The 56788-nt window shown below is 61.2% G+C and carries 54 protein-coding genes, 1 tRNA gene and 1 riboswitch (2 of these 56 cut by a window edge); of the genes, 18 read left to right on the top strand and 37 right to left on the bottom strand.

Features of this window, described 5'->3' with window-relative positions:
* A protein-coding gene (gene metE / locus QMG46_RS21180; protein ID WP_281849874.1) for a 5-methyltetrahydropteroyltriglutamate--homocysteine S-methyltransferase crosses the window boundary here: on the bottom strand, positions 1-1387 show its 5' portion. The gene continues 899 nt to the left of window position 1, outside the view; only the first 1387 of its 2286 coding nucleotides appear in the window; it begins with the start codon at positions 1385-1387; its stop codon lies off the left edge, out of view.
* Between the two features lie 203 nt (positions 1388-1590).
* Positions 1591-1840, bottom strand: a riboswitch (cobalamin riboswitch).
* Positions 1838-3292 (bottom strand): MocR-like pyridoxine biosynthesis transcription factor PdxR, encoded by a 1455-nt coding sequence (locus QMG46_RS21185; protein ID WP_281849875.1) that lies wholly within the window; start codon positions 3290-3292, stop codon positions 1838-1840. It overlaps the preceding riboswitch by 3 nt.
* 99 nt (positions 3293-3391) lie before the next feature.
* Here QMG46_RS21185 and QMG46_RS21190 point away from each other — a divergent pair, with 99 nt between their 5' ends.
* Positions 3392-4051 (top strand): GNAT family N-acetyltransferase, encoded by a 660-nt coding sequence (locus QMG46_RS21190; RefSeq protein WP_281849876.1) that lies wholly within the window; start codon positions 3392-3394, stop codon positions 4049-4051.
* Here the strand turns inward: QMG46_RS21190 and QMG46_RS21195 are convergent.
* From QMG46_RS21195 to QMG46_RS21210, 4 genes are all read right to left on the bottom strand, one after another.
* Positions 4048-4494 (bottom strand): acetyltransferase, encoded by a 447-nt coding sequence (locus QMG46_RS21195; RefSeq protein WP_281849877.1) that lies wholly within the window; start codon positions 4492-4494, stop codon positions 4048-4050. The two genes, QMG46_RS21190 and QMG46_RS21195, sit on opposite strands and share 4 nt — an antisense overlap.
* A gap of 54 nt (positions 4495-4548) precedes the next feature.
* A complete protein-coding gene (locus tag QMG46_RS21200; RefSeq protein ID WP_281849878.1) occupies positions 4549-5070 on the bottom strand; it encodes a hypothetical protein in 522 nt (173 codons plus the stop codon).
* Positions 5071-6445: 1375 nt separating this feature from the next.
* Positions 6446-7540, bottom strand: coding sequence for a TrbL/VirB6 family protein (locus QMG46_RS21205; RefSeq protein WP_281849879.1), 1095 nt, complete (start codon positions 7538-7540; stop codon positions 6446-6448).
* Between the two features lie 82 nt (positions 7541-7622).
* Entirely contained in the window at positions 7623-8372 is a 750-nt protein-coding gene (locus QMG46_RS21210; RefSeq protein WP_281849880.1) for a TrbJ/VirB5 family protein, read from the bottom strand.
* A gap of 1014 nt (positions 8373-9386) precedes the next feature.
* Here QMG46_RS21210 and QMG46_RS21215 point away from each other — a divergent pair.
* Positions 9387-9713, top strand: a complete 327-nt coding sequence (locus tag QMG46_RS21215; RefSeq protein ID WP_281849881.1) for a hypothetical protein — start codon at positions 9387-9389, stop codon at positions 9711-9713.
* 155 nt (positions 9714-9868) lie between these two features.
* On the opposite strand, the gene ychF is transcribed toward QMG46_RS21215, so the two are convergent.
* The 8 genes from ychF to QMG46_RS21255 form a co-directional block, all read right to left on the bottom strand.
* Entirely contained in the window at positions 9869-10960 is a 1092-nt protein-coding gene (gene ychF, locus QMG46_RS21220) for a redox-regulated ATPase YchF (RefSeq protein WP_281849882.1), read from the bottom strand.
* A gap of 159 nt (positions 10961-11119) precedes the next feature.
* On the bottom strand, positions 11120-11698 hold the full coding sequence (pth, locus tag QMG46_RS21225) for an aminoacyl-tRNA hydrolase (RefSeq protein WP_281852942.1): 579 nt from the start codon (positions 11696-11698) through the stop codon (positions 11120-11122).
* A gap of 59 nt (positions 11699-11757) precedes the next feature.
* Positions 11758-12414 carry a 50S ribosomal protein L25/general stress protein Ctc gene (locus QMG46_RS21230; RefSeq protein WP_281849883.1) on the bottom strand — a complete coding sequence of 219 codons (657 nt, stop codon included), beginning with the start codon at positions 12412-12414 and terminating at the stop codon, positions 11758-11760.
* 101 nt (positions 12415-12515) lie between these two features.
* Positions 12516-13502 carry a ribose-phosphate diphosphokinase gene (locus QMG46_RS21235; RefSeq protein WP_281849884.1) on the bottom strand — a complete coding sequence of 329 codons (987 nt, stop codon included), beginning with the start codon at positions 13500-13502 and terminating at the stop codon, positions 12516-12518.
* A gap of 9 nt (positions 13503-13511) precedes the next feature.
* Positions 13512-13588, bottom strand: a tRNA-Gln gene (locus tag QMG46_RS21240).
* 69 nt (positions 13589-13657) lie between these two features.
* Entirely contained in the window at positions 13658-15037 is a 1380-nt protein-coding gene (gene ispE, locus QMG46_RS21245; RefSeq protein ID WP_281849885.1) for a 4-(cytidine 5'-diphospho)-2-C-methyl-D-erythritol kinase, read from the bottom strand.
* Between the two features lie 96 nt (positions 15038-15133).
* Positions 15134-15748 (bottom strand): lipoprotein insertase outer membrane protein LolB, encoded by a 615-nt coding sequence (lolB, locus tag QMG46_RS21250; RefSeq protein ID WP_281849886.1) that lies wholly within the window; start codon positions 15746-15748, stop codon positions 15134-15136.
* Positions 15745-17400: a tetratricopeptide repeat protein gene (locus QMG46_RS21255; RefSeq protein ID WP_281849888.1), complete on the bottom strand. Its 1656-nt coding sequence runs from the start codon at positions 17398-17400 to the stop codon at positions 15745-15747. Before QMG46_RS21255 ends, lolB begins: the two co-directional genes overlap by 4 nt.
* 190 nt (positions 17401-17590) lie before the next feature.
* Between QMG46_RS21255 and hemA the strand changes: the two genes are divergently transcribed.
* The 4 genes from hemA (at position 17591) to ppk2 (ending at position 23004) form a co-directional block, all read left to right on the top strand.
* The gene (gene hemA, locus QMG46_RS21260) at positions 17591-18868 is read left to right on the top strand and encodes a glutamyl-tRNA reductase (protein WP_281849889.1); all 1278 of its coding nucleotides are present in this window, start codon (positions 17591-17593) and stop codon (positions 18866-18868) included.
* 64 nt (positions 18869-18932) lie between these two features.
* A complete protein-coding gene (gene prfA / locus QMG46_RS21265; RefSeq protein WP_281849891.1) occupies positions 18933-20009 on the top strand; it encodes a peptide chain release factor 1 in 1077 nt (358 codons plus the stop codon).
* Between the two features lie 107 nt (positions 20010-20116).
* Complete coding sequence (locus QMG46_RS21270) at positions 20117-22225, top strand: O-linked N-acetylglucosamine transferase, SPINDLY family protein (protein ID WP_281849892.1); 2109 nt, start codon at positions 20117-20119, stop codon at positions 22223-22225.
* A 29-nt stretch (positions 22226-22254) separates the two neighbouring features.
* A complete protein-coding gene (gene ppk2 / locus QMG46_RS21275) occupies positions 22255-23004 on the top strand; it encodes a polyphosphate kinase 2 (RefSeq protein ID WP_281852943.1) in 750 nt (249 codons plus the stop codon).
* 232 nt (positions 23005-23236) lie between these two features.
* On the opposite strand, the gene QMG46_RS21280 is transcribed toward ppk2, so the two are convergent.
* Entirely contained in the window at positions 23237-23716 is a 480-nt protein-coding gene (locus tag QMG46_RS21280; RefSeq protein ID WP_281849893.1) for a TlpA family protein disulfide reductase, read from the bottom strand.
* The gene (locus tag QMG46_RS21285; RefSeq protein WP_281849894.1) at positions 23716-25008 is read right to left on the bottom strand and encodes a YihY family inner membrane protein; all 1293 of its coding nucleotides are present in this window, start codon (positions 25006-25008) and stop codon (positions 23716-23718) included. Before QMG46_RS21285 ends, QMG46_RS21280 begins: the two co-directional genes overlap by 1 nt.
* Before the next feature lie 120 nt (positions 25009-25128).
* On the opposite strand from QMG46_RS21285, the gene wrbA reads away from it, so the two are divergent.
* Both wrbA and QMG46_RS21295 read left to right on the top strand, forming a co-directional pair.
* A complete protein-coding gene (gene wrbA, locus QMG46_RS21290) occupies positions 25129-25731 on the top strand; it encodes an NAD(P)H:quinone oxidoreductase (RefSeq protein WP_281849895.1) in 603 nt (200 codons plus the stop codon).
* Entirely contained in the window at positions 25728-26072 is a 345-nt protein-coding gene (locus QMG46_RS21295) for a DUF2069 domain-containing protein (protein ID WP_281849896.1), read from the top strand. Before wrbA ends, QMG46_RS21295 begins: the two co-directional genes overlap by 4 nt.
* 67 nt (positions 26073-26139) lie before the next feature.
* Here the strand turns inward: QMG46_RS21295 and QMG46_RS21300 are convergent, their stop codons facing one another.
* From QMG46_RS21300 to QMG46_RS21315, 4 genes are all read right to left on the bottom strand, one after another.
* Positions 26140-26925 carry a thioesterase family protein gene (locus QMG46_RS21300; protein WP_281849897.1) on the bottom strand — a complete coding sequence of 262 codons (786 nt, stop codon included), beginning with the start codon at positions 26923-26925 and terminating at the stop codon, positions 26140-26142.
* Between the two features lie 25 nt (positions 26926-26950).
* Positions 26951-28588, bottom strand: coding sequence for an acyl-CoA dehydrogenase family protein (locus tag QMG46_RS21305; RefSeq protein ID WP_281849898.1), 1638 nt, complete (start codon positions 28586-28588; stop codon positions 26951-26953).
* Positions 28589-28705: 117 nt separating this feature from the next.
* Positions 28706-29848: a S8 family serine peptidase gene (locus tag QMG46_RS21310; RefSeq protein ID WP_281849899.1), complete on the bottom strand. Its 1143-nt coding sequence runs from the start codon at positions 29846-29848 to the stop codon at positions 28706-28708.
* Between the two features lie 93 nt (positions 29849-29941).
* Positions 29942-31090, bottom strand: a complete 1149-nt coding sequence (locus QMG46_RS21315; protein WP_345781779.1) for a S8 family serine peptidase — start codon at positions 31088-31090, stop codon at positions 29942-29944.
* Between the two features lie 365 nt (positions 31091-31455).
* Here QMG46_RS21315 and QMG46_RS21320 point away from each other — a divergent pair, with 365 nt between their 5' ends.
* The gene (locus QMG46_RS21320; protein WP_281849900.1) at positions 31456-31941 is read left to right on the top strand and encodes an asparaginase domain-containing protein; all 486 of its coding nucleotides are present in this window, start codon (positions 31456-31458) and stop codon (positions 31939-31941) included.
* 105 nt (positions 31942-32046) lie between these two features.
* Here the strand turns inward: QMG46_RS21320 and QMG46_RS21325 are convergent, their stop codons facing one another.
* The 3 genes from QMG46_RS21325 to sufT form a co-directional block, all read right to left on the bottom strand.
* Positions 32047-33552, bottom strand: coding sequence for a M4 family metallopeptidase (locus tag QMG46_RS21325; protein WP_281849901.1), 1506 nt, complete (start codon positions 33550-33552; stop codon positions 32047-32049).
* A 334-nt stretch (positions 33553-33886) separates the two neighbouring features.
* On the bottom strand, positions 33887-35401 hold the full coding sequence (locus QMG46_RS21330; RefSeq protein WP_281849902.1) for a M4 family metallopeptidase: 1515 nt from the start codon (positions 35399-35401) through the stop codon (positions 33887-33889).
* Between the two features lie 197 nt (positions 35402-35598).
* The gene (gene sufT, locus QMG46_RS21335) at positions 35599-36156 is read right to left on the bottom strand and encodes a putative Fe-S cluster assembly protein SufT (protein WP_281849903.1); all 558 of its coding nucleotides are present in this window, start codon (positions 36154-36156) and stop codon (positions 35599-35601) included.
* A 238-nt stretch (positions 36157-36394) separates the two neighbouring features.
* Between sufT and QMG46_RS21340 the strand changes: the two genes are divergently transcribed.
* Entirely contained in the window at positions 36395-36841 is a 447-nt protein-coding gene (locus QMG46_RS21340) for a hypothetical protein (RefSeq protein ID WP_281849904.1), read from the top strand.
* Here the strand turns inward: QMG46_RS21340 and QMG46_RS21345 are convergent.
* Both QMG46_RS21345 and QMG46_RS21350 read right to left on the bottom strand, forming a co-directional pair.
* Positions 36838-38268: an NAD(P)(+) transhydrogenase (Re/Si-specific) subunit beta gene (locus QMG46_RS21345; RefSeq protein WP_281849905.1), complete on the bottom strand. Its 1431-nt coding sequence runs from the start codon at positions 38266-38268 to the stop codon at positions 36838-36840. The genes QMG46_RS21340 and QMG46_RS21345 overlap by 4 nt on opposite strands.
* The gene (locus tag QMG46_RS21350; RefSeq protein ID WP_281849906.1) at positions 38268-38576 is read right to left on the bottom strand and encodes an NAD(P) transhydrogenase subunit alpha part 2; all 309 of its coding nucleotides are present in this window, start codon (positions 38574-38576) and stop codon (positions 38268-38270) included. The genes QMG46_RS21345 and QMG46_RS21350 overlap by 1 nt, the downstream gene beginning before the upstream one ends.
* A 141-nt stretch (positions 38577-38717) precedes the next feature.
* On the opposite strand from QMG46_RS21350, the gene QMG46_RS21355 reads away from it, so the two are divergent.
* The 3 genes from QMG46_RS21355 to QMG46_RS21365 are packed head-to-tail and all read left to right on the top strand — an operon-like array spanning position 38718 to position 40224.
* Positions 38718-39305 (top strand): RNA polymerase sigma factor, encoded by a 588-nt coding sequence (locus QMG46_RS21355; protein ID WP_281852945.1) that lies wholly within the window; start codon positions 38718-38720, stop codon positions 39303-39305.
* Positions 39302-39712, top strand: coding sequence for a hypothetical protein (locus QMG46_RS21360; RefSeq protein WP_281849907.1), 411 nt, complete (start codon positions 39302-39304; stop codon positions 39710-39712). Before QMG46_RS21355 ends, QMG46_RS21360 begins: the two co-directional genes overlap by 4 nt.
* A 2-nt stretch (positions 39713-39714) precedes the next feature.
* Positions 39715-40224: a DUF3106 domain-containing protein gene (locus QMG46_RS21365; protein ID WP_281849908.1), complete on the top strand. Its 510-nt coding sequence runs from the start codon at positions 39715-39717 to the stop codon at positions 40222-40224.
* A 561-nt stretch (positions 40225-40785) separates the two neighbouring features.
* Here QMG46_RS21365 and QMG46_RS21370 read toward each other — a convergent pair.
* Positions 40786-41886, bottom strand: coding sequence for an NAD(P) transhydrogenase subunit alpha (locus tag QMG46_RS21370; protein ID WP_281849909.1), 1101 nt, complete (start codon positions 41884-41886; stop codon positions 40786-40788).
* A gap of 140 nt (positions 41887-42026) precedes the next feature.
* Here QMG46_RS21370 and cdd point away from each other — a divergent pair, with 140 nt between their 5' ends.
* From cdd to QMG46_RS21385, 3 genes are all read left to right on the top strand, one after another.
* On the top strand, positions 42027-42446 hold the full coding sequence (gene cdd, locus QMG46_RS21375; RefSeq protein ID WP_281849910.1) for a cytidine deaminase: 420 nt from the start codon (positions 42027-42029) through the stop codon (positions 42444-42446).
* A gap of 75 nt (positions 42447-42521) precedes the next feature.
* On the top strand, positions 42522-43091 hold the full coding sequence (locus QMG46_RS21380) for a nitroreductase family protein (RefSeq protein WP_281849911.1): 570 nt from the start codon (positions 42522-42524) through the stop codon (positions 43089-43091).
* Positions 43088-43987 (top strand): 5'-3' exonuclease, encoded by a 900-nt coding sequence (locus tag QMG46_RS21385; protein ID WP_281849912.1) that lies wholly within the window; start codon positions 43088-43090, stop codon positions 43985-43987. Before QMG46_RS21380 ends, QMG46_RS21385 begins: the two co-directional genes overlap by 4 nt.
* Positions 43988-43991: 4 nt before the next feature.
* Here QMG46_RS21385 and QMG46_RS21390 read toward each other — a convergent pair whose 3' ends face one another.
* Both QMG46_RS21390 and QMG46_RS21395 read right to left on the bottom strand, forming a co-directional pair.
* Positions 43992-44633 (bottom strand): ankyrin repeat domain-containing protein, encoded by a 642-nt coding sequence (locus tag QMG46_RS21390; protein ID WP_281849913.1) that lies wholly within the window; start codon positions 44631-44633, stop codon positions 43992-43994.
* 215 nt (positions 44634-44848) lie between these two features.
* The gene (locus tag QMG46_RS21395; protein ID WP_281849914.1) at positions 44849-46390 is read right to left on the bottom strand and encodes a catalase; all 1542 of its coding nucleotides are present in this window, start codon (positions 46388-46390) and stop codon (positions 44849-44851) included.
* A 197-nt stretch (positions 46391-46587) separates the two neighbouring features.
* On the opposite strand from QMG46_RS21395, the gene QMG46_RS21400 reads away from it, so the two are divergent.
* Both QMG46_RS21400 and QMG46_RS21405 read left to right on the top strand, forming a co-directional pair.
* A complete protein-coding gene (locus QMG46_RS21400; RefSeq protein WP_281849915.1) occupies positions 46588-47145 on the top strand; it encodes an NUDIX hydrolase in 558 nt (185 codons plus the stop codon).
* A gap of 175 nt (positions 47146-47320) precedes the next feature.
* Positions 47321-47683, top strand: a complete 363-nt coding sequence (locus QMG46_RS21405) for a hypothetical protein (protein ID WP_281849916.1) — start codon at positions 47321-47323, stop codon at positions 47681-47683.
* Positions 47684-47755: 72 nt separating this feature from the next.
* Here the strand turns inward: QMG46_RS21405 and QMG46_RS21410 are convergent, their stop codons facing one another.
* The 9 genes from QMG46_RS21410 to QMG46_RS21450 form a co-directional block, all read right to left on the bottom strand.
* The gene (locus tag QMG46_RS21410) at positions 47756-48751 is read right to left on the bottom strand and encodes a DJ-1/PfpI family protein (protein WP_281849917.1); all 996 of its coding nucleotides are present in this window, start codon (positions 48749-48751) and stop codon (positions 47756-47758) included.
* Positions 48752-48835: 84 nt separating this feature from the next.
* Positions 48836-49873 carry a GlxA family transcriptional regulator gene (locus QMG46_RS21415; protein WP_281849918.1) on the bottom strand — a complete coding sequence of 346 codons (1038 nt, stop codon included), beginning with the start codon at positions 49871-49873 and terminating at the stop codon, positions 48836-48838.
* A 56-nt stretch (positions 49874-49929) separates the two neighbouring features.
* A complete protein-coding gene (locus tag QMG46_RS21420) occupies positions 49930-51267 on the bottom strand; it encodes a hypothetical protein (RefSeq protein ID WP_281849920.1) in 1338 nt (445 codons plus the stop codon).
* 339 nt (positions 51268-51606) lie between these two features.
* Positions 51607-51912, bottom strand: coding sequence for an STAS domain-containing protein (locus QMG46_RS21425; RefSeq protein ID WP_281849921.1), 306 nt, complete (start codon positions 51910-51912; stop codon positions 51607-51609).
* A gap of 29 nt (positions 51913-51941) precedes the next feature.
* A complete protein-coding gene (locus QMG46_RS21430) occupies positions 51942-53117 on the bottom strand; it encodes a methyl-accepting chemotaxis protein (RefSeq protein ID WP_281849922.1) in 1176 nt (391 codons plus the stop codon).
* Positions 53118-53131: 14 nt separating this feature from the next.
* On the bottom strand, positions 53132-54229 hold the full coding sequence (locus QMG46_RS21435) for a protein-glutamate methylesterase/protein-glutamine glutaminase (RefSeq protein WP_281849923.1): 1098 nt from the start codon (positions 54227-54229) through the stop codon (positions 53132-53134).
* Between the two features lie 100 nt (positions 54230-54329).
* A complete protein-coding gene (gene cheD / locus QMG46_RS21440) occupies positions 54330-54977 on the bottom strand; it encodes a chemoreceptor glutamine deamidase CheD (protein WP_281849924.1) in 648 nt (215 codons plus the stop codon).
* Positions 54974-55852 carry a CheR family methyltransferase gene (locus tag QMG46_RS21445; RefSeq protein WP_281849925.1) on the bottom strand — a complete coding sequence of 293 codons (879 nt, stop codon included), beginning with the start codon at positions 55850-55852 and terminating at the stop codon, positions 54974-54976. Before QMG46_RS21445 ends, cheD begins: the two co-directional genes overlap by 4 nt.
* Before the next feature lie 3 nt (positions 55853-55855).
* Positions 55856-56788 carry the 3' portion of a methyl-accepting chemotaxis protein gene (locus tag QMG46_RS21450; protein ID WP_281849926.1) on the bottom strand. Its footprint extends 792 nt past the window's final position, so only the last 933 of its 1725 coding nucleotides appear in the window; the start codon falls outside the window, past its right edge; its stop codon occupies positions 55856-55858.

The following is a 56788-nucleotide window of genomic DNA, read 5'->3' on the forward strand; positions in this document are numbered from 1 at the left end:
CGTAGTCGGCATCCGAAAACTTGCCCGACCTGTTTCGAGCACGCGCGTCGCGCACCTCATGGGTTTGTGGGAACGAACCGATGGTGGTCGTGGGATACAGCGGCAATCCCAGCTTCGCTTGCTGCAGCCGGCGTCGCTCGTCATGGGAAGACGAGCGGCGGGAGGCGCCAGCATCGAGTGACGCGATACGTGCCGCCACCTCAGGCCGATGCACCTTGTCCGATCGACGGCGGTTGGCAAGGCTTTCGCGCGCCTGTTTTAGCGCGGTGTGCGCGGATGGCTGATCGGCAAGAGCATCAGCCAAGGTCCGCAATTCGCCGATCTTTTCCCGGGCAAATGCCAACCATCCGTGCAGATCGCCGGGCAACGCCGTCTCCACCGACGCATCGAGCGGCACATGCAGCAGCGAACAAGACGGCGCGATATGCAGACGCGCATCGCCAGTACGCTCTTTCGCACGGCGCGCCAATGCCAGCGCGTGATCGAGATCCGCGCGCCACACATTGCGTCCATCCACCAGGCCGAGCGAAAGCACACGCGAAACAGGCAGCGAATCGAGCACCGCATCGAGCTGCCCCGGTGCGCGCACCAGATCGACATGCACACCGGCGACCGGCAGTTTGTTCACCAGAGCAAGATTGGCGCCCAGCTCGCCGAAATACGTGGTCAACATCAGCTTGGGACCATCGACGTCAGCCAAGGCCGTATAGGCCTTCAAATAGGCCGCATGGTCGTCCGCACCCTGATCGAGCACCAGGCAAGGCTCGTCGATCTGCACCCATTCGGCACCCGCGGCGTCCAGTTGTCGTAACAGGCGGATGTAGGCCGGCAACAACTGCCCGAGCAAGGCGAGACGATCGCTACTGTCGACCGTTTTCGACAGCAATAGAAAACTGACCGGCCCCAACAGCACCGGCCGCGCATTGAAACCCAATGCCTTGGCTTCGAGGAATTCGGCGACGGGCTTGTCGCCGCGCAAGCGAAAGGTCTGGCCCTTTTTCAGTTCGGGCACCAGGTAGTGGTAGTTGGTATCGAACCACTTGGTCATTTCCAGCGCATGCAGATCGTGGCCGCCGCCTTGGGTACCGCGCGCGAGAGCGAAGTAACCGGCCAGCGGATCGGTATCGGCCAGCGCGCGATAGCGCTCGGGAATGGCATCGAACAAAAACGCGGTATCGAGCACCTGGTCGTACAGCGAAAAATCATTGCACGGCACGACGTCGGCACCAGCGTCACGCTGCAGTTGCCAATGCCTGCGACGGAGTTGGGCCGACGAATCCAGCAGTTGCCGTGATGTCGAGTCGCCCCGCCAGAATGCTTCCAGCGCGTGCTTGAGCTCGCGCTTTGCGCCGATGCGGGGAAAACCCAGGTTGGAAAGAGTAGCCATAAGCGATGTGTCCTCGATTCGTGATGAATGAGGAACGAAGGAATCGCGCAACGACACCGCAGCCTTGAGGCCACGATGCAGGCACACGAGCGACCTTCGCCCCCTCGGGCGAACCGAAACCCACGCGAGGACGTACGGGAGCCGAGCGTCGCGACGACCAGGCTCCGGCCAACCTCCCCGCGGAGGTTCCAGGTCAGGCAGGGGATGGATTCCCTGGCCGAGGCAGGTCTTCGGGCTCGTGGACATGAGGCACGGGGATGCCTCGCCTAGTGTTCGCCGCTTCCCGGCCCCCGAAGGGCCAGTGCTCATGACGAAGGTCGTTTCCACACACCGCTGCGGGGCAGCGCCGGAATTGGCCTGGGAAGAAAACCTTCCAAGGCCGTACCGGCTTCCCTTTTAAATCCATCTCTTTATCTTAATAGAGAGATGAATACCGTCGGCGAGTGGAAATTACGCCTGCGGCGATGCGCCGTCAAGCAAGGGCACGACGATGTTCCTGATACGGCCGGCCAGGCGCTCGACGTCCTCGGTCACCACCTGGGCAATCCCGAACAACAAGCCGGGCTTGGCTCGCCCGAGATAAAACGACGACATCGGCCGCATCGCGAAGCCTTGCGCGTTGAGCGCTAGTGCGATGGCACGATCATCGACGCGCTCATCGCGAAACCAGGTCGCCAGTTGCAAGCCGCCGGCACCGACACCGATCCGCAATGCTTCCCCCAGATGACGCTGCAACGCGTCCACCGTCGCCGCCATGCGCGACGCGTAAAGGGCATTCATCTGCCGCAGGTGCGCACGGAAACGCCCTTCGCCGATGAAGTCCGCCAACGCCGCCTGCACATGGATGGGAACGACCGCGCTGCGCAGAAGCTGAAGCTCCGCGGCCGCCGACAGCAACGATGGCGGCACGACGGCATACGCCACACGCAAACCCGGCGCGAGTGTCTTGGAGAACGTGCCCAGATAGGCGACAACCCCATGGCGATCGATGCCCTGCAGCGAGGCGATGGGGCGCGAACGGTACTGAAATTCGCTGTCGTAGTCGTCCTCTACCACCACCGCGCCATGCGTTTTCGCCGTTGCCAGAAGCGCCATGCGCCGTGAAAGGCTCATGGTCACGCCCGTGGGGTATTGGTGCGATGGCGTGACATAGATGAGGCGCGGCGGCGGCCCTTCGATCCCATCCAGATCGATGCCTTCGCTATCGCACGGTGCAGGCACCAACGTTGCGCCAGCCGCACTCAACAACGCTTTGGCGGTGGGGTAACCAGGGTCTTCCACCCAGGCAACCTTGCTGGCTGCGTCGCCCTTGCGCAACACGAGCGAGCTCAATAGATCAATCGCCGCGCGTGTCGACGGCACGATCAGCAACTGTTCCGGCCGGGCCACGACGCCACGTGTCGCGCCGATGTGATCGAGAATCGAGGTACGCAACGCACCCAGACCGGAGGCTTCACCGTAGCCGAGGTCGTGAATGCGCAGCGACCGCGCTCTTGCGCCAAGGCAGCGAGCCCAGGCGGCATGCGGAAAACGAGAGAGATCGGGAATGGCCGGTGCAAACCATTTGCCTGCGACCGCCGGCTCCGCCGCCAGCGGCAATTCCACGACACGCTTCTGGCCTCGCTCTTGAAAAGGCGCCTGGGCCATCGCGGAGACGCGACAGGCCGATCCCGCCGAGGCTCGCAGGTAGCCCTCATTCTTCAGCCGCTCGTACGCGTTGACCACCGTGGAACGGGCAACGCTGAGCGCTCCAGCCAGGCTGCGCGTCGATGGCAGCCGCTGACCCGGCGACAACTGGCCCTGCAAGACCCGCTCGCGAACCAACCGATAGATCTGGCCTTCGAGATCACCCGAAGCTTTGTTCAGCGGCGGCCAGGCGGCCGATGGCGTCGTGATATCGATCAACTGGACTGGCCAAAAATAGCAAAGTGGTAGTTTACGGCAGTCCTCTTGAGCCAAGAAGATGCTGGCGTGCAAAGTTCATCACTGCCCGCCAGGAGCGCCATGAACCTCTCCGCTTGGAAGGGCGTGCCACGCCCGGAACGCATCGCGCTGGAAGGCCGTTACGCGCGCCTCGAACCGCTGGACATAACCCGACATGGACAGGACCTGCTGACGTCGGCACAGGCACCGGGCGCGGACCAGCGCTTCCATTATCTTTTCGACACCCCGCCCGCCGACATGACGACGTTCATGCCATGGCTGGAAAAGAGCAGCGCATCGGTGGACCCGCTATTTTTTGCTGTGATCGACCAGCAGACGGGCAAAGCGGAAGGTCGCCAGGCACTGATGCGCATCGACCCGACGCACGGGGTGATCGAAGTCGGTCACGTGCTATGGGGCCCAGCCATTGCACGCAGCCGCATCACCACCGAGGCGGTTTACCTGCACGCTCGCTACGTCTTCGAAATGCTCGGCTATCGCCGCTTCGAATGGAAATGCGATAACGCCAACGAACCTTCGCGCCGAGCCGCGCAACGGTTCGGCTTCGAATTCGAAGGTATCTTCCGTCAGCACGTCGTGGTCAAGGGACGCAACCGCGATACCGCGTGGTTTTCCATGCTCGACCGCGACTGGCCGCGACTGAAGGCCGTTTACGAAGCCTGGCTCAGCCCGGACAATTTCGATGATCAGGGGCTGCAGCAGCGCAGGCTACGCTTCTAGGAACTCTTGGCGGCGATCGCCATATGCAGCAATGGAAACGCCTTACCGGTGCCATCCAATGCCGAGCGTGAGACGACCTCGAAACCGGCATGACGATAGAACCCTACCGCCTGGTCGTTCTGTTCATTGACGTCTACGCGGACCGCACCAAGCGTGGCGACCGCATAAGCCAGCAAGGTCTTGCCCACACCCTGCCCGCGCACCTGCGGGCAGACAAAGAGCATCTCGACCTGATCATCACCCACCGCGACGAAGCCAGCGATCTTGCTCGGCTGGGTAATCAGACAATGCACAGACAAGGTTGGCAAATAGGTAAGTACAAGCGGCCGATAGAACTCGATGTCCGCCTCGGTGAGAAAATCGTGCGTCGCGCGCACCGAACTTTCCCAGATCGCCACCAGCGTTGGGAAATCCGTCGATGTCGCCGGGCGGATACGGTTCATAGCTTGATCTGACCTCTTATCGCGCGACCGTGACGAGTGAGCCGCGTCGGCCGGTTATATACCATCGGCCGATGCCGGCGGCACGTAGGCATTTCTGGCGACCGTCATCGCCAGTTCGCCATAGGTGCGGATATTGAACCATTGCATGCCCAGCAACAGGGCAAACGGCACAAACACCAAACCGATCTCGGGCAGCCGAGCCACCATACCCATCGCGAACGGCAGACATGTCGTCGCGATGACGATCAGCCAGCTCAATAGTGCCAGCGAAGTCGCTTTGCGCAACGACATGCGCAACTGCAGCAGGTCGGCGTCAGACATGCCATCACGATGCGTGGCCCAGTAGAGCTTGACTCTACGCGTCAATGAAGTCGCGATCACCGCAACAGCCACTTCGAGCAACGCCACGATCACTGTCATCCATCTGGACAACGTGAGTAATACACCACTATCGAGCTTGGAACCGATGAATGTCACCAGCGCCGCCAGCAGCAGCACAAGCAAGGCATACGTCGACTGGTTTTTTATGAGCTGCGACAGCCTCAGCCAGTTGGTTTCGTGAACAATCCAATTCATCGCGATCTCTCCGAGATATCGCCTATTCCACCGAACGAATTCATGCATCAAGCCATCGCAACAGCGAACCGGTCGCTTCGCAATCCGGGTAACTATACCCATGCACCAATCGGTGTGATGGCTCCATAGTCACAAACGCCGATTGCATCCGCGTAAATAACGCGGCAGTTGGACATGCCTCCCGCCAGGAATCTGCTGCCCATGACCTTCCGCTAAGGGATTTGGCGTGGAAAACCACAACCGGAACAGTAGAGATGACAGTTGCTACACCCAGCACCTGTGTATGAACTCATTCCCGACTGGATAGCACCACTCTCAGTTGAAGCAGTTTTCACCGTATATCCCGGGTGACCAACAACCATTGCGGCACATCCATTGCTATACCGTGCTTCAACCTCGCACTGCTCGCCGCTCTTGGTCTTACAGTCTGCCAATGCCGCTTGCTCTGCCTGGCTTCGACTGACCATGTTGGTTGCTATATCCAAGACTCCCTTACTCTTATCGGAGTAAGTAGCGATCGCTCCAAACATGGACGCTCAATGAGGTTGTGGCGTGGACGGCGGCTGCCCTTGACTATAGCCCGGTATGGGCGCGCAACCCATGGGCTCGCCCGGCGATCCTTCGCCAATGGGATATACCCTTGAGGGCAGTCACCTTCTGCGTGTGCAGTAGCGCAACCAAGAGCACCGGGCAGCAAAGCGGACGGGGCCTTCGCCTCAACTTCGTCTGAAGAAGCAGCACTGAAGCCGTTAGTCACGCTACCGGCAATTCAATAGGGCGCCCCGAGCTTGTACGCTGACGAAGCGGCAGCATCAAATCCGCTGTGGAAGGCTACAAGCTGAGTAGTGGACGCGGCAGTTGGTATTTCCAGCATTGGTACAGGCAGTCATAGCGACGCTCACCGCCTGCTCCGTTGTCGGAGCTGTATTTACGACATAGCCAGGATGACCAACTATCAAGGCCGCACACCCATTGCTATACCAAGTCTCGATCTGGCATTCCGTACCGCCCTGAGCTTTGCAGTCGGCGATTGCGGCTTGCTCGGCCTGGCTTCGACTAGCCATATTGGTGGAGTAGCCCAATATACCTTTAGGGATGTAGCTCGCAATCGCTCCAAACTTCGAGGCCCATTGCGGCGGAGCCGGCTGTTGCTGCCCCTGCTGCCCTTGGTCATAGCCCGGTATGGGTGCGCAGCCCACGGGCGCGCCTGGTGAGCCCCCACCGATGGTGTAATACCCGTCGGGGCAGTTTCCCTCAGCATGAGCGGCACGACCGCAGAAAAGCAGAGTTGCCAGCAAAAGCAACAAGACACTCGAATATTTCATATCAGTCTCCAGGACTAAGAAGCTTCATACGATAAGAAGCTTCAATAATTCTAGCCTCTGGGCACCCCTGTCCTAACCACGTCTGCCACAGGAGCATTCGTGTTCCCAGTTACTCGACTTCCGGTGGAAATAGCATCTCCACCACCCGACCTCACGTTAGGTGATCCGGACTGACTTGTATATTGCGGCGGCGAATACGACGAGCCCGCGCCACTATATTGCCCAGGCGGCTGCCCCTGCGGGCCCGGACGGTTGGCGCCAAACGCCGAGTACTGCATGAAACTACCCACGGTATCGCCGAAGAAGCGTGCCGTCATCGGCGGCACCGATATGATCAGGACGGTCATCAGCAAGCCTATACCACCTTGCTGCAACGCCTGACTGCTGAAGCCCTCGGCTTGCATGCCCGTGATGCTATTGATGACGCTGGATGTCCACAAGGCCGCAGCGACTCTCTCAGTCAGTCCCAGCACGATCGAGGTCACGACGCACAACATGGCAATGGAAAACATGGTGCCGATGCCGAACATCAGCCATTTTTTGAATAGTTCCTTGGTCTGCTCAAAGATCAGACACATGATGAAGAGCGGACCGAGACCGATGAAGATAGCCATGGTGAACTGATACATCAGGAGCATGGCGCCTGCAGCCATGGCCGGCCCGCCCGCGCCGAAACCAGCAAGGAACTCCGCACGAGCCTTCTGACCCGCCGTCTCGGTATCTCCTGGCGCTATCTGCACCACGTCAATGGCCGCGAGAGTCAGCTGTGTTGCAGCCATGTTGCGATCGATCTCGCTGATCGGCGAGTCCGTACCGGCGACGATCGAACTGATACCGGAGGCCAGGGTGCCGTTAGCTGACAGGAACTGCGAAATATCGGTGCCGGCAATGCCCATGGTGGTGGCAGCGGCAACGATCAGGACGACGCGCGCCATGTCGGTGACCATCGCCATCATCGAGCGCTGCGACTGCCCCGTTACCATGCGATAGCCCTGGATAATGATCCACAGCGTCACCAGCGTAAGGGCGAGCCCACTTACCCAGATCATCATATTTGCCATGGTCTTCGATTGAAATTTATCAATCTGATCCTGCAAATAGTTGTAGATCAGTACGTAGTACGCGTAGGTGCCCAAATCGCCCATTACAATTGCCCCAGTTCAATGTGTGGAACGATGCGCTCAACAAACGTCTGCGCCATCTGCCCGTTACCGTAAGCCCGCATCACTATTTGATGGCCAACGCGCCAGCAAGCACACCTACCTGCACCACGTTGCCGAGAATGCTGTTGCTGCCTTTCATCGCGACGTGAGACAGAATCGCCTGCTGCTGATTGAGCGCCTTGATCAGCGCTTCGTCGCCGGCGATCGCCGCCTGCCAGTCGTTCATGCTTTTGGCAACCGTAGCCGAATAAGTCGCAGCCTGCGTGGTGGCGCCGTTGGTTTTGCCCAACGTGTCCACGGAATTGGCCAGATCGTTGAGCTTCTGCAAGGTACCGCCGTACTGGTTCAGCTGGTTCACAATGAACACCGTCCTGTTGTACTCGTCCACCTGGAGAGTAACGATGCTCGCGCAAATCTGCTGCTGGCTGACCACGATGGGCTTGCTCATGCTGATGCTCGAAGCGATCGACGTGATCAACCCCTGTATGCCCGGCGTACCCGGGCAGTTCTGATCGATCAGCTCGCTAGGATCGGTAATAACCGTCAGCGTATTGGGCATAAATGAAATATTGGTGCCCAGACCCTGCACTTTCATCAGCAGTTGCTCGTACTGCTGGATTTCCTGGTTGTACTGGTCCAGCTGGGTGGCGTATTGCGAGATCTGCTTCGCAATCGACGTCGGATCTTCGACGATCACCTGGGCATGAACACCGGCTCCAACAAACAGCAGGCCTAAGAAACAGAAAACACGCACCAGGCCGGTCTTGCGAGAAAGAGCAACGACCCGCTCCATGTAGGATGAAGAAATACCCATGGTGTTCTCCTAATCAGTGCCGAAATTTCTTACTGTCGTTTAGTGACTGGTCTGGCGCGTCGCTTAAAGCGTAGTGACTCACTGACCGGAAGCATCGATCACTCTGGCGTAGCTGCTGTTACGCGACCGGCACTCAGCGACACCGTCGCGTCCAGTCATAGCTGCGCACAGTTTGTTTAAATCAAACGTATAAACCCCTGACCCTGCCCACGCATGATGGCTGGATCGGGTGACCACCCGTCCAACCCCCTGTAACCGAGCCTTTCGCTTAATAGTTAAGCACGGATCCTTGTGACTTGGCTAGCGCACTGATGTGACGGAGTCAACCGGCCTCCCGGCGCGTCCAGCTCGTGCAAATGCAATCCGTTGTGACGTCTTTTAGCAATGTAATTTTAAAGAGTGTCAGCGCCTCATCCTAGTAGGAAAAAACGTTTTACTTTGTAGGGATAGGACTACAAAACGCACCACATCGTTGTGTGCTCTCATATCCGTGATGGAACAGATACGCGCTATTTGAGAACTGGATCACGAAAAGTGCCGTATCGCGGAAACTCGGGCTCCCTTGCCGGGGTTTAACGGACAATGTGACGTCAGCTCATTGCGTGAATGGTTAGGCCGGAAGCGCGCCCTCAAAGCCTTCCGGCACTTTACTTGATTCCATGGCGGGTATTACTCTTCCGCCATCTGTGAGTGGACCACTCACAAGCGAAGATCGCAGCCAAGGCTTTCGGGGGGCGCGAATTCGCAGGGGATTCAAAGCGTTTAAACAGGTATCGGAGGCGCCATCGCCACGGAGAGCCAGGAAGGAATCTGCGCCGATTTACGCTAGTGCAACTTTGAAAGAAGCCATTTTGGATTTTGTGAAATCCTTTGCGGGCAATGGGTTCAAAAGCGAAACTAAAGAACCACGGTAACGTGGCAACGGTTCGCCGGAATTCATCGCACGCCTGGGCTTTATGGACGAAGGTTTCCCTCGTTGGGACTCCTCATTACCCGACACGTCGGAGGCATTCCTTGAAACTGCGTACCCTGCTTACCACGCTCGCCCTCGGCGCAGCCGCCAGCCTGACCAGCGCACCTGTCCTTGCGCAAATGGTTCCCTGCAATAGCTATACCTGCATGGCCGGCATGTCCGGCGACGGCGCTACCGGTGGACCCGGCTGCGAACCGGCGACCCAAGCCTTTTTCAGCATTGTCATCTACGACGAAGAAGGCATCGATTTTCCGGCGACGGCACTCGCTCGGCAGACTTATCTGATGACCTGCCCCGGCGCGACGACTGGCACCAACCTGGGTATTCTGGAAGCCATCATTGCCGAATGGGGCATGGTCGTTTATTGAGCCCTGAACCGATCGGGGCCTGGGCACAAGACCCAAGCCCTAGTCTGTCGGATGCCGTATTGCGGCATTCAGAATGTTTAAAACATTATCGAGCCATAAATAAAATGCAATACATCGGCGATGTATTGCATTTTTGTTTTAGCTAAATACTCGTTTTAAACGTTGAACAGGAAGTGCAATACGTCGCCTTCCTTGACGATATATTCCTTGCCTTCCTTGCGCAGCCGCCCGGCTGCCGCCGCACCCGACTCGCCCTTGTACTGGATGAAGTCGTCGTAGCCGATGGTTTCGGCGCGAATGAAGCCCTTTTCGAAATCGGTATGGATGACGCCCGCGGCCTGCGGCGCGGTGGATCCGGCCTTGACCGTCCAGGCGCGCACTTCCTTCACGCCCGCAGTGAAATAAGTCTGCAGCCCTAGCAGCTTGTAGCCCGCACGAATCACTCGATTCAGACCCGGCTCTTCCAGGCCATAGCTGGCCAGCATCTCGTCACGATCTGCGTCGTCGAGTTGCGAAAGCTCTTCTTCGATCGCAGCGCATACCGGCACCACCTCGGCACCTTCGGCTGCGGCACGCGCGCGCACGGCATCGAGATGCGGGTTGTTTTCGAAGCCGTCCTCGCGCACGTTGGCGATGTACATCAGCGGCTTGAGCGTCAGCAGGAAGAGATCGCGCACCAGCGCTTTTTCTTCATCGTCCAGACCCAGGCTGCGGGCAGACTTACCTTCATTGAGGCCCGTGGCGAGCTTCTGCAGCACCGGCTTCTTTGCCACCGCATCCTTGTCGTTTGCCTTGGCCGCGCGCTCGGCGCGATTGAGCGCTTTCTCGACCGAATCCAGGTCCGCCAGCGCAAGCTCGGTATCGATGGTTTCGATATCGGCGATCGGGTCGACCTTGCCGGCGACGTGCACGATGTCGGTGTGTTCGAAGCAGCGCACTACATGCGCGATCGCATCGACTTCGCGGATATGCGCCAGGAACTTGTTGCCCAGCCCTTCACCCTTGGACGCCCCGGCAACCAGGCCGGCGATGTCGACGAATTCGACCGCAGTGGGGATCAACTTCTGCGGCTTGACGATCTCGGCCAGCGCATTCAGGCGCGGATCGGGCACCGGCACCACGCCGACATTCGGCTCGATGGTGCAGAACGGGAAGTTCGCCGCGGCAATACCGGCCTTGGTCAGTGCATTGAACAGAGTGGACTTGCCGACGTTAGGCAGGCCGACGATGCCGCATTTGATGCCCATGTTTGGTCCGTCAGGTCGGCCGCTAGCGTGGCCGAGCAATTTTAAGGAGTAAGGAGTTAGTGGTGAGGAGCAAGGAGATAGAGCTATGGAACGTGCCCAGTCCGCTATTCTAGCCTAGACGGCACAGCACCCGACCTCAGCTCGCGCATGCGCGCGGCCTCACTTCGGCGTGTGCAGCTGCTGCATGGCCTTGTCGAATTGGCCGATCGCCGCCAGCGGCAACACATCGATGGCCCGGCCGATGCCATCCAGCATCGCGTCCTCATCGCTCGCCGAAGGCCGCCCCAGCACCCAGGACGTGACCTTGTCCTTGTGACCCGGATGGCCGATACCGACGCGCAGGCGATGGAACTTGGCGTGGCCGAGATGGGCGACGATGTCGCGCAGGCCGTTCTGGCCGCCATGGCCGCCATCGAACTTCAAGCGCACGGTGCCGGGATCGAGGTCGAGCTCGTCGTGTGCCACCAGGCACTCTTCGGGTTCGATCTTGTAATAGCGCAACGCCGATGCCACGGCGATGCCGCTTTTATTCATGAAGGTGGCGGGCTTGAGCAGCCAGATGGCTTCGCCGCCGATGCGGACCTTGCAGGTCTCGCCATGCAGCTTGCCGTCGAAGCCGAAGCGCTCGCCCTGCCCCGATGCCAGGGCATCAACAAACCAGAACCCGGCGTTGTGCCGGGTTCTGAGATATTCGGTACCGGGATTGCCCAGCCCGACGATAAGACGCAGACCCGCCATGGCGAGCGAAGCAGACACGCCATTGCCCCGGCCTCAAGGTGAGGCCGGGACAGCGTGTCTTACTTCTTGGCGTCCTTGTTGGCGTCCGCAGCCGGAGCGTCGGCAGCGCCTTCAGCCGGAGCGGCATCGACTTCTTCCTGCACCGAGTAAGCGGTGACGACGGCGATGTCGTGGTCGGCGCCCAGCGCGAGAGCCGGGATTTCGACATTGGCCGGCAGCTTGAGCTGCGACAGATGGATGATGTCGCCTTCCTTCAGCGAACCCAGGTCGAGTTCGATGAACTCCGGCAGGTTCTTGGGCAGGCAGGAGACTTCGACTTCCGTCAGGTTGTGCGAGATCACCACGCCGGCGGTCTTGCCCGCTTCCGACTTTTCCTGGTTCAGGAAGTGCAGCGGAACGTTGACGCGGATGGCCTCGTTCTCGTTGATACGCAGGAAGTCCATGTGCAGCATCTGCAGCTTGAACGGATGCTTCTGCCAGTCGCGCACCAGCACCTTCTGCACCTTGCCGTCGACGTTCAGGTCGAGCACCGAGGAGAAGAACCACTCGTGCTTGGCGGCGAGCAGGATGGTGTTGTGCTCGATCTGGATGCTTTCGGCGGGCTGGCCCGCACCGTAAACGACGGCAGGCACGTAGCTCGCACGACGCAGGCGGCGGCTCGCACCTTTCCCCTCGTCCTTGCGGCTTTCGGCCTTGATTTCATGAGTTGTAGCCATGGTGGCATTACCTACTTCAGTAGTGATCCGCCTCGCGGCGGTTTAGGTGACTCCCCCGCGACCAGAGGAGTCAGGTTGGCGTGAAGGTTGCCCTTCGCGCCTTAATCGATGTAAAGCGAACTCACCGACTCGCCAAAGGCGATGCGGCGGATCGTTTCTGCCAGCAGCTCGGCGACCGAGAGTTGGCGAATCTTGCTGCATGCCGCGGCATCGGCCCGCAGCGGCAAGGTGTTGGTGACGATCAGCTGATCGAGTTGCGAACCCTCGATGTTGCTGATGGCCGCACCCGACAACACCGGATGCACGCAGTAGGCAACCACCTTGCGCGCGCCGCGCTCTTTCAGAGCGGCAGCCGCAGCGCACAGCGTGCCGGCGGTATCGACGATGTCGTCGACCAGGACGCAGGTCTTGCCGTCCACGTCGCCGATGATGTTCATCACCGTGGCCACGTTCGCCTTCGGGCGACGCTTGTCGATGATCGCCAGATCGGCATCGTCCAGACGCTTGGCCAGCGCGCGTGCGCGCACCACACCGCCGACGTCCGGACTGACCACGATCAGGTTGTCCATGCTGTGGTTGCGCCAGATGTCCGCCAACAACAGCGGCGAGGCATAGACGTTATCCACCGGGATATCGAAAAAGCCCTGGATCTGGTCCGCATGCAGATCGACGGTGAGCACACGATCCACGCCCACGGTGCCGATCATCTTGGCGACCATCTTGGCGGTGATCGGCACGCGCGCCGAACGCGGGCGACGATCCTGGCGGGCATAGCCGAAATACGGCATCACCGCCGTGACACTGGCTGCCGACGCCCGCTTGAGCGCATCGACCAGGGTCAACAGCTCGAACAGGTTCTCCGCGCTCGGTGCGCCGGTCGGCTGCAGCACGAACACTTCCTGGCGACGAACGTTTTCCTCGATCTCGATCTGCGTTTCGCCATCGCTGAAACGACCGATCAAGGCCTTGCCGAGGGGAACGCCCAGGCGTTGTGCGACATCTTCGGCCAGCTTGCGGTGCGCATTGCCGGTGAAGAGCATCGGGGAGGACGTATCCACGGTCACTTCCTTAAAAAAACTAACAGCCATTCGGTTGGATGGCTGGGGCGGCAGGATTCGAACCTGCGCATGCGGGAATCAAAATCCCGTGCCTTAACCAGCTTGGCGACGCCCCAGTGTTTCTCTATCCACAACCTGCGCCGGTAACCGCCGTAACGATCACCCACGCTTGTCTACCTGGTTTTTCAGGCCTGGCCGCCATGGCGAACCAGAGCCTCGTGTAACGGCGAAACATCCACCCCCGCGGCTACCCGCGCGGTAAATGTCGCCGGACATGCTTCGGCGATGACTTCCGCTGCGTCGCGCGACCGCGTTTCGACAAAAACGCAGGCGCCACTACCGGAAAGCCTGGGCCGACCGTAGCTCTTGAGCCATTTCATCGCCGCGGCCACCTTGGGATGGCGCGCGATGACTACCGGCTCGAAAGCGTTTTCGGTCGTTTCGCCCGAAGCAAAGGATGAAATTGTCGCCCGAGCGGCATTTCGTGTCAATTCAGAAGCTTGAAAAAGTGCCGCGGTGGGCACGTGCTCATGGGGGTCGAGCACCACGTACCAACGGTTGGGGAGCTTTATCGGCTCCAGCTTTTCGCCGATCCCTTCGGCCCAGGCCGAGCGACCGCGCACGAAGACCGGCACGTCCGCTCCGAGCGTACGCCCCAACTCGGCCAGCTCCGCCGGCTTCAGCCCACAACCCCAGAGGTGGTTGAGCGCGACCAGCACGGCAGCCGCGTCGGAACTGCCCCCACCCAGGCCGCCGCCCATCGGAATGCGCTTTTCCACTTCGATATCGACGCCGGCCGTGGCGCCCGTGTGGGCCTGCAATGCCAACGCCGCTCGCACGATCAGGTCGCTTTGGGCAGGTACCTCGGGGATATCGGTCAGCCGCAGCACCTGGCCATCGGGGCGGACGCGCAGACGCAGCTCGTCACCCCAGTCGAGCAGGCGGAAAACGGTCTGCAGCTCGTGATAGCCATCCTCGCGCCGCCCCAGGATGCGCAGGAACAGGTTGACCTTGGCCGGTGCCGGCCAGACGGTCCATTCATCCGCGGCGGGCCGGTCGAACGTGCGGCTCATGAAGACGCGCAGGCTCTCGGGAAAGCCGTTCTCACGGTCGCGATCCAGGGCAAAAGCAAACTCGGGAGCGTACTTGTCGACTTCGACAAAGCCATGGCGGCCGTAGAACGGCGCATTCCAGGGCACGTCGCGCAGGGTGCCCAGGTCGATCTTTCGATAACCGGCGGCGCGCGCCCAATCGCAAGCGTGCTCCAGCAGGGCCGCGCCAATGCCGCGGCGGCCCCAGGTCGGCAGCACGTCGATCTCGGCAATGCCGATACTGTCGCCGCCCTCTTCCACGTCCAGGCAGACGAAACCAACCAGCTCATCAGCGTCGCTGATAGCTACCCAGACCAGGCCTCGCGCAATGGCGTCGCCCAGGATGTCCGGCGGCAGTTCGATCGCCGAATACGCCGGCCACGCGGCGTGTCCACGAAACATTTCGACGGCACTGCGCTCGATGGCGCAGAGGGTGCCGACTTGGGAAGGTTGAGCGCGCTCGATGCGGAACATAGATGTGAAATTGTCCGCTGCGCGGCCTGTAAAGAGGGAAGAGTAAAGAGGAAAAGCCGTAGTTGCACGGCTTTTCCCTCTGCTGCATGAGCAACGTTACCGCGGTGCCAGTTGCCAGCTCTCGATGGAAAGCTTCACCTTGAACGGCGCCTTGTCCGCGAATACCTTCTTCGGCAACGCCGGCTGACGGGTCGTGTCCCATTCGCGGTAGTCGACATTCCAGCCGTCCTGCTGCAGCAGCGACGGCAGGCGGTCCTGGCCGAAGCTCAGTTCGGCCGGGCCGCCATCGGCACGCAGACCAAGCACCCAGGCCCGCAGCTCGCGCAACGGCACTTCCCAGCCCAGAGCCCGGCGCAGCAGCGCTTCGGCATCCGGGCCGTTGATCGGACCGCCGTCCATGCCTTCGAGCAAGGCCTCGTCCGGGCTGCCCGTCAAACGAAAGCTCTTGCCGAAGGGGCCACGGATGGTGAACACGTAGTGCTGACCATCCTGCACCCAGGTGATGTCGCCACTGCCGCTGGTCTTGCTATCGGAGACGGCGATGCGGCCTTCCAGCGTCCAATGATCCGTACCGGCCAACGCCTGCTCGCGTGTCTGCTGCTCGTTGAGCATGCCGGCATCGCCGGGCGTGCGTACGACGGCCTTGGGCACGCAGGCGGCCAGCAGCAGCGACAACAGCGCGGCTGCGCCCAGACGTTGGATCGACTTCATGGATTCAGACGCTTCAAGGTGTCGTGCAGGCTGGTGTTCTGCGGGTCGATCTTGCGCACCTCGTCGAACACCCGCCGCGCGTCCTCCTGCTTGCCCTGGCGCCACAACACCTCGCCAAGATGCACGCCGACGTCGGCGTCCTTATGGCTTTGCCAGGCGCTGTTCAAGGCTTTTTCGGCCTGATCGAGATGGCCCAGACGGTACTGCACCCAGCCCCAGGAATCGGTGACCGCCGGATCGTTGGGCTTGGCCGTGCGCGCGGTCTGGATCAGCTGCTCAGCCTCGGGCAGATCGCGATTGGCGTCCGCCAGCGTGAAACCCAGCGCATTGCTCGCATCGGCGTCGCCGGGCTTGATCTGCAGCAGGCGACGCAGATCGTCGATCGCCTGGTCGGTCTGGCCACCCGAGGCATACGCAAGACCCCTGCCGTAGAGCAGACCCGGATCGTCCGGCGCAATCTGCAGGGCACGGCTGTAGGCCGCCTCCGCCTTGGCATATTGCTGCTCGCGCATGTACAGCTCGGCATCGACCTCGTAGGCACGACGCAGCTGCGCCGGCTGGTCGAGGTAATCGGTCTGCATTTCCTCCAGCTGCGCATGGGCTTCGGCTGAGCGTCCCAACTCAAGCAGCAGCACGGCACTGCGCAAGTCGGCGTCGAAGGCGTGTTCGTCGTCATCCGGGACCTGGCCGTACCACTTCAGCGCATCGTCCTTCTGCCCCTGCATTTCGGCCAGCTGGCCAAGCAGATAGGCGCTGTCGTTGCGAACGTCGTCGGGCGAATGCTGCAGCTGATTGTAAAGACGACTGAGCGTGCGGGTGTCGTTGGCATGCGCCGCCAGAGCGGCACGCAGCTGAAACGTATCGGCGTTCTGCGGACCGTTGTCGAGCAGCTTGCCGGCGCTGGCGTAATCGCCGTTCTGCCCCAGCAGACTCGCATAGGCCAGGCGCAGACGGATGTTCTTGGGCGCCTTGGCGATGGCCTTCTGGAACATCGCCTGGGCGCCCTTGCGATCGCCGGCCTTGTACTTGAGCTGTGCGGCCCATGCATAGGCATCGGCATTTTCGAAGCGCTTTACCGCCGCATCGGCAATCTGCTGTGCGTAGGCCGTACGACCCAAGCGGTCACCCAGCTCGCTCATGGCCAGCCAGGCCTGCGCATCGCCGGGAGGCAGGCGCTGCGGGGTTGCCAGGGTCTCCAGCAGATTCGACGACTGCGCCGGATCGCGCCCGCCGACCAGTACACGGCCGAACTGGCGCCAGGCATCGATGTCGCCCGAGCTGGTGAGAATCTCGAGCTGACGCTGCGCCTCGGCGGTATCGCCCTGCCCCAATGCCAGCTGGGCCCGGGCCTGGGCCAGCTCGGCCGGCTTGGCACCCAGGGCTTGCCAGCGGGCGATCGCACGCTGGGCGGCGGCATCGTCACGGATGGCGATGGCCATCCCGGCCGCCTGCTCGGCGACATGAGGGTCGTCCGAGAGCAGCATGGCCCGGTCGTAGGCCGCCGATGCGTCCTTGAGATCGGTACGCGTCAATGCCATCTCACCCACCATGAGCTGCGCGAGCAGATCATGATCGGCGTCGGGCGTCGCCACGACCAGATGATCCAGGGGCTGACTGGACGCCGTCCGACTTGGGCCCGTGCGATTGGGCATTGCAGTACAACCCACCAGGGCCAACACTATGACGCTCGCCCCAAAATGCCGCAGTTGCTTGAACTTGGCCGACCTGCTCAGCACACTATTCTCCGTTGGACCTTCTATTCCGGTCAGTTCGACGTCCGGACCGGGACATCAAGCCTAGTTTACGCCGCCCGGTACCCGTCGCAGCCACTTATTTCATGCCATGACGCTGATCGCCCTAGGGCTCAACCACCTCACCGCGCCGGTCAGCCTGCGCGAGCAGGTGGCGTTCGATTCGGACGCCGCGGGCAAGGCCTTGCATGACCTGCGTCAGCAGCCCGGCGTGGAAGAGGCGATGATCCTCTCCACCTGCAATCGCACCGAACTTTACGTCAGCGTCAAGGCCGGAGCGGAGAGCGCACCGCAGGTATGGTTGAGTCAGCATCATCAGCTGACCCCGGGCAAGCTCGACGAGTTCCTTTACCGGCATGACGAGGACGATGCGGTCCGCCATATGTTCCGCGTCGCCACCGGGCTGGACTCGATGGTGCTGGGCGAACCGCAAATTCTTGGGCAGGTGAAAGACGCGTATCAAATGGCGCGCGACGCCCAGTCGCTTGGCGCGCCGATGGATCGCCTGCTGCAGCACACCTTTGCCGTAGCCAAGCGCGTGCGCACCGACACGCGCATCGGCGCGCATACGGTGTCGGTCGCCTTTACCGCCGTTCGCCTGGCCGAGCAGGTATTTACCGACCTGCGCCAGGCCTGCGTGCTGTTGATCGGCGCCGGCGACACGGTAGAACTGGCGGCCCGTCACCTGGTCGACAAGCAGGTGCGCCGGTTGATCGTCGCCAATCGCACGCTGGAAAACGCGCAGGAGCTGGCCGGCCGCCACGGCGGTTATGCCATCGCACTGCAGGATCTGCCGCAGCACCTGGCCGAGGCCGACATCGTCATTTCCTCCACCGCCTCGCGTGTTCCGGTGGTAACGCGTGCCATGGTCGAAAAAGCCATCAAGGCTCGCCGGCACAAGCCCGTTTTCATGGTCGACATCGCCGTACCGCGCGACATAGAGGAAGGCGTCGGCAAACTCGACGACGTCTATCTCTATGGTATCGACGACCTGAAACAGGTGATCGACGACAACCGTCGCTCGCGTGAAGCCGCCGCGCGCGAGGCCGATGCGATCATCGACCTGCAGGTCGAACGCTATATGGCCTGGCGCCGCGCATTGAACGTGCGCAACCCGGCCATGGACATGCGCCAGCATGCGGAAACCTACCGTGACGAAGTGCTGGCCAAGGCGCAGGCGATGCTGGCACGCGGACGTCCGCCGGAGGAAGCGCTCACTTTCCTTGCCAATACGCTGACCAACAAATTGCTGCATCATCCCAGTGCGCGCCTGCGCGAAGCCGCATTGAATGGCGACATGGACTTGCTGCATGCCGCGGGGCGGCTGTACGGCCTGAACGACACACCAGAAGCGAGTACCGAGGAGTGAGAAACGAGAAAGAACTGCCGATCCACTTTCTCGCCTCTTACCCCCTCCCTCTCGCTGCTGCCCCATGACGCCATCCATTCGCCGCAAACTCGAAGCCCTTGCCGAACGCCACGAAGAAGTCGGGCTGTTACTAAGCCAGCCGGATGTGCTGGGCGACAACACACGCTTTCGCGAGCTCTCGCGCGAGTACGCACAGTTGGAGCCGGTGACCGCGTCGCTGCGCGAACACGACCAGGCCGAGCGCGAACTTTCCGATGCGCGTTCCATGCTGGACGATCCCGATATGCGCGAAATGGCGGTCGAGGATATCGATCGCCTCGAACAGCGCCTGGTCGAACTCGATAGCGAACTGCAGATCCTGTTGTTGCCGAAAGATCCACGCGACGAAGCGAATCTGTTCCTCGAAGTGCGTGCCGGCACCGGCGGCGACGAGGCGGCGATCTTTGCCGGCGATCTGTTTCGCATGTATGCGCGTTACGCCGAACGCCGCCGCTGGCACGTGGAAATCCTGAGCGAACACCCCGGCGAGCACGGCGGTTACAAGGAAATCGTCGCGCGCGTCGAAGGCGCAGGCGCGTATTCCAAGCTGAAGTTCGAATCGGGCACGCATCGCGTGCAGCGCGTACCGGAAACCGAATCGCAGGGGCGTATCCATACCTCAGCCGCGACAGTAGCGATCCTGCCCGAGCTGGACGATATCGCCGATATCGAGCTGCGCGATGCCGACCTGAAAGTCGACACCTTCCGTGCATCGGGCGCCGGTGGCCAGCACGTCAACAAGACCGACTCGGCCATTCGCATCACCCATCTGCCCAGTGGCATCGTGGTGGAATGCCAGGACGAGCGCAGCCAGCACAAAAACCGCGCCCGCGCGATGAGTCTGCTCAAGGCACGCCTGCTCGACGATGAGCGCAGCAAGCAGGCCGCCGCCCAGGCCGAATCGCGTCGTCTGCAGGTGGGCTCGGGGGACCGCAGCCAGCGTATCCGCACCTATAACTTCCCGCAGGGCCGTATCACCGATCACCGCATCAACCTGACCCTGTATCGTCTGCCCGAAGTGCTTCAGGGCGATATGGACGAACTGATCGATACGCTGACCCGCGAACATCAGGCGGACGAGCTGAAAACGCTGACGGGTTAGGGGTAAAGAGTGCAGCAGTTCACCGCCCCTGTGCCTCGCTCCTGCCCTCTTGCTCCCGACACCCCAAAAAGCTTGGCCCGGAACCCGACCTGCGCTAGCGTGCGCGCATGAACCGTACCGCATCACCTCCCGATTCCAGGCAGCGAGTCGCCGACCTCATCGAGCGCGGCGCCATCGCCGAAGCCGAAATGGCCGCTGCCGAGTTGCGCGCACAATTTCCCGGCGATGCCGAGTATGCGCGCATGCACGGGCTGGCCTTGTTCCAACTGGGACGCAAGGACGAAGCGCTGGCTGCGCTGAAACGCGCGACCGAGCTGGCACCAGAACATGTCGACGCGTTCTGCAATCTCGCCACGGTGATGGTCGAGAGCGGTCAAGCCAATGCGGCGATCGAACTGCTGCGCAACACCTTGAAGAAATCGCCCGGACATCCGGGCATCCTGCTTACGCTCGGCAATGCATTGATGGCCGCGGCGCGCTATGCGCAAGCACGCGAGTCGTATGCGATGGCCACGCACGGCGCGCCGGAGCACCCCGGACTGCGACTGAATCTTGCCGCGGCCGAACTGGAGCTGGGCAACACTGACCAGGCCATCAAGCACATCGAAGAAGCCCTGCATCTGGACTCGACTTTCGACGTTGCCTATGAACTGCTCGGCATGGTGTATCGCGCGCAGGGACGGCGAGCCGAGGCGGCACAGGCTTTTCTGCACGCCGAGCAACTGTCCCCCGAGAACCCGCGCTACCCGCTGCAAGCCGGTATCGCGCTGGATGACTCCGGCCAGTTGGAAGCAGCCGGTCAGGCCTATGCGCGCGCGCTGCGCCTGGATGCATCGTCAGGTCTCGCGCTGAGCCAGTTGGTGTTTACCAAGCGTCGGCTATGCGACTGGATCGACCTGGAGGAACTGAGCACCCGGCTTCATCGCGCCGTGGCCGAGCAACGCCAGGGCATCACACCTTTCTCCTTTCTGGCTGAAGCGGGGACGCCTGCGGAACAGCTGCGTTGCGCAACCACGTTTGCCAAACACACGGAAACGCAGATCGACCCGCTGCGACGCCAGCTGGCCTTTAGCTATCCGAGCTTGAAAGCCACCTCGGCCTGGCGCGTCGGCTTCGTCTCGAATGGATTTGGCGAGCATCCGATTGGCCGTCAGATCGTGACGCTGATCGAAACCTTGCGCGGCGACGATTTGGATATCCACCTGTTTGCCACCACGCCCAGCGACGACAGCCCGATTCGCCAGCGGTTGGAAGCCGCAGCCAAGGTGCACGACATCACCCGCCTGGGCGTGGCCGAAACCGCCGAGCGCATCCACACGGCGGATATCGAAATCCTGTTCGATCTGCGCACCTTCGGCAGTGGCTCGAACATCGACCTGTTCGAATTGCAGCCAGCGCCGATCCAGGTCAATTGGCTGGGCTTTCCCGCCACGTCCGGCGCACCATGGATGGATTACCTGATTGCCGATACCGTGGTGCTGCCCACCCCCATGCGCAAGCATTTCAGCGAGAAGCTGATTCGTTTGCCGCGCTGCTTCATTCCCTGCGATCCCGCTGCCGACATTGCCGATGCACCTTCGCGTGCCGCCTGCGGCCTGCCCGAACAAGGCACCGTGTTCGCCAGTTTCAACAGCAGCTACAAGCTCGACCCGACCACGTTCGCGCGCTTCATGCTGATCCTGCAGCATGTGCCCGACAGCGTGCTGTGGCTGCAGACCGGCCCCGACGGCACCGACCGTCGTCTGCGTGCGGCCGCGCAGGCGCTCGATATCGTGCCCGAGCGCGTGATCTTCATGCCTAAACTACGGCACGACGAATATCTTGCGCGATATGCACATGTCGACCTGTTTCTGGACACGACGCCATACAACGCACAGGCGACAGCCATCGATGCCTTGCGCGCGGGCTGCCCGATGCTGACGCTCCCCGGCGCCAGTCTGGCCGGACGTGTCGGCGCGAGCCTGCTGTTTCATGCGGGCCTGCCGGAGCTGATCGCCGAAGACGAAGAAAGTTTTGTCGGCATCGCGACCGAGCTCGGCAACGATCCGGACGCTTTGAAGGTGGTACGCCAACATCTGCTTAAGAGCCGCGCAAAGCATCCGCTGTTCGACATCGACGCATTCGCCGCCGATTTCCGTCGCGCGATCCAGGGCATGAGCGCACGTCACCGCATCGGCAGGCCGCCGGCGGATATCGATCTGGGAGGGTTGCTGTGAGCAAACGAGACAAGGCCTATGAAAAGGCCATGGAAGAACTGCAGTTCGAGCTGGCCGGACTGAATCGCTACCTGCGCCGCAGCGGTCAGCGGCTTGCGGTGATTTTCGAAGGTCGCGACGCCGCTGGCAAAGGCGGCACGATCAAGCGCATCACCGAAAGCATGGACACGCACAACTACCGCATCGTGGCCTTGTCCAAGCCAAGCGAGGAAGAAGCGACGCAGTGGTACTTCCAGCGTTACATATCGCACCTGCCGTCGGCCGGCGAATTCGTGCTGTTCGACCGGAGCTGGTACAACCGCGCGGTAGTCGAACCGGCGATGGGCTTTTGTAGCAAGGAACAATACGAGGCGTTTCTCGGCCAGGTACCGACCTTCGAAAAGCTGCTGACCGACGACGGCATCATCCTGATCAAGTACTGGCTCGCGGTGGATCAGGAGGAGCAGGAAAAGCGCTTCAAGGATCGCGCGGAAGACCCGCTCAAGCGCTGGAAGCTTTCGCCGGTCGATATCGCCGCGCGCAAGAAATACAAGGAAATCGGCGAACTGCGCGACGTCATGATCGAGCGCACGCACGCCGCAGCGGCGCCCTGGTTCGTGGTGGACTTCAACGATCAGAAGCGCGGGCGCGTCAACCTGATCCGGCACTTGCTCGAACAGGTGCCGCGACATGACGCAAAGATCCCCGAGATGAAGCTCGACAAGCTCAAGCACAAGCCTCGCCAGGAACATGTCACTGATAAGGCGCTATGGGTGCCTGATGCGTTCGGCCGGCTCTAGATCAGTTCCGACCGAAGCGAGCCACTAGCACCTCAGGTTCTCCCATCGTCATTCCGGCGCAGGCCGGGACCCAGTGACTTTGTGATCGGTTATCGCGAGAGCAAACAAGCATCTGCTCTATCGCGAAAACCTAAAACCGAAGCCACTGGGTCCCGGCCTGCGCCGGGATGACGAGTAGGAAGGGCTGTCGAAACAAAAAATGCCGCTGCCAATAAATAGCGCGTGATAAACGTTATTTCTTGCCCAACCCTATCGCTTCACCGAGCGACTGCTCGTTAACCGTGCCCACAAAGCGCTTGGCAACCTTGCCATCCGGCCCGATCAACCAGGTCGTCGGCAAGCCACGAGGCTCATCGAAATCGGGTAGTGGCTTGTCCAATGGCACCTGCGCCACCGGATAAACCACCGGGTGCTTGACCAGGAAGGCCTGGATATCGGCTTTTTCGCTGTCGTCGTAGGCCAGGCCGATAGCGGCGACCTTATCCTTGTGATCGGCGACGAACTTGGAAATGTCGGGCATCTCCTTGATGCACGGCACGCACCATGTCGCCCAGTAATTGACGATCACCCACTTGCCACGCTCGGCAGCAAGATCGAAGGTCTTGCCATCGAGCGTGGTGACCTTGAGCTTGGGTTGTGCCGGCATCTCGGCGTGAGCCGGCGCGGCCAGCAGCAGGGCAGCAGCGAGGGCAATAGGTGCAAACAGCTTCATCAGGGGTATTCCTCAGACTCGGATTCGGATGCGCAAAGCGTTGACGATGGGGACGATGGATAGGCCTTTTCAAGCCGGGTACCCAGCTCACCCGATAGCGTCTTGGCAACACGCTCGAGCACATTGACCAGTTCTTCCGGCAACGCCAGACCCAACGCCGCCACTTTCTCAACCGGCTGCAATGGCAGGCGATAACTGCTGTGACCATACACCCTGAGCAGATCAGCACTGTCGAGACTGCGACTGAGCAACCAACCGCCGGATTCGCCGCGACGGATCAGGTCCGCGCGCTGCAGGTCCTCGAAATAATCCGCGATCGCCGACGTATGAAGATACGGGGCGCGTGCGCGTATCGTCTCCGGCTCCACTTCGCATCCGCTGCGCTGGCCGTCGACAAAGAATTTCAACACCACCAGCAATCCGAGAAACTCATCGCCTTGCGGCAGCGCTTCGCTGGGCGGCTGATAATCGAAGGCGGAAATCGAGGCGGAAATCGAGGCGCCCAGGATCACGATCACCCAGGAGAGATAGATCCACAGCAGCAGGATCGGCAGCGCCGCCAACGCACCATAAATCTGGTCATAGGTGTGCGCATTGCGCACAAACAAGGTAAAGCCCCAGCGCACGATTTCGAACAGCACCGCGCCGATAACCGCACCGATACCTGCCTTGCGCCATGGCACGCGACGGTTCGGAATGAACGTGTACATCAGCCACAGAATCAGCAGGGTCAGCACGAACGGCAAGGTGCCGATCAGGCGGCTGCCGATGGTCTGGCGAAACTGGCCCACGGCATCGTTCAACAACGGCAAGGCCGTGACGTACGAGGTCACGGCAATACTGCCGGCCATGAAAATCGGCCCCAGCGTCAATGCAGCCCAATACAAGAGAATGCGCGAGGTCCAGCGACGCGGGCGCTGCACGCGCCATACGCGATTGAGGCGCTCTTCGATACTGATCATCATCGACACGGCGCTGAACAGCATGACCAGGATGCTGATGCCGGTCAGCCCGCGTGCGTTGTCCGCAAACTTCTGCAAGGCATCCTGGACTTCGGTGGCGGCCGTCGGCACGAAGTTCTGGAATACGAAATTGATCAGGGTGACGCGCGCATCGGCGAACATCGGAAAGGCGGCAAACACGGTCAGCACTGCCACGGTCAACGGCACCAGCGAAACCAGTGTCGTATAAGACAAGGCACCGGCGGTTTCGAAACACTTGTCGTCGACGAAACGGTGCCAGAGAAAGCGACCAAAACTCAGCAAGCGCGCGCGGTCGAAACGAAAAGCCATTGACGGGTCCTTCATCGGCTGCCACCGAGGCGGTGGCAGGGCATCGGCTATCGCCGAAGGCGGCGACAGGGTGGCATCGCCCGGTACACTAGCGCATTGCCACTGAATGCCCCAATGCCCATGAGCCACGACATCCTGGTGCTCTACTACAGCCGCAGCGGCCATACCGCCCAGCTGGCAAGGCTGATCGCACGCGGCGTCGAAGAAATTCCCGGCATGCGCGCGCGCCTGCGCCAAGTACCGCCGGTGGCCCCGGTGACCGAAGTGGCCCAACCGCCCGAACCCGAAGAGGGCGCCCCGTACGCCACACGCCAGGACCTGCACGATTGCGCCGGGCTTGCGCTGGGTAGCCCCACCCGCTTCGGCAATATGGCGGCGCCGCTCAAGTACTTCCTTGACTCCACCGGCGCCGAATGGGCAAGCGGCGCCCTGGTCGGCAAGCCGGCGGCCGTCTTTACCGCTACCAGCACCATGCATGGCGGCCAGGAATCGACCCTGCTGTCGATGGCCCTGCCCCTGTTGCATCACGGCATGCTGTTGCTCGGCCTGCCCTTCACCGAAGTCGCCCTGAATGCCACTCAGACCGGCGGGACGCCCTATGGCGCCAGCCATGTCTCCGGTGCGCAGGGCGATCGCAGCATCAGCGAGCACGAACGTGAACTGGCGCGCGCCCTGGGCCGACGCCTGGCCGACACCGCGCGCAAACTGGCGGCATCGGCGTGAGTCAGGTGGCGACGACTTACCGCATCGGTCTCGCCGCCTGGGCCGCGCTCTTTGTCCTGCAACTGGCCTGGTATCTGTGGCTGTTCCCGCCACAGACGATGCCGCTGTGGCTGGTTGTCCTGCTCACGATGGCGCCACTCTTGTTGCCCTTGTTGGCCATCCGTGACGTACGCCGCGCCCTGCTGTGGACCGGCATCCTCAGCCTGTTCTATTTCTGTCACGGCATCGCCGAGGCATGGAGCTCCAGCGGCGAGCGCTGGCTGGCATTGGCCGAGATTTTTCTCACCGTGCTGCTGATCGGTACGTTGGGGGCTGGGGTCAGGCATAAGCGCGCCGCTTGATTTCACTTCCGCGCCTCGAACGGTCGCGACTTCAGTCGCGACCAACCGTAACGCAACCAAAAACCACCTACCCAAACACGACCATGCTCTGCCGCGCCAAGGCCACCGGCTCACCGCCAGGCCCCCATAGCACGATGCCCTGACTGGTATAGCCATCTATCGCGGCATCCAGTTGCGCATCCACGCGCCAGCCTTCGCACGGCATATCGCGCTTGTCCGTCAGCAATTCAAGCATCCAGGTCAACGAACTCCCGGGTGCTGGCTTGGAGAGCAACGACAAGGCGAGCGGAGGAATAAAATCCGCAAAGGCGATGATCTGCACTTCATCCGCCGGACCTTCGTCTTTCAAGGTCAGCTCGACCGAACTGGTCGTCTTGCGGCCGCCGCTATACGGCAGGTCGCCGCGCAACCAGCGTGCGGTGAAATGCTGGGTAAACGCCGGCGTCAGGCCCGGAACAAAAGGGAGCACAGTCGCACCGGCACCGGCATCGACCGGCGGGCGCTGCGGCAAGATGCGTACGACTGACTCGCGCGCGATGCCGAAGATGGCGATCACCAGGCATAGCGTCTGATCGCCATCGACAATACGTCCTTCCAGTTGCAGCGTGTTCTTGCCCTCACGCAACAGCTTCGCCTGCATCTTCACGCGACCGGCAGGCACCGGCGCTAGAAACGTGACCTGCACGGTACGCAAGGGCATCGTGGCCGGCACAAGCTCGCGCATGGCGCGTATGACCAGCGCCGCCTGCAGACCGCCGAATGCGCTGCGGCCCTGTAGCCAGTCCTCGCCGAACTCAGCCGTCCAATGCTCGCCATTGCGCGCAACGGTGGCCATGACTTCACTAAATCGCATGATCAAATCCTGTTCTCAGACTGTCCTACACCCAGGCTCTCGCGATCAACGCAGGCGCGTCGATACCTCGCGGCAGCGTACCGTAAACGCGGCCGCCCTCGCCGAGCCGGCTGGCGATAAATGCCTCGGCCACCAGCGTATTGCCCGACGCCAGCAACAGCCTGGCCTGCAGCGCCAGCGCCATGTCCTGTGCGATCTGGCGTGCGCGATAAGCTAGCGCGTCGTGATCGTCGAGGTTCCGCCTGAGTCGGTCGACCAATGCGGCAAGCCGCGTATCGCCATGGCCTCCATCGAGCTCGTCGAAGAATACCTCGATCACGCCGGGCTCCTTGGCCAGCGCGCGCAGGACATCCAGACATTGCACGTTGCCAGAGCCCTCCCAGATCGAGTTGACCGGCGCTTCGCGATACAGGCGCGGCAGGATGGTGTCTTCGATATAGCCGGCGCCACCCATGCATTCGGCCGCTTCGTTGATCATCGCCGGCGCACGCTTGCAGATCCAATATTTGCCGACGGCCGTCACCAGTCGAGCGAACTTGTGCTCGTGCTCGTCGTGTGCGTGATCCAGCGCATGACCCATGCGCAATGTCAAAGCCAGCGCGGCTTCACTTTCCAGGGCAAGGTCGGCCAACACGTTCTGCATCAACGGCTGGTCGCTAAGCAGCTGGCCGCCTACCTTGCGATACGAGCAATGATGTACGGCCTGGGTGAGTGCCTGGCGCATCAGCGCACTGGAACCGAGCATGCAGTCAAAGCGCGTCATCGCGACCATCTCGATGATGGTTGGAACACCCCGTCCTTCCTCTCCGACCATCCACGCCAACGCACCGCGGAATTCAACTTCGCTGGACGCATTCGACCAGTTGCCCAGCTTGTTCTTGAGCCGCTGGATATAGAACTGGTTGCGTTCGCCATCGGGGCGATGACGCGGCAACAAAAAGCAGGTCAGGCCTTTGTCGGTCTGCGCGAGGGTCAGGAAGGCGTCGCACATCGGTGCGGAACAAAACCATTTGTGTCCGACCAGTTCATAAGCCTGACCGCGGCCGGGCGTACTCACCGGATAGGCACGGGTCGTGTTGGCGCGAACATCGGTGCCGCCTTGCTTCTCGGTCATCGCCATACCGATGGTGACACCTGCCTTCTCGCTCATCGGCACATTGCGTGGATCGTATTGGCGGGAAAGTATCTTCGGCTGCCAGAGACCGGCAAGCTCCGGTTGCAGGCGCAACGCAGGCACGCTGGCAAAGGTCATGGTGAGCGGACAGCCGCTGCCGATCTCAGCCTGTGCATGCAGATAGTAGAGGCCGGCGCGAGTTACATGACCTGACTCGCGCGAACTGTCCCAGGGCATAGCCACCAGACCATGCTCGATCGCTGTGCGCATGAGCTGGTGATAAGCGGGATGGAACTCGACCAGGTCGATACGATGGCCGTAGCGATCATGACTTTTGAAGACCGGCTTGTTTTCGTTGGCCAGGAACCCCGCACTCATCAACGGGCCACCAGCCAAGGTGCCATAGTGCTCCAGTTCCGTCTCGGCGTTGCTACCGTATCGCCGCAGCCACTCCTGCAATGACCGGTCCCGCAAATAGAGGTTGCTACCTTCCAGCGGCGGGACCTGGTTAGTTACTTCGTGCGTTTCGGCATATTGGCTAAAATTCATTCCGGCATCTCGCGCAACGAACGATCGAGGGCGAGTTTCCATGATTCGGCCAACATGGCAAGCGGGAATTTGCCTGGTTGTGCCCACCCGCCATGACAACGGGTGGGCACAGCAGAACTACCGACCTTCGAAAGCTGCACGCACAGCCGCGCCTGCGTCCAGCAAACCAGCGCCGCAACCGCGCCTGCAGGGAGAGGCCATTGGCCGAGCGGAGGCCTTGAGATATTCAGCAGCCTTATCCGGCGTCAATGTAGGCCGGACCGAATACATCATGGCAACTGTCCCGGCCACCTGCGCGGCAGCACCCTCGGTGCCGGCGAGGGATTGGTAGTTTCCTCGCACCGGCCCTCGCTGCCCCGAGTTATAGGTGACGAGCAGATAGTTGTCTAATTGCGTGGAGCCAGCCGTTCCTCCAGGAGCACTCAGCGACACCTTATCCCCATAGCTGGAATATCGGGCAAGCCCGCCCTGACGATCGGCAGCAGCCACTACCACTACACCCGGACAATTGGCTGGATTGATCAATGCAACATCATCGGCCTCGTTGTGTGCCGGCACTACAACTGTCGCGCCACGACTCCGTGCATCGACAATAGCCTCGCCAAGGTATTGCGGGCATGGACCATGCGAGGCCGGTCCAACAATGATGGTCTTGGCCGGGTTGGCATTGGCAGGTACGCCGAAAACCCGGCCGCCCGAGGCCCAGATAATGGCGTCGGCAATATCCACCTCCTTGCCACCGCATGCACCGACCGCACGCACAGGAACGATCTTCGCGCCAGGGGCTACCCCGGTAATGCCGACGCCATTGTTGGCCGCAGCAGCCGCTACTCCCGCGTATACCGTTCCAATCCATCGCGATACGGACGCCTGTTGCAAGCCGCACTCACCTGCGTCGCGCCAGTCTCCCGGATCGGAAGGATCGTCATCCAGGCCATCGCCGTCGCGCGAGTCATCAGCATCGCTGTAGAAATCATAGCCGGGCAGAAGCTGTGATCGCAGGTCTTCATGATCGGTCACACCGCTATCGATCACAGCAATAACCGAGCCCTCACCGTGCGTATACCGCCAGGCATCCTCCACTCGAATGCCAACCTTGGGATCATGCAAGTTCCACTGCCTGGCCCAGAAGGGGTCATCGGCCGCCGCAAACGCAGTCGCTTCGTGCTGCACCTTGCTTTCCCGCGCCATCGTCCCTGATGCGGCACCCATCCCCATGATGGCCGCAGTTATAGCTGCAAGCTGAATCTTCGTATTCATCGATCTTCCTTAATCAACGGATGTCATGTGCCGGCTTAATGCCTGAGGTGAATACCTATGGGCCAACCCCCGGCGGGTCTGTCTGTATCCTGTTCAGCGGCTATCCCTGGCAGCCTCAACGGCACTCCCCGCGTCCAGCAAACCCGTGCCGCATCCGGTACATGGCGCAGACATGGGGCGGGCTGTGTCCATGAGAATGTCGCGCACATCAAGCGGATCGAGCGAAGGATTGGCCGCACGCATCAGCGCGGCAACACCGGCGACATGCGCTGCGGCCATGGCGGTACCGTGATGCGTGGTGTACAGAAAATTCGTCGACCCATCCCAACTGGGCTTGGTTGTCGACCAGATGTCGTCATCAATGAAACGGCCATTGCCACCTGGCGCGCTCAAATGAATCAAACGCCCTGCATTGGAATACTGTGCGAGTGCTCCGCTGCGATCCGCTGCCGCTACCGCCAGGACGCCCGAGCAACTGGTCGGTGACCGCTCAGCTGGATCTTCGCCGTCATCGCCAGCACCTACAATGACCAGAGCGCCGAGGCTGCGCGCCAGTCGTATGGCGTCGGCGCTATAGCGATCGCATGGCCATGGCCCGGTGCTTTCGACAACGATGACACTGGCCGGATGAGGATTGTCCGGCACGCCATTGATTGTGCCGCCTGCAGCCCAGACGATGCCGTCACCCATATCGACCGCTGTACCGCCGCAGCGGCCTGCGACACGTACCGGCAGGATCTTCGCTTCCGGTGCGATTCCGGCGACACCCTCTCCATTATCGGCTCTCGCAGCAATGATGCCCGATAGATGCGTGCCGAAGTTCACACATGGCCCCGGCTCCCATTCACCGACTTCCGATGGATCGTCGTCGCGCCCATCGCCATCTTCTGACAGTTGGATACTGGTCACGAAATCGAAGCCTGGAAGCACCTGTCCCTCCAGGTCGGGATGCCCGGATATGCCTGTCCCCACGACGGCGACAACACTCCCCGCCCCGCGACTAATGGGCCACGCGCCCTGCACGCCAATACCCCCAGCCAAATCATGCAAAGCCCACTGCAAGTGCCACAGCGGGTCGGCCGGAACCGCTTTTCCAGCGATATCCGGCGTTACGGCTATGGGTTCGGACTGTGTCCGATAGGCATCTGCATTTGGTATCGATCGCCCCTGCGTTGCTGCCGCCATGACTGCGCATCCCATGGCAAGCGCGATGGCGCAGGTCTTCCTTTTATGTTCCATCATATGCTCCCGTTCTCCTTTGACTGGCACATCGAAATGTGCAACTAAAGGCTAATCTCCTGTTTAATCGGCTGGTATCGGCGCGTACTGCAAACGCCCCACACCTCGCGGGGAAAGAGAACTTAGGCCATCGCCAGGAGCCGATCAGATACGACGTACGGGGTGGCAGTGACATCGGACAGGTCATGACATGACGTCGCAACGAGCCACACAAAAATGCCAAATGGCGGGGAATGCGATTCTGGCGCCGTCATGTATCGCCTCTACCTCGCCTATAACTTCCGCGCCATCCGAGCAAGGCCAAGGTCAGCTGGAACACTCGACGCCACGGGGCTAAACTGCCGCAACCCCGGACCTGGCCTTTCTTCATGCAGCATCTGACTATCGTCACCACTGGCGGCACCATCGACAAGATCTATTTCGACGACAAGTCGGACTACAAGATTGGTGCGCCGCAGATCGGCGAAATCCTCACCCAGTTGGGCGTTGCATTTCAGTTCGACGTCATTCCGATCCTGCGCAAGGACAGCCTGCACATGGCCGACGAAGATCGGTCCCTGGTTCGCTCCACCATCGAAGCACAGCCACATCGCCACGTGCTGGTGACCCATGGCACCGACACCATGGTCGAGACCGCTCGCGAACTGGCGCAGGTCAAGGGCAAGGTCATTGTCCTGACCGGGGCACTCAACCCGGCCCGGTTTCAGGGCTCGGATGCCGTGTTCAATATCGGCTGTGCCGTCGCTGCCGTACAGACCCTGCCTGACGGCGTATATATCACGATGAACGGACGCGTTTGGGATCCGTTGAAAGTTCGCAAGAATCGCGACGCGAACCGGTTCGAGGAAGCCTGATATCTCCGTCTTACGGCGGGAAACAGCTTGCCAGCCGGACAATCATGCAACCCCTGGAATAGAACGGGCCGAATATATTCGGCCCGCCTGTATAAAATCCCTTTCTCAGCGCTTGCAGGAGACTCCGACTGCCAGGAAAGCGTCGAGTACAGCTGCCGGATTCAGACCAAGATCATTGGTGGCATGTTGGACACCACAGGCACCATCCTCAAAAGTTTCGTTCGCCCTCCAATACAGCATGTTGGCGCGAGCGAATGCCTTGAACGCCTTTTCCGGATCCCAGCCATCGCTCTCGGATAACAAGCAAAACGCCTTGTTGTAGATGCCGCTGGAAAAATGGACACCGATACCATCACGGTATTTACTCAGATGGTCGATCGACGTTCCATCGCGTACAGGCTGACACATATATCGCAACGCCCTCCCGGAAGCCTTGAAGATACTGCCCCCTACTAGATAGTCAGTCTTGCCCTGATCGAACCACTTGGCAGCTTCACCAGCCATGTCCGAGAACGCCTCATTCATACCTCCGGACTCCCCGCGATATAGCAGGCCGGACTGTTGCTCGGTAAAGCCGTGACTCACCTCATGAGCCATCACATCCAGACTTACGAGAGGGTAGTACGTGCCATCTCCATCCCCAAACAGCGTCTCCTGCCCATTCCATGCAGCATTACCCTCGTTTCTGCCCACGTGCACTATCAATTTCAGTGCACTCTTTAATGGCCGAATACCCAGATAATCGCCATACATTCGAAATACCACGCCACCGGCGTGGTGCGCGTCATTGATTGGACCATACGCGCCATTCACCGCATCACCCTCGCTATTGCCACAAGGAAAACGCCATTCCTGGGGCTTCGGCCGAATGTTCCGGATGGTACTTCCCGTGTTGTGTGCATGATACGTGACGACATCGGGTGTGTTCGTCGTGCAATAACCGCCTTCCTGCTTGACCTGCAATGCAGGCCGGCCGACTCCGTAAAAGTATCGACCAACTTTTTCGTTCCCCCCGGGGCCAGAAGCTTCCGCCGTTGTCATGCCTTCCCAGCGTTGCAGTATTTCACCGGTATCCGCATCGATGATGGCTGTAGGACGACTACCGCCTGATACATGCGAAACAAGGTACGCAAGGCGCGCCTTGCCATCGTCTTCGGCATAGACGTAAAGGGCGATGTCTCGATCTTCCCAGTTCGTCGCCGTTGCGCCAGTTTCCTTGCGCCAAAGGGCTCGGGCGGCAGCTTCGCTCAAGCGTGGCTGCACCTTAGGAATATCGCCTGCCAAATCAACGAATACATCGCCACGCTTGGAAACGATCGTATCCCTTGTGGCTACTTCGACCGTAACATCCGCTCCCAGGACCGGTATCCCTTGCCATCGCTGTTGCAAGCGCAGCGTGCGCGTCCCATGCGCCGTCGGCGCGTCCCGCAAGGCAACCAGCTGGCTATCCGCCTCCAGGCCGAGGCCGCCCGCCAAGCTTTCAACGTGCATCGGCACTAGGGACGGGACCGCAATTTGCTCGACCTGCAACTTCGTCGCTGCCATTGCCGACGAACTACCGAGCAACATCGCAGCAGCAAGAGACAGCCGCCTCTGCAAGCTTTCTTCCATGGTGGCACTCTCCCATTTCATCACTGACATCCTGCCAACCCCCAACGAGTCGGCCATCAGATGCCGAATCAGGCTAGTTGCCTGGCAGGCAGACAGCACTTCCCGCTCAACGCCTACTTATGTCAGGCAAGTAATGCTTCGTTAGTGCGAGTTTAGGCATGACTTAAAGATGTGCTGGAGGATGCACCGGCGGGCCCACAGATTGCGCTGTTCGAAACGGATTGCGGACCGTTAGAACCCGTCCAACCATTGTCGGCTCAATAAGTCGGGCCGACCCAAAGGGCCGGCTCGACAATGAACGGCATAAACCTGTTCGCCGCTTACCGGGTACGACTCAGCGCTTGCAAACCACACCGACCGCTTTGAAAGCGTCGACAACATCCGACGATTTCAGCCCCAGATCAGTAGCTGCGCTGACTACCCCACAGGCACCGCCATCGAAGGTCTCGCTGGCCTTCCAATACAGCATATTGGCGCGGGCAAAAGCCTTGAAGGCTTTCTCGGGATTCCAGTCGTCGCTCTTGACCAGTTCGCAATATGCCTTGTTGTAGACACCGCTCGAATAGTGCACATCCAGGCCGTTGTAGTACTTGCTTGCATGGTCGATCGACCTACCGTCGCGCCTCGGCTCGCACATGTAACGCAGGGCGCTGTTTTTTGCCTTGACGATATCGGCACCCACCATCTGGTCGCTTTCTCCACGATCGAACCACTCGGCCGCATCGCCCGCCATGTCGGAGAACGCTTCGTTCATTCCGCCCGACTGCCGGGAGTAGACCAAGCCTGAGTTCTGCTCGGTGAAGCCGTGACTGACCTCATGTGCAATGACATCGAGGCCAACCAGCGGATAAAACGCCGATTGCCCATCGCCGAAAGCCATTTGCCGGCCATTCCAGAACGCGTTCTCGTAGTTCCTTCCATAGTGCACCATCAAGGCCAGGCGCGCCTTGAGCGGCGAGGCATCCAGGTAGGAGCGGTACATGTCGAACACGACCTGGCCAAAATGATGCGCGTCGTTGATCGGGCCATAGCCGCCGTTGACAGCATCACCTTGGCTGGTCGGGCAAAGGAATTGCCAGATCGCGCCGCTGCCAAGATTGGTCGAGTTCTTTAAATGGTATGTGGCCACGTTCTCCGTTTCGGTGCTGCAGTACGCGCCGCTTTGTTTGACGTTCAAAGCGGCCAGACCGCTCTCTCCATAGATGTAACGCCCGGTTTTTTCGTTACCGCCTGGCCCATGTGCTTCGGCGTGCGTCAAACCTTCCCACTGTTCAAGCACTTCACCGGTGTCGGCATCCATGATGGCAGTGGGCCGCGATGGATGTTCGCCGCCGACAAAATAGGACAAGTGATAAGCCAACCTTGCCTTGCCATTCTCTTGCGGGTAGATCATGAGCGTGGCATCACGAGGCTCGACCGTGGCATTGACCGCCGCGATCGATTGTTTGCGCAGTAGATCCATGGCCTGCATCGAGCTGAGTTTTGGCTGCATGCGCGGCAGATCGGTAGCCAGACCGACGTAGACATCGCCTTGTTGCCGCGTCACCACGTCACCGTCGCCGGCTTCGACAGTCGCGGTGGCGCCGAAGATGGGGATCCCACGCCAGGTCTGTTGCATGCGCACGGTACGCGTGCCATGGACGGTCGGCGCCGAACGTGTCACCTCAAGGCGGCTGAAACTTTCCAGGCCCATATTGCCGGCAAGGTCCGCTACCGTTACCGGAGCTGCGGATTTGAACGACATCTTGCCTATTTCTTTTTTTTCCGCCGCCTGCGCGGACGAGGCCAACATGGCCAAAACGATAGCCAACCCCAGCTGGGAACGCGCCATCCTTAGTACGTTGCTCATAGCCTTTCCTCTCGTTGATTCGCGATAAGTCGAGCTGTCGATGGACATCGACAAACCAGACGCAAACCAGACTAGAGCGAGCAGAACGGACGCCATATCCGCGCGGCGCCACTATCGTGGGTCAGGAAAAACCAATGACTATGCGCAATAAAACGTTGGTCGGCACAAACCTATTCCCCAGCCGTTCCAGAGAACCTTTACAGCATGCCAGTCTCAAGCTTGGCAGCATCGGACATCATCGAATGATTCCACGGCGGGTCGAACACCAGGTCGACATCCGCTTCGGACACGGTGGGAATCAATTCGAGTTTGGTACGCGCATCGTCGATGAGGATGTCGCCCATGCCACAACCGGGCGCGGTCAGCGTCATCTTTACGTACACCTTGCGCTGCTGTTCGGCGGCCGCCTCGACACTCACATCGTAGACGAGGCCCAGCTCGACGACATTGATCGGAATTTCCGGATCGAACACCGTGCGCAGTTGCTGCCACACGAGTTTTTCAACATCGGCGTCCGAGGCGTTATCGGCCAGCTCCAGTGGCGGCAACGGCTCCTTGCCCAATGCATCGGCGTCATTGCCGGCAATGCGGAACAGGTTGCCTTCGACGTACACGGTGAAGCTGCCGCCCAGGGCCTGCGTGATATAGCCGATCTGGCCGGCCGGCAGCACCACCGGCTCGCCTTGCGGCACCATGATGGCTGCGCAGTCGCGCTCCAACGTGAAAGGCTCGCTGCTTAGACTGAAACCGCTCATGCCAACCCTGTTCGATACCTTGATGTAGACGTAGCCGGATGCCACGCCAAGCCGCCTATTATGCGCCCGGCGACAGGGGCTTCCCAATGGAAATCGGGCCAGCGCCATGCTTTCTCAAGGTGCGCAGGCCCCATCGCCGGGCCGATTACCTGTCATGCACGTTATGATGCCGGTTTTGCCCCAGGGACAGCCGGATGTCAGAAACCCCTATTCGCCTCGCCTTGGCCGGACCGTTGCAATGAGCGCGCGTCGCTTGCTGGGCTTCGTTTTTGCCTTGATCTGCACAGCGATGATCGGCCTGGCCGCGGGGGCGATCTGGCTGGTGCCTACGATCCTGGTGAGCAAGCTGATGCCTTGGCTGGCCATCCCGATCGGCTGGATCCTGGGCCGCATCGTTCGCGGCTGGGTCAATCCGGGAGGACGCACCGGCGCTGCCGTGCTTGCAGGCCTTGCGATGATCGTAGCCTCGGCTTATCTGGTGGTACTGGTCGCCGGAGCACGTATCGCCGGCTCACTGGGCCTGGGTTTCTTCGACACGCTGCGCGTGGCGGGCATTGGCTTGCTGACCGATATCGCCCGGATGACGCTTACGGGTGGCGATATCGTCTGGTACTCGGCCGGCACGGTTCTAGCGGTCATGGGCGCCCTCCACCGAGGCCGAGCGGCGGCGCCCTCGAGCAGCTAGGTGTCGAGTGTTTTCAAGGCCGCGACCAGCGCACCGGCAGCAGCCTGCCCGTCGCCATAGAGCATGCGCGCGTTATCGGCGTAGAACAGCGCGTTCTCGATACCGGCAAAACCGGTGCCCTTGCCCCGTTTGACCACGATCACCTGACGGGCGTCGGCGACATCCAGAATCGGCATGCCGTAGATCGGCGATGCCGGGTCCGTTTTGGCCAACGGGTTGACCACATCGTTGGCGCCAATGACCAGAGCCACATCGGTGGCGTGAAACTCCGGGTTGATGTCGTCCATATCGGCAATCAGGTCGTAAGGCACGCCGGCCTCGGCCAGCAGGACGTTCATGTGCCCCGGCATGCGCCCAGCCACCGGGTGAATGGCGAATTTCACCTTCACCCCGCGCGCGATCAGCAACTGCGCGAATTCCCACACCTTGTGCTGAGCCTGGGCCACGGCCATGCCATAACCGGGCACGATGACGACGCGCTCGGCGTAGGCCATCATCACGGCCGCATCGGACGCTTCGATCGGCTTCTGCGCCCCCTCGATCGCCTGGGCCACGCCGCCGCCGGCGCCGAAATTGCCGAACAATACGTTGCCGATCGAGCGATTCATGGCCTTGGCCATGAGCTGGGTCAGCAAGGTACCCGCCGCGCCGACTACCGTACCGGCGATGATCATCGCCTCGTTCTGCAGCACGAAGCCCTCGAACGCCACCGCCAGACCGGTAAAAGCGTTATAGAGCGAGATCACCACCGGCATATCGGCGCCGCCGATCGGCAGGGTCATCATCAGGCCGAACAGCAACGCCAGCGCAAAAAACGCTCCGATCAACGGCAGGGTCAAGTGGCCCGACGCCAGCAACGCACCGATCACCACGGCGCCGGCCAGTACCAACATGTTGACGACGCGCTGCCCCGGGAACACGAAACGCCGGTCCAGCCAGCCCTGTAACTTGGCGAAGGCAATCAATGAACCGGAAAAGCTCACTGCACCGATCAAAGCACCCAGGACGGCCAATGCAAGTTGCGGCGTGGAGGGCGCCGAGCCGCCATTGGCGGTGAACTGGCCGCCATCGATCATGACGACTGAACGGCCGGCATAGCCGATCAGCTCGGCCGCGCCGATCGCGGCCGCTGCGCCGCCGCCCATACCGTTATAGAGCGCCACCATCTGCGGCATGGCCGTCATGGCCACTCGCCGCCCCGACCACCAGGCCGCGGCGACGCCGATCAGTACGGCAGCCAGCATCAATCCGCGGTTATGCAGATCCGGCAAAGCGAAAGTTGCTACGACGGCCAGCAGCATCCCTACGCCCGCCCACACGATGCCGCCCCGCGCCGTGCGCGGCGAGCTCATGCGTTTCAGGCCCAGAATGAACAGTAATGCAGCGAGGAAATAGCAGGCTTTGATCAGGTCCGGCAGCCAGGCCATCACTTGGCCCCCTCGCTGCCCGGCTTGGGCTTGCTGGTCTTGAACATTTCCAGCATCCGCTCAGTCACCACGTAGCCGCCGGCGGCGTTCCCCGCGCCCAGCAGCACCCCGGCGAAACCTATCGCGATTTCGAACGAAGTTTCGGCATGCCCTAGCGCAATCATGGCTCCGACCAGCACAATGCCGTGGATGAAATTCGACCCGGACATCAAAGGTGTGTGCAGAATCACCGGTACTCGCGCGATGATCTCGTAACCGGTGAATGCGGCGAGCATGAAGATATATAGCGCCAGGAACCCGTCGATCATGACCCCTCCGTGCCGAACCCCCGTGGTTCGGCCATCATACGGTCGCAGGTCAACGCGCGCGAGCCTGCCGCGTTGATGTCGGGGGACGAATCAATGGAGTCTCAGGATGCGCGATCCGACGACGACGCGGACGACGACGCCATGAACAGCGCAGTCTCCGCTCTCGACACGGACCTGATGACCGACGACGCCCGAGCGGCGCCGGCGACGCTGGACGCTTTCCTGAGCCAGGTGGAACGGCGTGCGTTCCGGCTGGCCGAGTTGAACCTGGGCAACCGCGAGGATGCCCTGGACGCCGTACAGGACGCGATGTTGCGTCTGGTCAAGCACTACCGCGACAAACCCGCGCAGGAATGGACGCCGCTGTTCTGGGGCATCCTGCGCCGCCGTATCGTGGACCTGCAGCGCCGCCGCAAGGTCCGCTCCATCATGGTCGGCTGGCTGGGTGGCGGCCGCGATGATGACGGCGATGAACTACCAAGTTGGGACCCGGCCGATAACGGCCCGGGTCCGATGGACCGACTGCAGGATGCACAGTCGTATGCGGACATGGCGGCAGCCGTGAAAAAACTGCCACAGCGCCAGCGCGAGGCTTTCATGCTGCGCGTGCTGGAAGGCCTGGACGTCGCCGAGACGGCACAGGCTATGGGCTGTTCCGAAGGCAGCGTGAAAACCCATCTGTCGCGCGCGATGCAACATTTGCGCGATCAATTGGAGGAATGGCGATGAACGCGCCAAAACATTCCATCGATCATCGGTCTCTCGAGCAGCGCGCCCGCGCGCTTTATCGCGAGGCATCGCACACCATCGACCCGGCCACCGCCGGTCGACTGCGCGCAGCGCGCCGCACCGCGCTCGAAGCCGCCCAAAAGCCTGCGCAACCACGCGGGGTACGCATGCTGCTGCCGACCGGTGCACTCGCTGCGGTCGCACTGGCCGTGCTGATGGCCTGGTCGCCGCTGCAAAATCGCGGCAACGATGCCTTGCAGGCGCAGATGAATATCGCCAGGGCTATCGATGCCGACAGCGACCTGCCGCCCGATCCGGATAAAGCCGACCCTGGCATGGTTCAGAACCTCGACTTCTACGATTGGCTGGCATCCAATAACAACTCATCCTCTCAGGCGAATCGGTAAGCATGCCATTGCGTCGTTTCGCCTTGTCGCTGTGCCTGGTAACGCTGCTCGCAGGCACAGCGGCGCCTCTGTGGGCACAAGCCGGACCACCTCCCGGCCAGGGCCAGGCGGCACCACGCCCCTGGAACAGCCTGTCGCCCGCCGAACGCGACATGCTGTCACCGATGGGGCCACAGTGGGACTCACTCAAGCCGGAACGCCAGCAGCGCCTGCTGGAACGCGCTCAAGGCTGGAACCGGCTTCCGCCTGACCAGCGGCAGGAAGTGCGCGACCGCATCGCACAATGGCAACAGATGACCCCCGAGCAGCGAGATCAGGCGCGCGAAAACATGCGCCGTTTCCAGCAACTGCCGCCCGAACAGCGCCAGCAACTGCACAACGCGTTCAAGCGCTTCCAGGAACTGCCACCCGACCGACGGGAGCAGTTGATCAAGCAGTTCCAGCAACAGCGTCCTGGAGGGCATCCGCCAGGGAGCATGGGACATCCTGGCGGCGGGCCGCCCAGGCATTGACGAATAAGATGAAGAAAGCCGCGATATTCGCGGCTTTTTTATGTGGGCTTGTCGTTCCGGCATGCGCCAGTCTGGGCCGTGACTTCTCGACAAGCGATGCGAAGCGAGCGGTCAGCTCTTCGGGCCCCTCGGGAGCCGAGTGAGGTTTGGACGATCAGGCCCCGAAGGGGGACTCGGCATGGACGCCGAGTCCTTTTCGACAGGACATGGATGTCCTGTCGAAAAGCCCGGCCAAACCTCACGGTCCTGGAGCGCCGGAGGCGCGGAGGGGCGGCGTACTAGGGGTGTCCTTTCTTTGGTTATCTTTCTTTGGACAAGCAAAGAAAGTAACTCGCGCGCCGGCAGGCGGGCGAAACACGCCGCAGGCGACTTTCTAGCCGAAGCACAGAACCAGAGCGATGCACACTCCAACGACAACCCAACACCGAAGCCACTGGATCCCGGCCTACGCCGGGATGACGATGTAGCGGGAGTCGCGCAAACTTTTTCGTCACTGGCGAAATGACGATGCAGAGAAGCTGCGCGAGTTTTTCGCCCACTGGCGAAATGAGGAGAAACTCATCAGCCCTCGAAGCAAACGGTCCCCAACTTCACCACACAACTCTTACTCACCAACTCATCACCAAAATCAGGACTCAACACCCCATCACGCACCAACAACTCAGCAAAATTGAACACATTGCGCGCATACATCTCCGACGCATGCAACGGCGCCCCCGCCGGCAAATTCAACGGCCCAAGAATCGTCACCCCATGAAGCTCGACCCGCTCACCAGGCCGCGTCAGCTCACAATTGCCGCCACCCTCGGCCGCCAGATCGACAATCAAGGCGCCAGGTTTCATGCCTTCGACCATCGCGGCGGTAAGAATCTTCGGTGACGGACGCCCCGGCACCGCAGCCGTGGTCACGATCACATCGACCGACTTCACATGCTCGGCCAGCGCCTGCTGTTGCGCAGCGCGTTCCTCGGCGGAAAGCTCGCGTGCATAGCCGCCACTACCGGCAGCGCTGACGCCCAGCTGGACAAACTTCGCACCCAGCGACTCCACCTGTTCGCGCGTCTCCGGCCGCACGTCATAACCTTCGATCTGCGCACCCAGTCGGCGCGCCGTGGCGATTGCCTGCAGGCCGGCAACACCCGCTCCGATCACCAGCACGCGCGAGGGGCGGATAGTACCGGCGGCGGTCGTCAGCATCGGGAAAAATTTGGGCGCGGCTTCAGCGGCGATCAGCATCGCGCGATAACCGGCAACTGCCGCCTGCGAACTGAGCACATCCATCGCCTGCGCGCGCGTCGTGCGCGGCAACAGTTCCAGCGCAAAGGCGGTAATGCCCCGCTCGCCCATGGCGGCGATACGCTCCGCGGCACCATAGGGTCGCAACTGTCCGATCAACACACTGCCTGCGCGCAGGCGGGCTACCGTTGCATCGTCCGGCGGCAACACGCAGGCCAGCACATCCGCCTGCGCCAGAACTTCCGCAGCATCGCCGAATTCGCCATCGACGTAGCTGGCATCGGGAAACCCGGCCGAAGCGCCGGCGCCATGCTCGAGCAAGACCCGAACCCCCTTGGCACGCAATTTCTTTGCAGTTTCCGGCGTAATCGCGACACGTCGCTCGCCAACGGCGGTTTCACGCAATGCGGCCACGGTGATCGGCATCGGGGACTCCCTGCGGATGATTCGGGCCATCATAAGGCCTTAATGGACCGCGCTTGTACCCGGGGGGCACCTCGGGAGTAGACTGACCAGCCGCATACGGCATCGATACCCGGCGGGCAAGACGAGCTGGAGATCCATTGATGTCCGTGCAGGTGAAATTCGATTCGCTGTCTCCCGATCCACTGCTGGCCAGGGCGCGTGCGGTACGCGAACGGGCTTACGCGCCCTATTCCAACTTTCTGGTGGGCGCCACCTTGCTCACTCACGACGGCCGCCACTTCGATGGCTGCAACGTGGAAAACGCGTCCTATGGCCTGTGCAATTGTGCCGAACGCACGGCGCTGTTTGCTGCGATCGCCGCAGGCTGCAAGCCCGGCGATTTCGCCGCCCTGGCGGTGATCGGCGACACGCCTGCGCCGATCGCGCCTTGCGGCGCCTGTCGCCAGGTGATGGCCGAACTCTGCAACCAGGAGATGCCCGTCATATTGGCCAATCTGCAGGGCGACGTGCAGTTGACCACGGTCGGCAAGCTGCTCCCAGGCTCGTTTCAATTGCCCTGAGTCCGATGAGACCTGGAGTCATCGGACGTGAGCCGATGAACTGCTAGCATGACCGCTTTGAGATCGAGTCACGCCATGCTTTCTGCTCTCGAGTTGCTACAACAGCGCCATTCGGCACCCTCGCGCCAGCTCGGCGAACCCGCGCCCGACGATGCGACCTTGCGCACGCTGCTGGAAGCGGCCATCCGAGTGCCCGACCACAGCAAGCTCGAGCCGTTCCGGCTGGTGCTGCTACGCGGCGACGCCAAGCTGCATTTTGGCGAACGCCTGGCCGAGATCGCCATTCGCCGCAATCCGGACCTGCCTGAGTCCAAGCGCGAAAAAGAGCGCTTGCGCTACACCTTTGCGCCGCTCGTGGTGATAGTGATTTCGCACGTGCACCCTGAAAGCACGGTGCCTGTCATCGAGCAACAGTTCGCCGCCGCCTGCGTCGCACACAACTTGCTGCTCGGCACCTATGCCCTTGGCTACGGCGCGCAGTGGCTGACCGGCTGGGCGGCGTACGATCGCGAAGCGGCCGCGCTACTTGACCTCAAGGACAACGAACAAGTCGTTGGCTTCGTGCATATCGGCACGCCGGATATCGATATCCCCGATCGCGATCGCCCCGTGCTCGACGATCTGATCTCGACCTGGGCACCATGAGCGAGGCAAGCCCCATCGTTCATCTCGTTGACGGAAGCCTGTATGTCTTCCGTGCCTGGCACTCCATGCCCGACGAGTTCACCGACGTCGACGGACACCCGATCAACGCGGTGCACGGGTTTACGCGGTTCTTGTGCGAACTGCTGGAAAAGACCAAACCGGAACATATCGCGGTGGCCTTCGATGCATCGCTGACTACCTCGTTCCGCAACGCGATCTATCCGAAATACAAGGCCAACCGCGAGCTGCCGCCACCCGACCTCGAACGGCAGTTCGTCGTGTGCCGCGAGATTGCCGAGGCGCTCGGCCTGCCTGTACTGATCGACCATAGCTACGAAGCGGACGATCTTATCGGCAGCGCGCTGTGGGGACTGCGCGCGCATGGATTCCGCGCCGTCATCGTTTCGGCCGATAAAGATTTCGGTCAGCTGCTGGGCGAACACGACGAACAGTGGGACTACGCGCGCAACCTGCGCTGGGGCCCGGCCGGCGTACTGGAAAAACTCGGCGTGCATCCGCACCAGGTCGCCGACTATCTGGCCTTGTGCGGGGACGCCGTCGACAACATCCCCGGCGTACCGGGCGTCGGCGCCAAGACGGCAGCGGCCTTGCTCATGCATTTCGGCAGCCTCGACGCCCTGCTCGACCGCGTCGACGAAGTGGCTTTTCTGCGCATTCGTGGCGCTGCGTCTTGTGCGGCGAAGCTCAAGGAGCATGCCGAGATGGCACGCCTATATCGCCGTCTTACACGTATCGCGCTTGATGTGCCCGTTGCATCACATGCCGACGCCTTGCTTCGCCAGGATAGCGAATGGGCAAAACTGGAAGTCATCAGTGAACGACTTCGCTTTGGCCCACTGACGCGTTCGCGACTGCGCGCCTTGACGGCCCGTTAATCGATCAATCCTCGGCACCCAACTGGCGCAGTGCGTTCGCGGACTGATCATTGCCTTGCTTCAATGCCACGGCGAGCGCCGTACTACCGTGCGCATCGACATGATTGATATCTGCGCCCTTGGCGACAAGAGCTGGCAGCAAATCCAGTCGCCCGAATAGGGTTGCGAACGAGAGAGCCGTTTCACCCGCGTTATTGGTCTGATCAATCGGGCAATGTGCATCGATCAGGATATGCGCGACCTCCACGTGCCCTTTGTACAACGCCCCCATCAAGCCCGTGTTGCCATTGCGATCGCCGAGGCAGGCATTAGCTCCAATGCTCAACAGATAGCGCAAGGCGTCGGGTTGATTGTTGTAGGCGGCAAGAACGACCGCGCTGTAGCCGCTCGATGTTTGACTATCGATCGGATAATGCGCCTCGTAGAGCGCTTGCAGGATATCGATGCGACCGACACGCGCGGCATCGAACCATTCTGAATCGTAGCGATGAGCATCGACCCACTGCGCCTGTGGTTTGGGGATGTTCTGTATGTGGTCTGCGTGTGCCATCAGACGCAACGAGGGGAAGCAGAACCACACGCCTACCGCGACTAGTGCAACGACGATAGGGGTAATCACGAACCAGGTTCGGCGATGTCTAAACATGGCCAATACTCCTTGAAGCCTTCGTTAATAGCGGGCGAAACGATAACGGCGCCCCAAAGGCCTCGAAACGTCCCCTACTCGTCATTCCGGCGGAGGCCGGAATCCATTCCTCAGCGCAAACGCTTGCCAAATGCCACCTGACAAGCAAGGACTGAGGAATGGATCCCGGCCTACGCCGGGATGACGATGGAAACTGAGGCCTTATAGGGCTCTCATCAATCCGCGAGCTTTTCGGCGGCAGCTTTCACGCGCGACAGGTCGGCGTGCGTCGCCTTGACCAGTCGCGTGCCATAGTCCGCATCGGCCTTGTAAAAGTACGACAGCATTGCGTACTTATTGGCATCGTTAGTGACCTGGTTGAGGTCGTTGCTGAGTGCCACGATCAGGTCGTTCTTTTCCTGTGCCGGCAGCGCCTTGTAGTACTCGCCTGCTTGCACGAAGTTGCGCGGCTTGCTGATTGCCTGCTGCTGCGTGGTGCCGGACAATTCCGTGCGCACCAGTTTGGCCGACGGGTCCTCGGAGACTTCGTTGATACTGGACGGCTCGTAGTTGATTTCGCCCTTGCGACCGCTGATGCTCATCGCGCCGTCCTGGTCTCCATTGTTCACCGCAACAGCCGGCTTGTTCACCGGGATGCTGAGGTAGTTGGCGCCCAGGCGATAGATCTGCGTGTCGGCATACGCGAACAGCCGGCCCTGCAACATGCGATCTTCCGATGCTTCGATACCGGGCACCATGCGCGACGGCGCGAACGCCGATTCCTCGGTACTTTCGAAGAAGTTGTCCGGCACGCGATTGAGCGTCGTCGTACCGATCTTCTGCTCCGGTACGCCCGGCCAGATCTTGGTGTCATCGAGCGCATTGAAGTCGAACTTGGCTAGATCCTTAGGCTCCAGCACCTGAATATACAGGTCCCACTTCGGGTGATCGCCTGCCTTGATGCTCTTGTAGAGGTCATTGGTGTAGTGATTCCAGTCGGCGGCAAGAGAGGCCGACACTTCCTGCGGCCGCAGACTATGCAGACCCTGCCGGCTCTTCCAGTGGAATTTCACGTAATGCACCTGGCCCTGTGCATTGACCAGCTTGAACGCATGCACGCCGAAGCCATCCATATGGCGATAATTGTCCGGCATGCCTTCGCTGGAATAGAGTCGTGTCAGCATCGCCGTTGCCTCGGGCGTATGCGCGAAGAAATCGAAAGCCAGGTTGGCATCCTGCACGCCAGTTACTGCGCTCGGCTTGTTCGCATGCACGAAATCCGGGAACTTGATCGCATCGCGGATAAAAAAGATCGGCATATTGTTGCCTACCAGATCCCAGTTACCTTGCTGCGTATAGAACTTGATCGCGAAACCACGCGGGTCGCGGGCCTGCTCCGGGGAGCCACGAAAGTTCATCACGGTGGAGAAACGCGCGAACACCGGCGTGCTGGTACCGGGCACGAAGACCTTGGCCTTACTCAGCGACGAAATATCGGCGCTGGGTTCGAACACGCCAAATGCGCCGGTGCCACGTGCATGCACGACACGTTCTGGAATACGCTCGCGATCAAAACGCTGCAGCTTTTCGATCAGACGCGAGTCCTGCAATAGTGTCGGGCCATTGGGGCCAGCGGTTTGCGAGTTCTGGTTATCGCCGACGGGAATGCCTGCGTCGCTGGTCAGGTGGGCATCCTGCGCACTGACCGCAAAAGCTATGCTCAATGGAAGCGCCAGCAGAACACTAGTGCGAGCAAAGTTTTTTTTTGTGGTTTTCATGAACCATCCTTATCGTTGGGGATACGCCGGGGCGCACCGTATTAGCCGTCATTGGCTGGAAACCAGTCTAATTGATTCTTCGCATAAGTCCGATAGCTCATCGCTATAACGTGACACGCTACGCTTCTGACAACGATTGAGCGATCGACGCAAGACAGTCATCATGGCGAGTGCCGCATAACGCTCAAGGACTTTGCATGAACACATCGACGCACGCTATTCCCGCCGACGCCAATGCACCGGTCGAAACACTTTTCCAGGGCCGCTGGTTGAGTCTGCGCAAACGTGGACGCTGGGAATATGCCGAACGCAACAACCCTGGCGGCGCGGTCATCATTCTGGCGGTGACGCCGGAGGACAAGGTGCTGTTCGTCGAGCAATATCGCGTGGCGATCCAGAAACACACCATCGAAATGCCGGCCGGTCTGGTCGGTGATCTGGCCGATCAGCTTGACGAAGGCGCCCTGCTCGCCGCCAGTCGCGAACTGGAAGAAGAAACCGGCTATCGCTGCGAGCGCGTGGAATTCGTGCACGAGGGCCCGTCATCATCCGGCATGAGCACTGAGATGATCACCTTCGCCCGTGCCCATGGGCTGACCCGGGTCGGACCCGGTGGTGGCGATGAAAGCGAGAACATCGTGGTGCACGAGGTCCCACGCACCGAGGCCGGAGCCTGGCTGTTCGCGCGGGCACGCGAAGGCTATTCGATCGACCCCAAGCTGTTTGCAGGACTATGGTTTATCGAACATAATTAGTGAGTTAGACGCAAATCCTTGAGATCAGGAGTGAAAGTGGCGCGCCAATCATGCGACTGGCGCAAACCTGCTTCTCACTTCCGGCAACTCTTCGCTAAAGTCCTGACACTTCCTGCCGATGTCATGAGAGACCCCGCCTACGCGGCTAACTTTTGACTTTGGAGGAAGTCTGCCCATGAAGCGCTTCATCGTTTCCGCCGCCCTGATCCTGGCCCCACTGGCCGCCCACGCCGCTTGCGCTCCCACCGATTTCGCCATCCAGGATTTCAAGATGAAGGCCACCGGCTCCGGCCAGGGCGTTCGTCTGAGCCTGAGCGGCCAGTTGGTCAATCACTGTGCCGAGGCCGCTGCCGCGCAGGTGAAGATCGAAGCCAAGGACTCCGACGGCAAGGTTCTGCAAGCCAAGCAGGGCTGGCCGGCCGGCACCACGAACATTGCACCGGGCCAGTCGGTCGAATTCGACCTGGGCCGTTTGTTCCGCTATCAGACCGACATGCAGAACTACACCGTCGGCGTCACGGACGTGCGCACCTGGTAAGTGTTGTTGCTGTATGGCTGTTCCGCGAGAATATTCAGGCCCCGGATTCCGGGGCCTTTTTTTGCCCGGCGCTCAGCTCGCCGCCGTCTGGATCGTCACTTCCAGATCGTATTCCTTCGCCGAGGAGCCTGGCGTGGTCTGAAATTGCATGGTCACGTGGCGGCCTTCCTGTAATCGGGTCCACCGATAGGTGTTGCCCTCGCGCGTCCAGCCGGTGATGCCATTGACGCCCTTGCCCATGCGATCGAGCAAACCCTTGGCATCGGTGGCTGAGCTCACGTGATAACGCGCCTGCCATTGAGTCTCGTCGCCGAATGCGCTGAGCTGGTCGATCTTCATGTCTTTCGGCCACTGCACCGCATCGTGCAGCTCGGCGGGAATGTAGCGATCGGCCATGCGCGAGCGCACAAAACCGCCGTCGCTTTTCCAGTCATATTCCAGATGCATGGCGACGGTCTTGGCCTCGTCGAGGCCGTGCAACCGGGCCACCACATGCAGAGCCGCGTCGATACCCGAGGACAGCCCTGCCGAGGTGATCACCTTGCCGTTATCGGCCCAACGCACATCCTTGATCACATCTACCTTGGGATAACGCTTGGCCAGGCTGGCGATGCTCGGGTTGAACGTGGTCGCCTTGAGGCCATCGAGAACGCCCGAGCTGCCCAGAATGAACGCCCCCGTGCACACCGAAAGAACATAGTGCGAGCTGTCCGTGTGCTTGCGAATGAAGTCGAGAATACGCGGGTCTTTCTGTGCATCGCCGGTATCACCGCCCGGCACCAGCAGCACGTCGAATGGCGGCGCGTCAGCAAAACTCGCATCGGGCGTCACGGTAAGCCCCATCGCGGTCTTCACCGGCTTGCCGTCGGGCGATAGCGTCACCACGCCGAACCCGGCTGTACCGAAGACTTCGTAGGGACCGGCGAAATCGATGATCTCCACGCCGTCGAACAGCACGATACCGACCCGGACTTGCGGCTGCGAATGCGCCTCGTGCTCGGCCAGCACGGGCAACGCGAAAAACGCCGCAAACAGCAACACGAAAAGACGGAACGAAAGCCTGCGCATACCTGACCCCTTGGCAAGAAACGCCGGCACGATACGAAAAAACCATACGCAAATGCGGACGCGCAGCACGCCTATCCGGACAAATCAAACGGTGCCGAAACGCTCGCGGTAATCGCGTGGCGACACACCCAGCTGGCGTGCGAAGGCGCGACGCATGGCCTCATCGGAAGCGAACCCGCATTCGGCAGCGATGCGCTTGATCTCCTTGGCCGTGCTTTCGAGCAAAGGCTTGGCCGCTTCGATGCGCTGCTGCTCGACATATTTCTGCGGGGTTGTGCCGAACGTGGCGTGGAACCGACGCGTGAACTGACGCGGGCTGATATGCAGGCGCGCCGCCAACAAGTCGACATCCAGACGCGCTTGCAGATTCGCCGCGATCCAGGCCGCCAGCTGCTCGAACTGATCGGGCAGATCCTGGGCCTGCAACTGGCTGCTGAACTGGCTTTGCCCACCCGAACGCTTGCTGGCCATGACCATGCGCTTGGCCACCTTCAGCGCCAGCGCATGGCCATGATCGGCAGCCACCATCGCCAGCGCCAGATCCATGCCGGCGGTGATGCCGGCCGAGGTCCAGACCTCACCATCGCGGGTATAGATCGCATCGGACTCGACGCGCACCTTCGGATAGCGCGTACGTAGCTCGTGCAAGTCGCTCCAGTGCGTAGTGGCCTGACGCCCGTCCAGCACGCCGGCTTCGGCGAGCAACAGCGCACCGCTACATACGGATGCCACCCGACGGACGCGAGCGGCACTCAGCCTCAGCCACTCGACCAGGGCCGCATCGGCGCGTGCGCAGTCCAGCGCGTCACCCATGCCGCCGCAGACCAGCAAGGTGTCGGTGCTATCCGGAAGCGACCCGCAGGGCATATCGGGCAACAACCGCATGCCGGCGGCCATCGTAATCGGCTCGTCGCGCATAGCTACGATGTGCAGGCGATACAAGGGCCATCGACCGGGATGGTCGTCCTGCGCCTGGCGGCTGGCCAGTGCAAACACTTCGAGCGGGCCGCTGATATCCAGCGACTGTGCGCCTGCGTAGACCAACATGCAGACGATCTTGGGCGATGCTTCTTGCATGGTACCGAGCCAGCCTGGGTGGCCGGTACGGTAAATGGAAACCATCACAATCGCCAACCGGCGATGCCTCGCCACCTGAAGGTGGCGAGGCATCGGTCAGATTACTGTACCTCTTCGACCGATTGGTCACGCTCGATCTTGTAGACCTTCTGCGGTGTATCGGTCTTGAGCAGTTTCAGACGCTTGACGCCGGCCTGCTTGCAGACATTGACGCCATTGGCGAAGACACCGCCCTGGTTGCACTTCCAATTGTAGAAATTGGCAATGCCATCGGCCAACTGCAGGCTGTAGTCGGTGCTGAGCGCACCGGCATCAAATGGATGGCCAGCCATTTCGTTCTGGAACCAGCGCATCCATTCCTTCGAACCGACCGGCGGCGGGTTGGACTGGAAGCTCGGATTCAAAGGCGCCAGCTGCGGACTCTCGGCGGTCATGTGGCAGCTCATGCAGGCGCTGACCGGGTTGTCCACCGGGCCATCGAGGCGGCCGTTCCAGCCCAGGTGGGTCGGCGGCAGCTCCGGCTTGGCATTGATGGCGGTCTGCTTCAGATCCGGATTGATCTTGGTCACCGTCGGCTGCTTATTGGTGTAGGTGTCCTGGTTGTTTTCCGGATCGTTACCCCACATCACGCCCACCGGAACCAGGTTGTCCCAGCCCGGCTTGCCGGTCTTGGCGCCGTTGTACTGGAACGTGCCGAAAATCCAGCCGGTCCCCGGAATGCGCGAGTCGCGCACGGCAAAGTCCATCTGGATCAGGGCTACTTCCTTGACCGAGCGATCGGACGAGTTGAAGGTGTTGGTGATGTAGGCCTGCCACAGCACCGGATTGACCAGGAACGGCACCTGCTTGAGGTCGACGTCGGCGAACAGCGGCTTACACACCACCGTACCGTCGTGGAAGCTGTTGGGCTGGGTGGTGTAGGTGGGGTCCGGGTTCTGCGGGTCTTTCCACACCTCGCCAAAGGTAAAGCCACCGATATCGTTGTAGATACCCACGGCATAAGTCTGGCCGGTGGTGGTCTGAGTCGGAGCCAGCTGCTTGACCTGGATCTGCGCTTCCTTGGTCAGGCCGTGGATGCCTTCACGACCCAGGGGACCGTAATGCTGCCAGGGTGCGTGATACCAGGCGCGCACCTTGTTCTTTTCGACGTACCAATCGTTCTCGACATTGCCTTCCAGGCAGTAAGCCTTGACGGCTTCGGCATAAGGGCGCCATTTTTCAAAATCGTTGGTCAATGGACTGGGCAATAGCTTGAAAAAGGCTGGCGGCACCTTGCTGGGCAATGCCTTGGGGTAGTTCTGACTCAGGGTGAAAGTCGGCCCCTTATAAGTCGATGGGGCTTGATAACCATAATCGGGAAACGTGCCTGCATTTGCGCTGCCCACTAGCAACGTTAGCGCAGCGATAATGCCCAGAGCACCGCCTTTAGCGAGTTGCATAATCCACCTCCTTGAAGCATTGAATTACTCCTCATGCCGCCATTACGCGGCACACCGGGTTATCCGGAAAACAGCCAAGCCCCGGATCGGCCAAAAGCAATCCTCCGGCAATGACGCCGGCCAGATCGAATAATGATAACTACCGAAAATCCCCAACCGACCGAATGCGCCGGCCTTGCATCGGCCCGCCTTTGTCAGCGAGCAGCCGATTACCCTAATGGCGGGATAGTAGATAAAGGCGGCAATAAAAGAAATAGACGAGTCGACAAAATAAAAAAAGGCCGGGGCACGTCCCTGTCGACGATACCCCGGCCTCAACGCACAAAATGTGCAATACGATTAATGCAGTACGAATAACTTGTCGAAACCGGCCACTCGCAGGGTGCCCCGCAATTCGGTGCCGGCATTGACGATACGAATCTCCGCACGCTCCCCGCCGGCATGCTCGCGCAGCAGCAGAAGCATGCCCAGCGCGGAACTATCCATGCTGTTCACCTCGCCCAGGTCGATCACATAGCTGCGTGCCGGTGCCTTGACGCCCAGGCAGGCGTCGTGGAAATCCCGGTGCACAGAGAAATCGAAGTTCTCGCCCATCTGCAAGGTCAGGCAGTCCAGCTCGGTGTCGTGATGAATGGTCAGGCTCATGGCTGTAATGCCTCTCAAAACAAATCGGTTTAGAACAATTCGATCTCGCCGGCGTCCATCGTGCTCTGCAAGGCAGGACCACGTGACCGCAGCTTGGCTTTCTCGCGCTGCACGGCAAGGCGTGAGCGCACCTGCTGGGCGCGTTCGACCAGCACATGAGCGTCGATCGGGTCGCAGGCCAGCGCCTCGATATCGCGCGTGCACTCGGCCGTGACTTCCTGCAGCTCGACCAGGCGGGTACGCGTCTGGTTGAGCAGCTGGCTGAGAATGTCTTCGAACTGCAGCGAGCGGATCGTGGTCGACACGTCGTTACCCAGGCCACGGTTGATCTCGACAACCTGGTCGGCAACCACGCTGGTGCGCGCGTCGCTTTCGGTCACGTGGGCCATCATCGCGTCGATACCGCCCTTGGCCGACAGCGCCACGTTCAGGTCCTGGGATGCCATCGTGCCGACCAGCTCGCGCAGATGGTCCATCGCGGCGCGGGCGCGCTCGACGTGGCTGCCGATCTGTTCGTTGAACTGGTTGGAGTTGCTGGCGAGGTTGCGGATTTCGCCCGCAACCACCGCGAAACCACGGCCGGATTCGCCTGCCCGCGCCGCTTCGATGGCGGCATTCAAGGCCAGCAGGTTGGTTTCTTCGGCAATCGTGTTGACGTTCTTCAACAGGCCGAACACCGCGTCCATTTCCTTGGCCATGCCGTCGATGCGGTAGACGATGCGCAGGCTCTCGCGCGACAGCTGCACGATCAGGCCGACGAAGTGCTCCAGCAGGTCGCCGGTGCGTGCGGCAAAGTCCTGCACCGACACTCCGCCGTTCTGCACATCGATGATCTGCTTGAGCAGCGACTGCTGCATGCCGGTCTTCTGCGACAGGCCGTCAAAGCCACCGCCAAGTTCCGAGACCGCGTCGCGCAGCAGGTCCATCGCCTGATGCAGTTCGCGCGAGGCGTGGCCCATTTCGTCCACCAGCGCGCCACGCACGTCTTCGAGTGCCTCGCGTACCGGCGCGGAGTCGATGATCGGGGCCTCGGTCACCACCGGAGCGTTGCGCCGCGTCTCGACGATCCACACTGCCGTGAGCGCGATGACCAGCACCGGTGCCAACCAGGCGGGATGCCAGAACAGGCAGAGCAGCAACGCGGCCGCACTGGCGACAAAGCCGTACAGTGGCCGCGAGGCGATCGATGAAGGAATGACTGACATGGGCTTGTCCGAACTCAAGTGACCGCGCGGGCAGCGCGGGCGACGGGTTGACGCGCCATCTCGAGGAGGCGCGCAGCGATATTTTCCAGGGGCAGCATTTCGCTGGCGGCGCCCATCTTCCAGGCGGCGCCGGGCATGCCCCATACGACCGAACTGGCCTCGTCCTGCACCAGCGTGGGAGCGCCGCATTCGCGCAGCTCGGCCAGGCCACGTGCACCGTCGTCGCCCATGCCGGTCAGCAAGGCGGCGATGGCCGGTGCGCCGACACTGGCGGCCACCGAACGGAACAGCACGTCGACACTGGGTTTATGACGATTTACCGGCGGCCCGTTGTGCAGACGGCAGACGTAGCGTGCGCCGTCCCACATCACCAGCAGATGCTGGCTGCCCGGTGCGATGTAAGCATGGCCGTGCTGGATGGGCTGGCCATCGCGCGCTTCGCACACGCGCATTGCCGAGCAGTTGTCCATGCGCTGGGCGAACGGGCCACTGAACGCGGCCGGAATGTGTTGCGTAATCAGGATCGGCGGCGCATCCGGCGGCATCGATTCAAGCACGACACGGATGGCTTCGGTGCCGCCGGTCGACGCGCCGATCGCGATAATGCGTGTGCCGCCCCTTGAATCCGCGGTCTGGGCGCGGGGCAGCACGGCATCCGCGCTCAAACGCGGCGGCACGTCCAGTTTGCGTACGGCACTGCGCATCTTTGGCCGCGCCAGGGCGGCCAGTTTCACCTTGGCGCAGATCTCCTGCGCACCCTCGGCAAACGTGCTGGCCAGGTCGTTGCTGGGTTTGGTGAAGAAGTCGACCGCACCCAGCTCCAATGCCTTGAGCGTCACTTCGGCGCCTTGCTGGGTCAGCGAAGACACCATCACCACCGGCATCGGGCGCAGGCGCATCAGGTTCTCGAGGAAGGTCAGGCCGTCCATGCGCGGCATCTCGACGTCCAGCGTCAGCACATCGGGCTCGAGCTGCTTGATCTTTTCGCGCGCGATCAACGGGTCGGCGGCCACACCCACCACCTCGATCCCCGGATCGCAGGCGAGCATGGTCGACAACAGTTTCCGCACCAGGGCGGAATCGTCGACGATTAGTACACGCACTCTAGCCATTAATGCTTACTCGCCTTTGCCTTAAGAGGTGAAAACGTCTCGAAGAACCGGGTCCTGCATGGCGAATGCGAGCCTTTCCTCCTCGCCTCGCCGCCCTTTCCTAGAACAGCTCCACTTCTCCCTTTATCGGATCGTTTGCCAAACGCTTGAGGTAATGCTTCTCGGTGTCGACCAGGCGACTTTCCTGCAGCCCATGCATCAAGCGCACGCGTACGCGCCCTGTCTGCGGGAAGTACTGAACCTGGCGTGGGTGCACGTCGCCGACGTCCTCGGCCACCAGATTGAGCTTTTCCGTCTCGATATAGCGGCGAACGAAGGCGATATTGCGTCGACCTATATCGGTCATCTGCGCCAACACGCGGCCGCCGCCAAAGATCTTTACTTCAAGATCGTTGCGATGCCCGCCGGCCTTCAGGATGCGGTTGATCAGTTGCTCCATCGCGTCGTTGCCGTAGCGCGCAGCGCGACTGACCGTGGACGACCAGCTATCGCGGTCACCGACCGGCTCGGGCAACATGAAATGGTTCATGCCGCCGATCTGACGTTGGCGGTCGCGAATGCAGGCCGATACGCAGGAGCCCAGCACGGTCGAGATCATTTCGTCCTGATCGCTGACGTAGTACTCGCCCGGCAGGATTTTCGCAGTCATGCATGACTGCGTCGGATCCCAGTACCGACGCACATGCTCGAAGCCGGGCAACACGTTCTGTGCCGTGGCAGGTCGGCGACTGGCCATGACTTCGCTCATGTGTCGCGCTTCCGGTAGATCGTGCGACCGACCAGATCGAAGTCGTCGCTCAGGCCATACATCGACTCCGAATGACCGAGGAATAGATAACCGCCCGGCGGCAACAGGCTCGCATAGCGCGCGAACAGGCGCTGCTTGGTCGGCTTGTCGAAATAGATCACCACGTTGCGGCAGAAAATCGCGTCGAACGGCCCTTGCATCGGCCAGTCGTGCAACAGGTTCAGCGGCTGAATAGTCACCAGTTCGCGCAAGCGCGGATGGACGCAAGCCAGGCCTTCGTAGGCGCCTTCGCCGCGCAGGAACCAGCGCCGGCGACGCTCAGGGCTGACGCCACCGAGCTTGTCCACCGAGTACACACCCTTGCGTGCTGCTTCCAAGGCCTGCGGCGACAGATCGGTAGCGAGAATTTTCGCGTCGATATGGCTGCCGTGCTGCTCAAGGGCCTCAGCCAGCACCATCGCCAATGCATACGGCTCTTCGCCGGTGGAACAACCGGCCGACCAGATCCGCAGACGATCGTCATGACGCTTTTTCTGCTGCAGCCACAGCGGCAGCTGCGTTTCGATCAGAAAGTCGTAATGGTGCATCTCGCGAAAGAACGAGGTGACGTTCGTGCTGATCGCACTGGCCAGCTCGCCCAACTCGCTTTCCGGATCGCGCCGCAGGATCTCGCAATAGCTGGCGAATTCTTTCAGGCGCAGCGCACGCAGACGGCGCAATAGACGCCCCTGGACCAGCTGACGCTTGTGTTCGCCAAGCGAGATGCCGCAATGCTCCAGCACGAACTCGCGCAGGAAACGAAACTCCGCATCACCCAGGCTCGGTCCACCGATGCCCGCATTGGCAACGCTCTCATCGGTGGCCGGCACGGACATGGCTTAGAACTCCTTCCACACACCGCTGTCGGCGGCTTCGGCAGCGGCCGCCCGCGGGGCGGGCCTGGCCGGCGCACCGCTGCGCACAGCGGCAAATACGGCTTCGGTCTCCGCGGCAACAGCCGTCGTGCGCGCCTTCTGCGTGGGTACCGGTGCATAGTCGGCATCGTCACCGAGCTGGAAGAAGCCCACCTGACGTGTCAGCTCGGTGGCCTGCTCCTGCATCGCACGTGCGGCGGCAGCGGCCTCTTCCACCAACGCGGCGTTCTGCTGGGTCATCTCGTCCATCTGCAGCACGGCGTGATTGACCTGATCGATGCCGGCAGACTGTTCCTGGCTGGCCGCGGCGATTTCAGCAACGATGTCGGTCACCTTCTTCACGCTGTCGACGATCTCGGCCAGCGCCTTGCCTGACTGATCGACCAGCTCGGAGCCGGTGCGCACCTTGGCGGCACTGTCGTTGATGAGACCCTTGATCTCCTTGGCTGCACCCGCGCTGCGCTGCGCGAGGTTGCGCACTTCGGTCGCCACCACCGCAAAACCGCGACCCTGTTCGCCCGCACGTGCCGCCTCGACCGCGGCATTCAGCGCCAACAGATTGGTCTGGAACGCGATCTCGTCGATCAGACTCACAATGTCAGCGATCTTGCGGCTGGAGGTATTGATCTCGCGCATCGCGCCGACCGCCTGGGCGACTACTTCGCCGCCGCGTTCGGCCTGTTCGCGAGCACCGCGAGCCAACTGGTTCGCATGGCTGGCGTTCTCGGCGTTCTGCTTCACCGTCGAGGTCATTTCCTCCATCGACGAAGCGGTTTCTTCCAGGCTCGACGCCTGTTCCTGCGTGCGCTGGCTGAGATCGTCGTTACCGCGCGAAATCTGCTGCGCTGCCGTGCTGACTGAACCCGAACCGTGCCGCACTTCGTTGACGATCGTGCT

Origin of the sequence: Dyella sp. GSA-30 (genome assembly GCF_027924605.1) — a bacterium.
Classification (GTDB): Bacteria; Pseudomonadota; Gammaproteobacteria; order Xanthomonadales; family Rhodanobacteraceae; genus GSA-30.

Coding starts and splice junctions, on each gene's coding strand:
- QMG46_RS21190 (WP_281849876.1), top strand. CDS start 3,392: ATGAACCTCTCCGCTTGGAAGGGCGTGCCACGCCCGGAACGCATCGCG.
- QMG46_RS21195 (WP_281849877.1), bottom strand. CDS start 4,494: ATGAACCGTATCCGCCCGGCGACATCGACGGATTTCCCAACGCTGGTG.
- QMG46_RS21200 (WP_281849878.1), bottom strand. CDS start 5,070: ATGAATTGGATTGTTCACGAAACCAACTGGCTGAGGCTGTCGCAGCTC.
- QMG46_RS21205 (WP_281849879.1), bottom strand. CDS start 7,540: ATGGGCGATTTGGGCACCTACGCGTACTACGTACTGATCTACAACTAT.
- QMG46_RS21210 (WP_281849880.1), bottom strand. CDS start 8,372: ATGGGTATTTCTTCATCCTACATGGAGCGGGTCGTTGCTCTTTCTCGC.
- ychF (WP_281849882.1), bottom strand. CDS start 10,960: ATGGGCATCAAATGCGGCATCGTCGGCCTGCCTAACGTCGGCAAGTCC.
- pth (WP_281852942.1), bottom strand. CDS start 11,698: ATGGCGGGTCTGCGTCTTATCGTCGGGCTGGGCAATCCCGGTACCGAA.
- QMG46_RS21230 (WP_281849883.1), bottom strand. CDS start 12,414: ATGGCTACAACTCATGAAATCAAGGCCGAAAGCCGCAAGGACGAGGGG.
- QMG46_RS21235 (WP_281849884.1), bottom strand. CDS start 13,502: ATGGCTGTTAGTTTTTTTAAGGAAGTGACCGTGGATACGTCCTCCCCG.
- ispE (WP_281849885.1), bottom strand. CDS start 15,037: ATGTTCCGCATCGAGCGCGCTCAACCTTCCCAAGTCGGCACCCTCTGC.
- lolB (WP_281849886.1), bottom strand. CDS start 15,748: ATGAAGTCGATCCAACGTCTGGGCGCAGCCGCGCTGTTGTCGCTGCTG.
- QMG46_RS21255 (WP_281849888.1), bottom strand. CDS start 17,400: ATGCCCAATCGCACGGGCCCAAGTCGGACGGCGTCCAGTCAGCCCCTG.
- hemA (WP_281849889.1), top strand. CDS start 17,591: ATGACGCTGATCGCCCTAGGGCTCAACCACCTCACCGCGCCGGTCAGC.
- prfA (WP_281849891.1), top strand. CDS start 18,933: ATGACGCCATCCATTCGCCGCAAACTCGAAGCCCTTGCCGAACGCCAC.
- QMG46_RS21270 (WP_281849892.1), top strand. CDS start 20,117: ATGAACCGTACCGCATCACCTCCCGATTCCAGGCAGCGAGTCGCCGAC.
- ppk2 (WP_281852943.1), top strand. CDS start 22,255: ATGGAAGAACTGCAGTTCGAGCTGGCCGGACTGAATCGCTACCTGCGC.
- QMG46_RS21280 (WP_281849893.1), bottom strand. CDS start 23,716: ATGAAGCTGTTTGCACCTATTGCCCTCGCTGCTGCCCTGCTGCTGGCC.
- QMG46_RS21285 (WP_281849894.1), bottom strand. CDS start 25,008: ATGGCTTTTCGTTTCGACCGCGCGCGCTTGCTGAGTTTTGGTCGCTTT.
- wrbA (WP_281849895.1), top strand. CDS start 25,129: ATGAGCCACGACATCCTGGTGCTCTACTACAGCCGCAGCGGCCATACC.
- QMG46_RS21300 (WP_281849897.1), bottom strand. CDS start 26,925: ATGCGATTTAGTGAAGTCATGGCCACCGTTGCGCGCAATGGCGAGCAT.
- QMG46_RS21305 (WP_281849898.1), bottom strand. CDS start 28,588: ATGAATTTTAGCCAATATGCCGAAACGCACGAAGTAACTAACCAGGTC.
- QMG46_RS21310 (WP_281849899.1), bottom strand. CDS start 29,848: ATGAATACGAAGATTCAGCTTGCAGCTATAACTGCGGCCATCATGGGG.
- QMG46_RS21315 (WP_345781779.1), bottom strand. CDS start 31,090: ATGATGGAACATAAAAGGAAGACCTGCGCCATCGCGCTTGCCATGGGA.
- QMG46_RS21320 (WP_281849900.1), top strand. CDS start 31,456: ATGCAGCATCTGACTATCGTCACCACTGGCGGCACCATCGACAAGATC.
- QMG46_RS21325 (WP_281849901.1), bottom strand. CDS start 33,552: ATGGAAGAAAGCTTGCAGAGGCGGCTGTCTCTTGCTGCTGCGATGTTG.
- QMG46_RS21330 (WP_281849902.1), bottom strand. CDS start 35,401: ATGAGCAACGTACTAAGGATGGCGCGTTCCCAGCTGGGGTTGGCTATC.
- sufT (WP_281849903.1), bottom strand. CDS start 36,156: ATGAGCGGTTTCAGTCTAAGCAGCGAGCCTTTCACGTTGGAGCGCGAC.
- QMG46_RS21340 (WP_281849904.1), top strand. CDS start 36,395: ATGAGCGCGCGTCGCTTGCTGGGCTTCGTTTTTGCCTTGATCTGCACA.
- QMG46_RS21345 (WP_281849905.1), bottom strand. CDS start 38,268: ATGGCCTGGCTGCCGGACCTGATCAAAGCCTGCTATTTCCTCGCTGCA.
- QMG46_RS21350 (WP_281849906.1), bottom strand. CDS start 38,576: ATGATCGACGGGTTCCTGGCGCTATATATCTTCATGCTCGCCGCATTC.
- QMG46_RS21355 (WP_281852945.1), top strand. CDS start 38,718: ATGAACAGCGCAGTCTCCGCTCTCGACACGGACCTGATGACCGACGAC.
- QMG46_RS21360 (WP_281849907.1), top strand. CDS start 39,302: ATGAACGCGCCAAAACATTCCATCGATCATCGGTCTCTCGAGCAGCGC.
- QMG46_RS21365 (WP_281849908.1), top strand. CDS start 39,715: ATGCCATTGCGTCGTTTCGCCTTGTCGCTGTGCCTGGTAACGCTGCTC.
- QMG46_RS21370 (WP_281849909.1), bottom strand. CDS start 41,886: ATGCCGATCACCGTGGCCGCATTGCGTGAAACCGCCGTTGGCGAGCGA.
- cdd (WP_281849910.1), top strand. CDS start 42,027: ATGTCCGTGCAGGTGAAATTCGATTCGCTGTCTCCCGATCCACTGCTG.
- QMG46_RS21380 (WP_281849911.1), top strand. CDS start 42,522: ATGCTTTCTGCTCTCGAGTTGCTACAACAGCGCCATTCGGCACCCTCG.
- QMG46_RS21385 (WP_281849912.1), top strand. CDS start 43,088: ATGAGCGAGGCAAGCCCCATCGTTCATCTCGTTGACGGAAGCCTGTAT.
- QMG46_RS21390 (WP_281849913.1), bottom strand. CDS start 44,633: ATGTTTAGACATCGCCGAACCTGGTTCGTGATTACCCCTATCGTCGTT.
- QMG46_RS21395 (WP_281849914.1), bottom strand. CDS start 46,390: ATGAAAACCACAAAAAAAAACTTTGCTCGCACTAGTGTTCTGCTGGCG.
- QMG46_RS21400 (WP_281849915.1), top strand. CDS start 46,588: ATGAACACATCGACGCACGCTATTCCCGCCGACGCCAATGCACCGGTC.
- QMG46_RS21405 (WP_281849916.1), top strand. CDS start 47,321: ATGAAGCGCTTCATCGTTTCCGCCGCCCTGATCCTGGCCCCACTGGCC.
- QMG46_RS21410 (WP_281849917.1), bottom strand. CDS start 48,751: ATGCGCAGGCTTTCGTTCCGTCTTTTCGTGTTGCTGTTTGCGGCGTTT.
- QMG46_RS21415 (WP_281849918.1), bottom strand. CDS start 49,873: ATGGTTTCCATTTACCGTACCGGCCACCCAGGCTGGCTCGGTACCATG.
- QMG46_RS21420 (WP_281849920.1), bottom strand. CDS start 51,267: ATGCAACTCGCTAAAGGCGGTGCTCTGGGCATTATCGCTGCGCTAACG.
- QMG46_RS21425 (WP_281849921.1), bottom strand. CDS start 51,912: ATGAGCCTGACCATTCATCACGACACCGAGCTGGACTGCCTGACCTTG.
- QMG46_RS21430 (WP_281849922.1), bottom strand. CDS start 53,117: ATGTCAGTCATTCCTTCATCGATCGCCTCGCGGCCACTGTACGGCTTT.
- QMG46_RS21435 (WP_281849923.1), bottom strand. CDS start 54,229: ATGGCTAGAGTGCGTGTACTAATCGTCGACGATTCCGCCCTGGTGCGG.
- cheD (WP_281849924.1), bottom strand. CDS start 54,977: ATGAGCGAAGTCATGGCCAGTCGCCGACCTGCCACGGCACAGAACGTG.
- QMG46_RS21445 (WP_281849925.1), bottom strand. CDS start 55,852: ATGTCCGTGCCGGCCACCGATGAGAGCGTTGCCAATGCGGGCATCGGT.